Origin of the sequence: Nocardia sp. NPDC058666 (assembly GCF_042714895.1) — a bacterium.
In the GTDB taxonomy this organism is placed as follows: domain Bacteria; phylum Actinomycetota; class Actinomycetes; order Mycobacteriales; family Mycobacteriaceae; genus Nocardia.
Genome location: NZ_JBHXRY010000004.1, coordinates 300,286 through 357,956, shown reverse-complemented (window position 1 = coordinate 357,956; position 57,671 = coordinate 300,286). Strand labels below are relative to the sequence as shown.

General features: G+C 67.0%; 50 protein-coding genes (1 of these 50 running past the window's edge). 38 read left to right on the top strand and 12 right to left on the bottom strand.

What is annotated here, in order from left to right:
* Both ACFWVD_RS13320 and ACFWVD_RS13315 read left to right on the top strand, forming a co-directional pair.
* A protein-coding gene (locus tag ACFWVD_RS13320; protein ID WP_379242296.1) for an ABC transporter substrate-binding protein crosses the window boundary here: on the top strand, nt 1–96 show its end. 1,617 nt of this gene lie to the left of the window's left edge; the window shows 96 of its 1,713 coding nt (coding positions 1,618–1,713); its start codon lies off the left edge, out of view; it ends in the stop codon at nt 94–96.
* Nucleotides 97–116: 20 nt separating this feature from the next.
* Complete coding sequence (locus ACFWVD_RS13315; protein WP_379242295.1) at nt 117–689, top strand: adenine phosphoribosyltransferase; 573 nt, start codon at nt 117–119, stop codon at nt 687–689.
* Nucleotide 690: 1 nt separating this feature from the next.
* Here ACFWVD_RS13315 and ACFWVD_RS13310 read toward each other — a convergent pair whose 3' ends face one another.
* Nucleotides 691–1,305, bottom strand: coding sequence for a GNAT family N-acetyltransferase (locus tag ACFWVD_RS13310; protein ID WP_379242294.1), 615 nt, complete (start codon nt 1,303–1,305; stop codon nt 691–693).
* 232 nt (nt 1,306–1,537) lie between these two features.
* Between ACFWVD_RS13310 and ACFWVD_RS13305 the strand changes: the two genes are divergently transcribed.
* From ACFWVD_RS13305 to ACFWVD_RS13285, 5 genes are all read left to right on the top strand, one after another.
* The gene (locus ACFWVD_RS13305; protein ID WP_379242293.1) at nt 1,538–3,115 is read left to right on the top strand and encodes an ABC-F family ATP-binding cassette domain-containing protein; all 1,578 of its coding nucleotides are present in this window, start codon (nt 1,538–1,540) and stop codon (nt 3,113–3,115) included.
* Between the two features lie 130 nt (nt 3,116–3,245).
* Nucleotides 3,246–4,193, top strand: a complete 948-nt coding sequence (locus ACFWVD_RS13300) for a hypothetical protein (RefSeq protein WP_379242292.1) — start codon at nt 3,246–3,248, stop codon at nt 4,191–4,193.
* Between the two features lie 19 nt (nt 4,194–4,212).
* Nucleotides 4,213–5,469 carry an adenylosuccinate synthetase gene (locus tag ACFWVD_RS13295; protein WP_379242291.1) on the top strand — a complete coding sequence of 419 codons (1,257 nt, stop codon included), beginning with the start codon at nt 4,213–4,215 and terminating at the stop codon, nt 5,467–5,469.
* 135 nt (nt 5,470–5,604) lie between these two features.
* Nucleotides 5,605–6,252 carry an NUDIX hydrolase gene (locus tag ACFWVD_RS13290; protein WP_379242290.1) on the top strand — a complete coding sequence of 216 codons (648 nt, stop codon included), beginning with the start codon at nt 5,605–5,607 and terminating at the stop codon, nt 6,250–6,252.
* A 274-nt stretch (nt 6,253–6,526) separates the two neighbouring features.
* The gene (locus ACFWVD_RS13285) at nt 6,527–8,302 is read left to right on the top strand and encodes a serine/threonine protein kinase (protein ID WP_379242289.1); all 1,776 of its coding nucleotides are present in this window, start codon (nt 6,527–6,529) and stop codon (nt 8,300–8,302) included.
* Here the strand turns inward: ACFWVD_RS13285 and ACFWVD_RS13280 are convergent.
* On the bottom strand, nt 8,259–9,038 hold the full coding sequence (locus ACFWVD_RS13280) for a metallophosphoesterase (protein WP_379242288.1): 780 nt from the start codon (nt 9,036–9,038) through the stop codon (nt 8,259–8,261). The genes ACFWVD_RS13285 and ACFWVD_RS13280 overlap by 44 nt on opposite strands.
* A 173-nt stretch (nt 9,039–9,211) precedes the next feature.
* Between ACFWVD_RS13280 and ACFWVD_RS13275 the strand changes: the two genes are divergently transcribed.
* Nucleotides 9,212–10,222, top strand: coding sequence for an alkaline phosphatase family protein (locus ACFWVD_RS13275; RefSeq protein WP_379242287.1), 1,011 nt, complete (start codon nt 9,212–9,214; stop codon nt 10,220–10,222).
* A 27-nt stretch (nt 10,223–10,249) separates the two neighbouring features.
* Here the strand turns inward: ACFWVD_RS13275 and ACFWVD_RS13270 are convergent, their stop codons facing one another.
* Entirely contained in the window at nt 10,250–11,161 is a 912-nt protein-coding gene (locus tag ACFWVD_RS13270; RefSeq protein ID WP_379242286.1) for a hypothetical protein, read from the bottom strand.
* Between the two features lie 276 nt (nt 11,162–11,437).
* On the opposite strand from ACFWVD_RS13270, the gene ACFWVD_RS13265 reads away from it, so the two are divergent.
* From ACFWVD_RS13265 to ACFWVD_RS13195, 15 genes are all read left to right on the top strand, one after another.
* Entirely contained in the window at nt 11,438–13,807 is a 2,370-nt protein-coding gene (locus ACFWVD_RS13265) for a RelA/SpoT family protein (RefSeq protein ID WP_379242285.1), read from the top strand.
* 527 nt (nt 13,808–14,334) lie between these two features.
* Nucleotides 14,335–15,444 carry a hypothetical protein gene (locus ACFWVD_RS13260; protein ID WP_379242284.1) on the top strand — a complete coding sequence of 370 codons (1,110 nt, stop codon included), beginning with the start codon at nt 14,335–14,337 and terminating at the stop codon, nt 15,442–15,444.
* Nucleotides 15,445–15,453: 9 nt separating this feature from the next.
* Nucleotides 15,454–16,302: a MinD/ParA family protein gene (locus ACFWVD_RS13255; protein WP_379242283.1), complete on the top strand. Its 849-nt coding sequence runs from the start codon at nt 15,454–15,456 to the stop codon at nt 16,300–16,302.
* Nucleotides 16,299–16,940, top strand: a complete 642-nt coding sequence (locus ACFWVD_RS13250; RefSeq protein WP_379242282.1) for a hypothetical protein — start codon at nt 16,299–16,301, stop codon at nt 16,938–16,940. The genes ACFWVD_RS13255 and ACFWVD_RS13250 overlap by 4 nt, the downstream gene beginning before the upstream one ends.
* A 94-nt stretch (nt 16,941–17,034) precedes the next feature.
* Nucleotides 17,035–17,328, top strand: coding sequence for a hypothetical protein (locus tag ACFWVD_RS13245; RefSeq protein WP_056815437.1), 294 nt, complete (start codon nt 17,035–17,037; stop codon nt 17,326–17,328).
* Complete coding sequence (locus tag ACFWVD_RS13240) at nt 17,328–17,582, top strand: hypothetical protein (RefSeq protein ID WP_379242281.1); 255 nt, start codon at nt 17,328–17,330, stop codon at nt 17,580–17,582. The genes ACFWVD_RS13245 and ACFWVD_RS13240 overlap by 1 nt, the downstream gene beginning before the upstream one ends.
* A gap of 104 nt (nt 17,583–17,686) precedes the next feature.
* The gene (locus ACFWVD_RS13235; protein ID WP_379242280.1) at nt 17,687–18,502 is read left to right on the top strand and encodes a hypothetical protein; all 816 of its coding nucleotides are present in this window, start codon (nt 17,687–17,689) and stop codon (nt 18,500–18,502) included.
* Between the two features lie 59 nt (nt 18,503–18,561).
* Nucleotides 18,562–20,007 (top strand): hypothetical protein, encoded by a 1,446-nt coding sequence (locus tag ACFWVD_RS13230; protein WP_379242279.1) that lies wholly within the window; start codon nt 18,562–18,564, stop codon nt 20,005–20,007.
* Nucleotides 20,004–21,500 carry an SCO6880 family protein gene (locus ACFWVD_RS13225; protein WP_379242278.1) on the top strand — a complete coding sequence of 499 codons (1,497 nt, stop codon included), beginning with the start codon at nt 20,004–20,006 and terminating at the stop codon, nt 21,498–21,500. Before ACFWVD_RS13230 ends, ACFWVD_RS13225 begins: the two co-directional genes overlap by 4 nt.
* Before the next feature lie 7 nt (nt 21,501–21,507).
* Nucleotides 21,508–23,907 (top strand): hypothetical protein, encoded by a 2,400-nt coding sequence (locus ACFWVD_RS13220; RefSeq protein WP_379242277.1) that lies wholly within the window; start codon nt 21,508–21,510, stop codon nt 23,905–23,907.
* Complete coding sequence (locus ACFWVD_RS13215) at nt 23,904–24,212, top strand: transposase (RefSeq protein WP_062982964.1); 309 nt, start codon at nt 23,904–23,906, stop codon at nt 24,210–24,212. The genes ACFWVD_RS13220 and ACFWVD_RS13215 overlap by 4 nt, the downstream gene beginning before the upstream one ends.
* A gap of 61 nt (nt 24,213–24,273) precedes the next feature.
* A complete protein-coding gene (locus ACFWVD_RS13210; RefSeq protein ID WP_379242276.1) occupies nt 24,274–25,923 on the top strand; it encodes a peptidoglycan DD-metalloendopeptidase family protein in 1,650 nt (549 codons plus the stop codon).
* A complete protein-coding gene (locus ACFWVD_RS13205) occupies nt 25,920–26,489 on the top strand; it encodes a hypothetical protein (protein ID WP_379242275.1) in 570 nt (189 codons plus the stop codon). Before ACFWVD_RS13210 ends, ACFWVD_RS13205 begins: the two co-directional genes overlap by 4 nt.
* A 34-nt stretch (nt 26,490–26,523) precedes the next feature.
* The gene (locus ACFWVD_RS13200; protein ID WP_379242274.1) at nt 26,524–28,341 is read left to right on the top strand and encodes a TraM recognition domain-containing protein; all 1,818 of its coding nucleotides are present in this window, start codon (nt 26,524–26,526) and stop codon (nt 28,339–28,341) included.
* Nucleotides 28,338–28,769 carry a DUF4913 domain-containing protein gene (locus ACFWVD_RS13195; protein WP_379242273.1) on the top strand — a complete coding sequence of 144 codons (432 nt, stop codon included), beginning with the start codon at nt 28,338–28,340 and terminating at the stop codon, nt 28,767–28,769. The genes ACFWVD_RS13200 and ACFWVD_RS13195 overlap by 4 nt, the downstream gene beginning before the upstream one ends.
* 53 nt (nt 28,770–28,822) lie before the next feature.
* Here the strand turns inward: ACFWVD_RS13195 and ACFWVD_RS13190 are convergent, their stop codons facing one another.
* Both ACFWVD_RS13190 and ACFWVD_RS13185 read right to left on the bottom strand, forming a co-directional pair.
* The gene (locus ACFWVD_RS13190) at nt 28,823–29,416 is read right to left on the bottom strand and encodes a hypothetical protein (protein ID WP_379242272.1); all 594 of its coding nucleotides are present in this window, start codon (nt 29,414–29,416) and stop codon (nt 28,823–28,825) included.
* A gap of 238 nt (nt 29,417–29,654) precedes the next feature.
* Nucleotides 29,655–30,551: a peptidylprolyl isomerase gene (locus ACFWVD_RS13185; RefSeq protein ID WP_379242271.1), complete on the bottom strand. Its 897-nt coding sequence runs from the start codon at nt 30,549–30,551 to the stop codon at nt 29,655–29,657.
* An 85-nt stretch (nt 30,552–30,636) separates the two neighbouring features.
* Here ACFWVD_RS13185 and hisS point away from each other — a divergent pair, with 85 nt between their 5' ends.
* Complete coding sequence (gene hisS, locus ACFWVD_RS13180; protein ID WP_379242270.1) at nt 30,637–31,911, top strand: histidine--tRNA ligase; 1,275 nt, start codon at nt 30,637–30,639, stop codon at nt 31,909–31,911.
* Between the two features lie 96 nt (nt 31,912–32,007).
* Nucleotides 32,008–32,646 carry a hypothetical protein gene (locus ACFWVD_RS13175; RefSeq protein WP_379242269.1) on the top strand — a complete coding sequence of 213 codons (639 nt, stop codon included), beginning with the start codon at nt 32,008–32,010 and terminating at the stop codon, nt 32,644–32,646.
* Nucleotides 32,647–32,653: 7 nt separating this feature from the next.
* Here ACFWVD_RS13175 and ACFWVD_RS13170 read toward each other — a convergent pair whose 3' ends face one another.
* Together ACFWVD_RS13170 and ACFWVD_RS13165 are read right to left on the bottom strand one after the other, a co-directional pair.
* Nucleotides 32,654–33,667, bottom strand: coding sequence for an Rv2578c family radical SAM protein (locus ACFWVD_RS13170; protein ID WP_379242268.1), 1,014 nt, complete (start codon nt 33,665–33,667; stop codon nt 32,654–32,656).
* Nucleotides 33,668–33,698: 31 nt separating this feature from the next.
* Nucleotides 33,699–34,673 carry an NAD-dependent epimerase/dehydratase family protein gene (locus ACFWVD_RS13165; protein WP_379242267.1) on the bottom strand — a complete coding sequence of 325 codons (975 nt, stop codon included), beginning with the start codon at nt 34,671–34,673 and terminating at the stop codon, nt 33,699–33,701.
* 192 nt (nt 34,674–34,865) lie between these two features.
* Between ACFWVD_RS13165 and ACFWVD_RS13160 the strand changes: the two genes are divergently transcribed.
* Together ACFWVD_RS13160 and ACFWVD_RS13155 are read left to right on the top strand one after the other, a co-directional pair.
* Complete coding sequence (locus ACFWVD_RS13160; protein ID WP_379242266.1) at nt 34,866–35,195, top strand: type VII secretion target; 330 nt, start codon at nt 34,866–34,868, stop codon at nt 35,193–35,195.
* On the top strand, nt 35,192–36,820 hold the full coding sequence (locus tag ACFWVD_RS13155) for a hypothetical protein (protein ID WP_379242265.1): 1,629 nt from the start codon (nt 35,192–35,194) through the stop codon (nt 36,818–36,820). Before ACFWVD_RS13160 ends, ACFWVD_RS13155 begins: the two co-directional genes overlap by 4 nt.
* Nucleotides 36,821–36,878: 58 nt before the next feature.
* Here the strand turns inward: ACFWVD_RS13155 and ACFWVD_RS13150 are convergent, their stop codons facing one another.
* Together ACFWVD_RS13150 and ACFWVD_RS13145 are read right to left on the bottom strand one after the other, a co-directional pair.
* Nucleotides 36,879–37,373 (bottom strand): hypothetical protein, encoded by a 495-nt coding sequence (locus tag ACFWVD_RS13150; RefSeq protein WP_379242264.1) that lies wholly within the window; start codon nt 37,371–37,373, stop codon nt 36,879–36,881.
* A gap of 47 nt (nt 37,374–37,420) precedes the next feature.
* Nucleotides 37,421–38,347, bottom strand: coding sequence for a neutral zinc metallopeptidase (locus ACFWVD_RS13145; protein ID WP_379242263.1), 927 nt, complete (start codon nt 38,345–38,347; stop codon nt 37,421–37,423).
* A gap of 207 nt (nt 38,348–38,554) precedes the next feature.
* Here ACFWVD_RS13145 and aspS point away from each other — a divergent pair, with 207 nt between their 5' ends.
* Both aspS and ACFWVD_RS13135 read left to right on the top strand, forming a co-directional pair.
* A complete protein-coding gene (gene aspS, locus ACFWVD_RS13140) occupies nt 38,555–40,360 on the top strand; it encodes an aspartate--tRNA ligase (protein ID WP_379242262.1) in 1,806 nt (601 codons plus the stop codon).
* Between the two features lie 70 nt (nt 40,361–40,430).
* Nucleotides 40,431–41,399: a DUF389 domain-containing protein gene (locus ACFWVD_RS13135; RefSeq protein WP_379242261.1), complete on the top strand. Its 969-nt coding sequence runs from the start codon at nt 40,431–40,433 to the stop codon at nt 41,397–41,399.
* Nucleotides 41,400–41,403: 4 nt separating this feature from the next.
* On the opposite strand, the gene ACFWVD_RS13130 is transcribed toward ACFWVD_RS13135, so the two are convergent.
* Complete coding sequence (locus ACFWVD_RS13130) at nt 41,404–42,414, bottom strand: hypothetical protein (protein WP_379242260.1); 1,011 nt, start codon at nt 42,412–42,414, stop codon at nt 41,404–41,406.
* Nucleotides 42,415–42,607: 193 nt separating this feature from the next.
* Here ACFWVD_RS13130 and ACFWVD_RS13125 point away from each other — a divergent pair, with 193 nt between their 5' ends.
* Nucleotides 42,608–43,777 carry a phosphotransferase family protein gene (locus tag ACFWVD_RS13125; RefSeq protein WP_379242259.1) on the top strand — a complete coding sequence of 390 codons (1,170 nt, stop codon included), beginning with the start codon at nt 42,608–42,610 and terminating at the stop codon, nt 43,775–43,777.
* Nucleotides 43,778–43,822: 45 nt separating this feature from the next.
* Here ACFWVD_RS13125 and ACFWVD_RS13120 read toward each other — a convergent pair whose 3' ends face one another.
* On the bottom strand, nt 43,823–45,502 hold the full coding sequence (locus ACFWVD_RS13120; RefSeq protein WP_379242258.1) for an alkaline phosphatase D family protein: 1,680 nt from the start codon (nt 45,500–45,502) through the stop codon (nt 43,823–43,825).
* A 120-nt stretch (nt 45,503–45,622) separates the two neighbouring features.
* Here ACFWVD_RS13120 and ACFWVD_RS13115 point away from each other — a divergent pair, with 120 nt between their 5' ends.
* The 6 genes from ACFWVD_RS13115 (at nt 45,623) to ACFWVD_RS13090 (ending at nt 53,047) form a co-directional block, all read left to right on the top strand.
* Nucleotides 45,623–46,999 (top strand): replication-associated recombination protein A, encoded by a 1,377-nt coding sequence (locus tag ACFWVD_RS13115; RefSeq protein WP_379242257.1) that lies wholly within the window; start codon nt 45,623–45,625, stop codon nt 46,997–46,999.
* A gap of 61 nt (nt 47,000–47,060) precedes the next feature.
* Nucleotides 47,061–49,724 (top strand): alanine--tRNA ligase, encoded by a 2,664-nt coding sequence (alaS, locus tag ACFWVD_RS13110; RefSeq protein ID WP_379242256.1) that lies wholly within the window; start codon nt 47,061–47,063, stop codon nt 49,722–49,724.
* Nucleotides 49,724–50,272, top strand: a complete 549-nt coding sequence (gene ruvX / locus ACFWVD_RS13105) for a Holliday junction resolvase RuvX (RefSeq protein WP_379242255.1) — start codon at nt 49,724–49,726, stop codon at nt 50,270–50,272. Before alaS ends, ruvX begins: the two co-directional genes overlap by 1 nt.
* A complete protein-coding gene (mltG, locus tag ACFWVD_RS13100) occupies nt 50,269–51,768 on the top strand; it encodes an endolytic transglycosylase MltG (protein WP_379242254.1) in 1,500 nt (499 codons plus the stop codon). The genes ruvX and mltG overlap by 4 nt, the downstream gene beginning before the upstream one ends.
* The gene (locus ACFWVD_RS13095) at nt 51,758–52,582 is read left to right on the top strand and encodes a shikimate dehydrogenase (protein ID WP_379242253.1); all 825 of its coding nucleotides are present in this window, start codon (nt 51,758–51,760) and stop codon (nt 52,580–52,582) included. Before mltG ends, ACFWVD_RS13095 begins: the two co-directional genes overlap by 11 nt.
* A 36-nt stretch (nt 52,583–52,618) precedes the next feature.
* Nucleotides 52,619–53,047, top strand: coding sequence for a B-4DMT family transporter (locus ACFWVD_RS13090; protein WP_379242252.1), 429 nt, complete (start codon nt 52,619–52,621; stop codon nt 53,045–53,047).
* Between the two features lie 72 nt (nt 53,048–53,119).
* Here the strand turns inward: ACFWVD_RS13090 and ACFWVD_RS13085 are convergent, their stop codons facing one another.
* Nucleotides 53,120–54,712, bottom strand: a complete 1,593-nt coding sequence (locus tag ACFWVD_RS13085; RefSeq protein ID WP_379242251.1) for a GMC oxidoreductase — start codon at nt 54,710–54,712, stop codon at nt 53,120–53,122.
* Between the two features lie 246 nt (nt 54,713–54,958).
* Between ACFWVD_RS13085 and ACFWVD_RS13080 the strand changes: the two genes are divergently transcribed.
* Together ACFWVD_RS13080 and ACFWVD_RS13075 are read left to right on the top strand one after the other, a co-directional pair.
* On the top strand, nt 54,959–55,285 hold the full coding sequence (locus tag ACFWVD_RS13080; protein ID WP_379242250.1) for a trypco2 family protein: 327 nt from the start codon (nt 54,959–54,961) through the stop codon (nt 55,283–55,285).
* 153 nt (nt 55,286–55,438) lie between these two features.
* Nucleotides 55,439–57,499, top strand: coding sequence for a hypothetical protein (locus ACFWVD_RS13075; protein ID WP_379242249.1), 2,061 nt, complete (start codon nt 55,439–55,441; stop codon nt 57,497–57,499).
* The last annotated feature ends 172 nt before the right edge of the window (nt 57,500–57,671 follow it).

Here is a 57,671-nt window from a genome sequence, read left to right as displayed (position 1 = left end):
GTCATCGCCTTCGGCACCGGCATGGAGAACGGGATCGCCGGGCCGACACAGGCCGGTACCGGCTGGAATATGGATCGCTGGGTGTTGCAGCGATGACAGGTGAGGGAAGAGAGTCGATGAGCAAGCACGCGGTGGCCGAGTCCGGTGACCAGGCCAATGAGCGCACCGCTGTAGCGGCCGAGGCGGTCGAGCGGCTGACTCGCTGGCACGACGACTTCCCCACGCCGGGAGTGCGTTTCGCCGATCTCACCCCGGTCTTCGCCGACGCGGTCGGGTTCCGCGCGGTCATCGACTGCTTCGCCGCCATCGCCCCCGACGCCGACCTGGTCGCCGGTGTCGACGCGCGCGGGTTCCTGCTCGGCGCGGGGGTGGCCGCGACGCTGGGCACCGGCGTGCTGGCCATCCGCAAGGGCGGCAAGCTGCCGCCGCCGGTCGTGTCGCGCGAGTACAACCTCGAATACGGTTCCGCCGCACTGGAAATCCCGGCCAACGGGGTCGAGCTCGAGGGCAAGCGGATCCTGCTTCTCGACGACGTGCTCGCCACCGGTGGCACCTTGGCCGCCGCGGCCGCGCTGTTCACCGAGGTCGGTGCCGTGGTGGTCGCGGCCGCGGTGGTCATGGAGCTCGAGTTCCTGAAGGGGCGCGAGCACCAGGGTGACTACCCGGTGACCTCGATCGTCAAGCTCTGACTCAGCGAGCCGCCCGCCACATCGGCCACAGCTTCGGGCCGCCGTCGGGAAGTTGCAGTTCGCCGGTCACGGTGAAACCGAAGCGTTCGTAGTACGGGACGTTGACGGGGTTGCTGGATTCCAGGTAGGCGGCGGCGTGTTCGGCATCCACGCGGTCGAGTCGACTGTGCAGCAGGGCGTGCGCGTAGCCGCGGCCGCGCACGTCGGGGGCGGTGCCCAGCATCGCCAGGTACCAATGCGGTTCGGTGGGATGGTTCTTCTTCAGCAGGTCACCGACCTGTTTGCCGGCCAGGGCGCGGCGGCCGAACGCGCGCCAGATGCCGGGCAGGGTGCGCAGTTCGGTCAGCGTCGCCGGGTCGGGATGGTTCGGCGGAGTCCACAGTGCCGCGGCGCCGACGGTGCCGTCGCCGCGTAACGCCAGGTCCGAGGCGTGCACGGGGAAGAACAGGTGCCGCGCCATCGTGGCGAAAAACCTCGGCAGGCCGGCCGCTCGACGGTCCGGGTCGGGCAGGATCCAGCTCATCACGGGGTCGTGCTGGAACGCTTCCGCCAGCGTCGCAGCGGCCGCATCGATGTCGTTTCCAGCGGCTTCGCGCACCACGATCGTGTTCGACATCGCACTCCTTCGATCATGGTGCGCCCGGTTCGCGGCGCCTCGCGTCCAGGCTAGCGGTTCCATGACGGGGCTCACATGACCGAAAAAGGGGTGGCGCGTCGGGGCGGATCGGTGTTATCAATAGAGAGTCTTGTTCCCGGCGATCGGAGTTCTGCGTTGATTTCTTGAGGCTGCCTTTCGGACGGTCCGCATTCTGCGCACCGTGTATCCGTCGCACCTCCAGGGGATCCGCATGACCTCTCTTTCTTTTTCCGATCTCACTTTTCACTGGCCGGATGGTACGCCCGTATTCGACGGGCTCGATGCTGTTGTCGGCCCCGGTCAGATCGGCCTCGTCGGCGCCAACGGTGCCGGAAAATCTACGCTGCTGCGGCTGGTCGCCGGTGAGTTGAAGCCCGTGCGCGGGTCGATCAGTGTGCCCGGCGACATCGGGTACCTGCGTCAAGATCTGGGTATGCGCGCTGGTCAGCGCGTCGACGCGCTGCTCGGGATCGCGTACCTGCGGGCCGCGTTGCACCGCATCGAGAACGGCACCGGCGAACCGGCCGACTTCGACACCGTCGGCGTGCACTGGCAGGTCGAAGACGAGGCGATCGCGTTGCTCGGCAAGCTCGGACTCGACTACGTCGCCGGGTCCGTCGCCGACCTCGACCGCACACTCGACACCCTGTCGGGCGGCGAAACCGTGCTGCTCGGCCTGGTCGCGGAACTGCTGCGCGAACCCGACGTGCTGCTGCTGGACGAGCCGACCAACAACCTCGACACGGTGGCACGTCGACGGCTCTACGACGTGATCCGCCAGTTCCCCGGCACCGTGCTGGTGGTCAGCCACGACCGGGAACTGCTCGACCGCATGGACGGGATCGCCGAGCTCCGGGCAGGCGAGATCCGGCTGTTCGGCGGCAACTACAGCGAATACGAACGCATCATCGATGCCGAACAGGAGGCAGCACAGGCAGCAGTACGCGACGCACGCAGCGATGTGCGTAAACAGGCACGCGAGCTCGAGGCGACCCGGATCAAACTGGATCGTCGAAAGCGCTACGGGCAGAAGATGTTCGACACCAAACGCGAGCCGAAGATCGTGATGGGTATGCGCAAACGCAGCGCCGAGGTGTCGGCGGGCAAACTGCGCAACTCGCACATCGACAAACTCGACACTGCCCGCGAAACACTGGACCACGCCGAGGAATTGGTGCGCGCGGACCGCGAGATCCGGGTCGACCTCCCGGGCACCCGCCTGTATCCCGGACAGGACGTCATCGCACTGGACCAGGTGCGCCTGGCCAACGGTCCGGTGGTGGACCTGCGCGTGAGCGGCCCCGAACGCATCGCGCTCACCGGCCGCAACGGGTCAGGAAAAACGACCCTGCTGCGTCGAATCGTCGCCGAACAACCGAAGGTGGCCTGGCGACTGCTCCCGCAACGCCTGGACGTATTCGATGAAACCCGAACAGTTTTCGACAATGTCGCCGACGCCGCACCCCACGCGTCAGCCGAACAGATCCGAGGTCAACTGGCCCGGTTCCTCTTCCGAGGCACCGACGCCGACGTCACCGCCGCGGCCCTGTCCGGCGGCGAACGCCTCCGAGCAGCCCTGGCCACGCTGCTGCTGGCAGACCCCGCCCCGAAACTGCTGATGCTCGACGAACCCACCAACAACCTCGACCTGCCCAGCCTGGCCCACCTCACCCAGGCCCTGGCCAACTTCGAAGGAGCCCTGATCGTGGTCAGCCACGACGACCACTTCCTCGAAGACATCGGCGTCACCCGCAGGCTCGAACTCACCCCTGAAGGACTGGTCGAGTAGGGCGGACTCGCGTGCGTCGAAGGAGGAGGTCCCCTCGAGCAAACGCAGACGAGTTCGCCCGTGACTCTTGACGATCGTTGTTTTAGTTGAATAGACTAAAACAACGATCGAGCGAGAGGGAGTGGTTCGCATGGGGTATGGGAACTGGGATGACACCGCCTATCGGGCGGGTAAGACGTATCGGGCGCGGCACGGGGTGGACGACTTCGGGTACACCGCCGAGATGCGCGCGAAGTCGTATGACGACTGGTGTGCGCATCCGCTGCTGGATCCGTTCGGGGTCGGGAAGCGGGAGTGCCGGGATTCGGCCGAGCACGGGAACTCGCTGCCGGTGGCGGTGCTGTTCGACGTCACCGGGTCGATGGGGCGGGTGCCGCGGATCATGCAGGACAAGCTCGGGAAACTGCACGGGCTGTTGAAGAACAAGGGATACGCGCAGGACCCGCAGGTGCTGTTCGGGGCGATCGGTGACGCCGATTCCGACCGGGTGCCGTTGCAGGTGGGGCAGTTCGAGTCCGACAACCGGATGGATGAACAGCTGCGGGCGATCCTGCTGGAAGGCGGTGGTGGTGGGCAGAAGTCCGAAAGTTATGAACTGGCCGCCTATTTCATGGCCGAGCACGTTGTGACGGATGCGTGGGACAAGCGCGGGAAGAAGGGGTATCTGTTCCAGATCGGCGACGAGCTGAACAAGCCTCGGCTGGCTGCCCGGCATGTGCGCGCGGTGATCGGTGATCATGTGCGGCGCGATGTGTCGGTCGAGTCGATCTATCGCGAGCTCGAACAGCGGTGGCACGTGTACTACATCCTGCCGAATCAGTCCTCGTACTACGGGGATCCGGAGATCGCGCAGCACTGGCGGGAGTTGCTCGGGCAGAACTTTCTGAAGCTCGAGGACCCCGGTGCGGTGTGCGAATTGATCGCGGTGACAATCGGATTGGGGGAGGACCGGGTCGATCTCGACACCGGGCTGGCGGATCTGCGTGATGTCGGGTCGGGGGACGAGGCCGACGCGGTCGGACGGGCACTGGGGTCGAAGCCGGGGCGGACCATGCGAGCACTGCCGCCGAGTCGCTGAAAGATCAAGGGGCACTGTGATGTTCGGATCAGATCATTTGATCGTGGTAGATCTGGGGTTCGGCGACGCGGGCAAGGGTGCCACGGTCGACTGGTTGTGCTCGCCCGAAGCCGATCTCGGGGTGGCGGCGGTCGTGCGGTTCAACGGCGGTGCGCAGGCCGCGCACAACGTCGTGGTGCACGGTCGCCACCACACCTTCGCGCAGTTCGGGTCGGGGACTTTCGCCGGTGTGCCGACGCTGTTGTCGCAGCACATGCTGGTCGAACCGATCGCGCTGGCTGCCGAATCCGAACAGCTTGCAGCACTGGGTGTTCCAGACCCACTGGGGCTGCTCGCCGTCGACGGGCGTGCCCTGCTCACCACCCCGATCCACATTGCCGCGAACCGTGCACGCGAGGACGCGAGGGGTTCCTCGCGGCACGGTTCCTGCGGGCGTGGGATCGGCGAAACAGCTTGGTACGCACTGGAACACGACGCACCGACGGTTGCCGACTGTCGGGAGCCTGCGCTGCTGCGCGCCAAGCTGGACAGGCTCGCCGCGCACTACGACAGCCTGATCGGCCCCAGCACGCACGGGTACGAATCGATCGATGCCATGGTCGCGATGTACCGCGATTTCGCACGAGCCGTCCGCATTACCGGCGCGGATGAACTCGCTCGCTGCGCACAAGGCGGCCGCTTGGTGTTCGAAGGTGCGCAAGGCGTACTGCTCGACGAATGGCGGGGTCTACACCCGCACACCACCTGGTCGACGGTCGAGCCACGCAACGCACGCACCATGATCAACGAAATCGGCGGAACCGCAACCGTCTTGGGCGTCACCCGCACCTACATGACTCGCCACGGCGCGGGACCCCTCCCCACCGAAGCGCCGCTGCGAATCCCGGAACCGCACAACGAAACCGGGCACTATCAGGGCGAATTCCGCCAGGGCCACCTCGACCCGATCCTGTTGCGCTACGCCATCGACGTGTGCGGCGGGATCGACGGGCTGGTAGTCAACCACCTCGACATCCCCGGAACACTCTGTGCCGCACAGGCATACGACACACCGGCGCGCAGAATCACCGAACTCGCTCCGGGGCGATGGCGTGACCTCGACCACCAGCAACGGCTCACCGACCAACTCTTCACCGCGACACCGATTCTCACCTCGATCGACGATGACCCGGCAACCTGGCTGGCGCAGCGGTTACAGGTACCGGTGGTGCTGACCGGCCACGGCCCGGACCGCCACGACCGCAAGCCAGGCCCGGCCTGGATGGAGCCCGACTGAACCGACCGGACGTGGCCTCCCCACGAAGCCTCGACTCAGGGAACAATCCAGGCATCCGTACCGTGAAGCGCGGTCGCGGCCGGCAACAACGCGCAACGCAGTGGGTCGAGCGCTCGAGGCAGGATGAGGTGACGTGTGGAGCAATCCGTTGTGTCGATCGACGTGGTGACCCTGCGATGCTGGGACACCGACAGCAGCGTGCGCATCGGCATCGCCCCCCGCCAATTCGAACCCTTCACCGGCGAACTAGCGCTGCCCGGCGTACTGCTGGGCCGCGGCGAACGCCTCGCCGACGCCGCCCGCCGCGCGGTCCACACCAAACTCGGCGTCCCCACCGAGGCGATCGGCGCGGTCGGCCAACTCGTCACCTTCGACGAACCCCACCGCGACCCCCGCGGCCCGACCCTGGCCATCGCCATGTGGGCAGTCGTCGCCGAACACGACGGCCCCGCCGAATGGGTGGACTTCGACACCGTCCCACCCCTGGCCTTCGACCACAACCTCATCGTCGACACCAGCCGAGCCCTACTGGCCGCCCTGCTCTGGAAAGACACCACCCTCACCCGAGCCCTCACCGGCACCGAGTTCCCCGCCACCCGCGCCGTCGACCTGAGCACCTCCCTACACGGCACCCGCCCCGACCCCGCCAACCTCAATCGGACCCTCGCTGCGATTCCCGGCCTGGATCGCACCGGCGAACGGCGCCGGGTGAAGGCGACGGGAAGACCTGCGGTCGTGTGGGCGTTCGACGCAGACGGAGGCTCAAATGGCTTCGACGATTAAGGTCTTTGGGTATCCGGATATGAAGCGGAACTCTCCGCCGCGTCGGTGATCACCGCTGCAACGCGGGTAGTTCCATCTCGTCCCACCCAGTGAAGACCCTCGGCGTGTGCTGCTGTGTATGCGATCCGTGATGATCATCGAACGCGCCCCTCGTCAACGGAAAGCCTTCCGCCGCAACGAGTCCGACCCCAAGCGTCGGCGCTGAAGCTACTGACGTGCTGAAACATGGTGCACCGCAACCTCTCCGACGTAGAGCGACCGGCTTCCGGGGATCATGGTGTGTCCCGAAGTAGGACGTATCGGTACATTTCGGGCATACTGTCGGCCTAGGGCCCGTCGATGGCGTGTCGGCAGCGTCCTGTGCTCGTGGGGAAGGGAACAACTGAACATGCACTCATTGCGATCCGATGACCCCAAGTCAATCGGACCATACGAGTTGTTGGGAGTACTCGGATCGGGAGGGATGGGGCGGATCTATCTCGGCCGCATCGGGAAGGCAGGGCAAGCGGTTGCGGTGAAGGTCATCCGGCCCGACTTGGCCGACGATACTGAATTCCGTATCCGTTTCCGCCGGGAGGTGGCTGCCGCGCGGCGCGTCAAAGGAAAACACACGGCGGCCCTGCTGGATGCCGATGTTGAGGCCGACCATCCGTGGTTGGCTACCGAATTCGTAGCTGGTGTACCTCTCGACGATGCAGTTCGAGAACACAACGCGCTTCCGGAAGAATCGGTAATCCTTCTTGCCGTCGGACTTGTGGATGCACTGACGGATATTCACAATGCAGGAATTGTTCACCGTGACCTGAAGCCGTCGAACATCTTGCTTACCACGGAGGGGCCGCGGGTTATCGATTTCGGAATCGCGCGTGCCGCTGATGACACGGTGCTCACCGCGACAGGTCAGTTCATCGGATCGCCCGGATATATGGCTCCTGAGCAAATCGCGGGCACCGACGGTCAAGGCTCCAGTGGCGATATCTTCGCGCTCGGTGGTGTATTGGTCTTTGCTGCAACGGGCCGCAACCCGTTTGGGAGTGGCGACCACGTATCCATGCTATGGCGAGTCATGTATCAGGAAGTCGACTTCGGTAGTGTCCCAATGCGGTTGCGGCCAGTACTCGCCGCTTGCATGGCCAAGGAGCCCGATTCCAGGCCCACTCTCACGCAACTGCGCGAACAGTTCGACGTCCTGAAGTCTCTCGACCGCCCTAAATGGCTTCCGTCCCCAATCTATGAAGCAGCCAGCCGACGTGATAGCGCCTTCTTGGATGGTTGGAGCGCCGATGGAGACGATGGCGGAGCAGCTTCTTACCGACTCGCTGCGGTGCCGCTGACTCCGGATGCAGCCCCATCTCACGGTTTCGACGAAGATCCGAATCGTGAGATATCCGCAATGAGCCGCACGCCGCCAACCGCTGAAAAGGGAGTGGTCTCGAGGCGGCGATCAGGACGCCTCATTTTCGCGGGCATTGGCATTGGAGCTCTCATTCTGGGTGTAGCAACCAGTGGTTACCTAATGTTTGGCGATGCATCGAGAAACAGTGATTACGCATCCTCGGAGGGTTCCGCCACTTCCGTCACTTCGGTGCCTCCATCAGAAGCGGTGGCCACCGTCACCGCCGCGCAGCCTACGACGACGAGTAGTCATATAGCTGTCGCTACCACTGTCAAGTCTGCTACCGAATCACCAGCCGCGGCTCCGCCTGCGGGCGACCTGCCCGATAGCTTCGCCGCGACGTGGTCAGGTATAGATCCGCTCTCATCCGGGCCTATCACTGTCATAATGCAATCCGGAAATATCGGAGATGTAATCGGCACAATGAGTACTAATGACAATATTCTTGGTTGTACGGTGAGCACCCTAACGCTAGTCAGTGTGAGCGAGTCGCAGGTAAAGACGGAATATCGCGGATCAAGCCCAGGATGCATTCAGGGCTCCCCTGGTACCTATGCCACCTTTACGATTAGTGGGGAAAACGTTCTTTCGATGCTTTACAGTGGGAGTGCTACGCCATTGGCCTTCGTCCAGCAGTTGTATCGAACTTCATAACTCCGGTGGTTCCCAGGTCGTAGAGGGCAAAGGCGCGGCGTAGGACAGGGTACGAAACATTGTGGACAACAACGTTTCCGGGCGTGCGACCGTGTTCGGTGCCGGCGTGAGCGTGCCCGTGCAAGGCGAGGGTCGCAGGGGCGGCGTCGATCGCTTCGCCCAGGGCCTGACAACCCAGACCGGGAAAGATCGACGGTGCCTCGCCGGTCAGGGTCTCGATGGTGGGGGAGAAGTGCGTCAGGGCGATGCGGGTGGGGGTGTCGAGGGTGGTGAGGGCCTGGTGGAGGCGGGCGGCGTCGACGGGGCCGCGGCGCATGAGGGCGCGGTGTTCGTCGGTGGCGGTGTCGGGATCGCCTGGGTGGGTGGGGAATCCGCCCGAACCGCCCATGACGCCGGCGATGCCGATGCGGTGGTCGCGCACGGTGCGGATCGTCGAATCGCCGTCCAGCACTTGGACTCCGATGTCGGCGAGCAGGTCGGTGAGGAGGTCGACGAGTCCGGCGTCGTGGTCGTGATTGCCCAGGACCGCGATGACCGGAACCGGCAGGTCGACCAGTTCCGCGCACAGGAGTTCGGCCTCGTACTCGGTGCCACCATCGGTGAGATCGCCTGCCAGCAACAGCATGTCGGCTTGGCTGCCCAGACGCTCGAAATGGGGTCGGAACTTTCCCGCGACGGCCGCACGCATGTGCAGGTCGGCGGTGGCGGCGATGCGAACTGGCGTTGGGTTCCCCATCAGCCAAGAGGGCCACAGCGACTGGGCTGTTGTCAACGGAATTCGGGGTGCGCGCCATGTCTGGTTCGTGGGTTGTTCAGCGGGGCGTCCGGGTGATGCGCAGTGGATGAAACGTCGATGAATACCCTGGTGGCGGGCTCGCCGGGGCCGCCGCGGTGCCGCATGGTGAGCTCATGCGCGAGACGTCCGCTCCGGTGAAAGTGCTTGTTGCGCTGACCACTGCGTTGGTGACCATTCCGCTGGTGGGGTCGGCGGCCGGGTCGGTGGCGGCGTTCGATGATGTGGGGGTGCGGGTCGACGCGATCGCTGCATTCGGTGCGCCGTCGCGCGGGGTGGGAAATGTGGTGAACAAGGTTGTCGTGATCGGGATCGACGGGCTGATGTTCGACAAGGCCGACGCGACGCAGGCCCCGAGGTTGCGGCATCTCGCCGCGCAAGGACTGCTGTCGCAGGGCACTATCGCCGGGCACATCACCGTGTCCGGGCCGTCGTGGGCGAGCGCACTGACCGGCGTGTGGGATACCGAGCACGGCATCACCGACAACGAATTCGACGGCGGCCCGTTCCTCGCGCACCCGAGCGTGTTCACCCGGATCGAACGGGCCGACCCGAGTAAGCACACCGTCGCCATCGGCACCTGGCACCAGATCGCCACCATCGCCGCCACCGGCGACCGCCGCGCCGACCTCGCGCTCACCACCGCCCCGGTCCCCGACGACCCCGACGAATCGGCCACCGACGCCGCCACCGCCACCGAGGTGATCTCGACAATCCAGCGATCAGGCCCCGACCTGACCTTCACCCACCTCGACCAGATCGACCTGGCAGGCCACCGACACGGCGGCGCATCCCGCGCCTACCTGTCCGCCATCCGCCGAGTCGACGAGTTGGTCGGCACCATCGTCGCGGCCGTCGACCGCCGAGCGGCAACCAACCCCCACGAACAGTGGACAGTCCTGGTCACCACCGACCACGGCCACCTCCCCACCGGCGGCCACGGCGGCCAAACCCCCGCCGAAACCGCCAACTTCGTCATCGCCCGCGGCCCCGACTTCTCCCCCCACACCACCGACACCCACACCCTCGTCGACATCACCCCCACCATCCTCGACCTGCTCGCCACCCCACCCGGCCGCCTCGACGGCCACAGCATCCGCACCCGCCCCACGACCGACACGCGCTGAGAAACTCAACGCCCTCGTCGACCACGGCTATTTTTTGGGCCGGATGACCGAGATGTCGACCGAACTCACGGTGAGCGGTGTCGAGGTTTGCCTGATATCGCGGGCCAATGCGGTCGCGGATTCGGCGGTGAAATCGCCCGAGATGGTGGTTCGTCCGCCCATCTGTGGACCTTGCATCACTTTGGGGGCGCTCAGGACCGTTGAGTCGAGGACGAATGCGACGCGCTTGTTGATCGAATCGCGGGTGAGCGAGGCCCAGGCGTCGCTGCCCGTCGCGGTGAAGGCGAGATCGATCTCGTGTCTGGCTTGCCGGGTGTTGAGTCCGGCGATGACGGTGTCGACCTGGCGGCCGTCGATTCTGGACGGGCCGAGCAGGAACGCCTCGGTGCGGTCGGTGGCGCAGGTGATGAGCGGTAGCGAGGGGTCGTCGGTGCCGGCGAAGGGGTCGGCGCCGGCGCAGTCCAGGGAGTTGAGGACCTCGATCTGGGTGTCGTGGTCGGTGCTCTGCCGGAGCGCGCGTAGATCCCCTGGAACGGGTTGGGGGGCGGTCGTGGGCTGGGTGCGCTCGGCGACGGCCAGCACGGGGCGCAGGTGCAGCGAAGGGATTCGTCCGTAGACGCGTGCGCCCTCGCCCGCCGTGTCGCGCACGGTGGCCACGACCGACCCACCCGACACCGATGTCTTCGCGGCATACCCGTTGCGCGCGAGGCGATCGCCGATGACCTGCCGGAGACTGTCGAGATCGGCGGGCTCTGGCTTCGCCCCGTCACGCTGAGCGAAGGTGTAGGTGATCCGCGTTTCACAGCCGGGGCAGTCCGCGGGTGCGGTGGTCGTCGCCGGCACCGTCGACTCGGTGGCATCGTCGGCACCCTGACCGAACGAGCAGCCTGCCGCCGCCAGCACCATCATGGTCACCACGGGCATGAGTCGAATCCGCACAGCTGGTCCATCCTGTTGAAAACGTTGTTCTACCGGGTGAGATTTATCAGATACCGGGTGTCGGTGCCGAACCGGCGTACATTCGTCGAGGTGGGACGTAGTTTTCGGGCGCTGACGTCGGCGCGTGGCGCGCTGATCGGCGGTTGAGTCGATTCCGCCGCACCCCTGTGACCACCGTGATTCGAACACCAGGTCGGTAGGGGGATTAAAGTTGGTGATCCGGGAGGTTGCAGCACTCGGCCGATGTGGTCCGGATGCAGCATGAGAGGTGGTGGCATGACTCGTCAACTCGGCGAAGCGAACGTTGGTCAGGAACCCACCGGCGCCAAGCCAAGCGGAGGTGCCCCGGTGAATCCAGAACCCGTCAAGCCGTCGCCCACCGCCTCGGTTCCCAGCTCCGCCTCGCGGCGGGTGCGTGCGCGCCTGGCACGAAGGATGACCGGTCAGCGCGGGATCGCGGCGGTCAAGCCGGTGCTGGAACCGCTGGCCACGGTCCATCGTGAGCTGTATCCCAAGGCCAACCTGAGCCTGCTGCAGAAGGCCTTCGACGTCGCCGATGAACGTCATGCCAAGCAGTTCCGCAAGTCCGGCGACCCGTACATCACCCACCCCCTCGCGGTGGCGAACATTCTCGCCGAGCTCGGCATGGACACCACCACGCTGGTCGCCGCGCTGCTGCACGACACCGTCGAGGACACCGGCTACTCCCTCGAACAGCTCAAAGAGGAGTTCGGGCAGGAAGTCGCGCACCTGGTCGACGGCGTCACCAAACTCGACAAGGTCAATCTGGGTGCCGCGGCCGAAGCCGAGACCATCCGCAAGATGATCATCGCCATGGCGCGCGACCCCCGCGTGCTGGTGATCAAGGTCGCCGACCGGCTGCACAACATGCGCACCATGCGGTTCCTGCCGCCGGAGAAGCAGGCCAAGAAGGCCAAGGAAACCCTGGAAGTGATTGCGCCCCTTGCGCATCGCCTCGGCATGGCCACCGTCAAATGGGAGCTGGAGGACCTCGCCTTCGCGATCCTGCACCCCAAGAAGTACGACGAGATCGTGCGCCTGGTCGCCGACCGCGCACCCTCGCGCGACACCTACCTGGCGAAAGTGCGCGCCGAGATCACCAACACTTTGGCCGCGTCGCGGATCAACGCGATCGTGGAGGGCAGGCCCAAGCACTACTGGTCGATCTATCAGAAGATGATCGTCAAGGGCAAAGACTTCGACGACATCCATGACCTGGTCGGCATGCGCATCCTGTGCGAGGAAGTCCGCGACTGCTACGCCGCGGTCGGTGTCGTGCACTCGCTGTGGCAGCCGATGGCGGGCCGGTTCAAGGACTACATCGCGCAACCGCGTTATGGCGTCTACCAGTCGCTGCACACCACTGTCGTCGGTCCCGACGGCAAACCACTGGAAGTGCAGATCCGCACCCAGGACATGCACCGGACCGCCGAATTCGGCATCGCGGCGCACTGGCGGTACAAGGAAACCAAGGGCAAGCACTCCGGTGACGCCGCCGAAGTCGACGACATGGCGTGGATGCGCCAACTGCTGGACTGGCAGCGTGAAGCCGCGGACCCCGCGGAGTTCCTGGAATCGCTGCGCTTCGACCTGAAGTCGCCGGAGATCTTCGTGTTCACGCCCAAGGGCGACGTGATCACGCTGCCGCAGAAGTCGACCCCGGTCGACTTCGCGTACGCCGTGCACACCGAGGTCGGGCACAAGTGCATCGGCGCCAGGGTCAACGGCCGGCTGGTCGCGCTGGAACGGCAACTCGAAAACGGCGAAGTCATCGAGGTGTTCACCTCCAAGGCGCAGAACGCCGGCCCCAGCCGCGACTGGCAGAAGTTCGTGGTCTCCCCGCGTGCCAAGGCCAAGATTCGCCAATGGTTTGCCAAGGAACGGCGCGAGGAAGCCCTCGAAAGCGGCAAGGAGCAGATCTCCAAGGAGGTCAAGCGCGTCGGACTGCCGCTGCAGCGGTTGATGAGTGTCGAGGCGATGACCGCGGTCGCGCACGAACTGCACTACAGCGACATCACCACGCTCTACACCGCCGTCGGTGAACACCAGGTGTCCGCGCACCATGTGGTGCAACGACTCATGGCACAACTGGGTGGCATCGGCGACGTCGAGAACGAGCTGGCCGAGCGGTCCACCCCGTCGACCACCCCCGCGCGGCAACGCGTCACCGGCGACGCGGGCGTGCTCATTCCGGGCGCGTCGGGCACGGTCGCGAAGTTGGCCAAGTGCTGCACGCCGGTGCCGGGCGACGAGATCATGGGGTTCGTGACCCGCGGTGGCTCGGTCAGCGTGCACCGCACCGACTGCACCAACGCCGATTCGCTGCAGGAACAGCCCGAACGCATCATCGAGGTCTCCTGGGCGCCCTCGCCGTCGTCGGTGTTCCTGGTCGCCATCCAGATCGAGGCGCTGGACCGCACCCGGTTGCTGTCGGATGTGACCAAGGTGCTGGCCGACGAGAAGGTCAACATCCTGTCCGCCGCGGTCACCACCCACGGCGACCGCGTCGCGATCAGCAAGTTCACCTTCGAAATGGGCGATCCCAAGCACCTGGGCCACCTGCTCAACGTGGTCCGCAACGTCGAAGGCGTGTACGACGTGTACCGGGTGACCTCCGCCGCCTGACACATACACAAGGCCCGGACACCGATAAGTGTGTCCGGGCCTTCGCGTGTCACCGTCCGATCGCCGAAAGATTGCTGGCCGCACAGCGTTTGCCGGAGGCAGTGAAAGGGCCGCGAAGGGCAGCAGTTCGGATACCCGGAATCTGTTACGGTTTAGTGCGTTTCAACGCTCCACTGGTCAGCGGAAACGGACTGTGATGCGGATCGATAATGCTCGGTACACGACACACCTGACGGCGACGCGCACGGCGTTCACCGTTGCTTCGCTGTCGATTTCGGCGGGGATGTCCGACTCGCGCGGTTTGGGAATTTTTCCGAGCCCTGGCGGCGCGTCTACAACATCCGCACGCCGTGGTGGGGGACAATTTCGGTTCGGGACAGGAGCCGATGGCGCCTCAATCCGGCGGCGCGACGACTCCGCCTGCCGCGACACCCTTCACCACCGCACCTCCACCTGTCCGTTCTCTGTGAACTGATCACCGAGAGGTCTTCGATGCGAACTGTGCCCGGCGCCGTGGAAAGGGGGGAATGTTGAAGTCGTACAACGAATTGTCGCGCTGGTACTCGGCCCTGGAGCCGCAGACCCAGCCCGACGACCCCGCGCGCGGGGACACCACCGACCCGGTGGCCGGCGACGAGCAGCCCGACGATGCCGCCGAACCGTTCAGCCTGACCCTGGACTTTCAGCCCGACGCCGTAGAGCATCCCGAGTCGAAGGCGAAGACGGAACTGTTCCAGCCCGACGCGGTAGGCAATCTCGAGCACGAGTCGAAGGCGAAGATCGAACCGTTCCAGCACGTGGCCGAGTTCGATGACACGACAAGCCAGTCCGTGGACATCGACGCCCTCGACTACGACAAGCAGCCGATCCCGGTCGAACCCGCACAGCAGGCCGAACCCGAACCGCTCCCCGCACCCCCCGCCCAGCTGGCCGACCGCCGCAGCGACTACACCGGCGGCTGGTCGGACTGGGTCGCCGACCCCGCACCCGCCACCGACGACGACTACGACGCGAACCTCGTCCAATTCCCCTGGCCCGACGCCGCCGACGAATACGACGACGCCCGAGTCCTGGAACCCTCCGGCGCTCTGCGCGCGAACCGGAAACGCCACCGCGCCTGGGTCGTTCTCGCGATCTCGGTGCTGGTGCTCGTGGTCGCCGCGACCGGCGTGGCCTTCCTGCTGTTCGGCCGCGGCGGCACCACCACCGCCCGCCACGCGGACTCGCCCCTGCATTTCACCGCGGGCAACCTGACCGCCGACCCCGCCGGGCAGTGCCCGACCGAACGCACCGACACCGTGGTCCGCAGCGCCGAAGCGGGCGGCACCGACTCCGGTCCCGATGCGGTACTGGCCTTCCAGCACGCCTATTACGTGACCCGATCGGGTGCGCAAGCCCGTGCGGTGGTCACCCCCGACGCCGACGTGTCGCCCGCCGCGGTGATCCAGCGCGGCATCGACACCATCCCGGTGGGCACCACCCATTGCGTGCGGATCACTACTGTCGCGGCTGACCGGTTCACCGTGGAGGTCACCGAGTTTCGGCCCGCGGGCGCACCGGCGACCTACACCAAGCAGTCGGTGCGCACAGCGCAGGTCGGCGATCGCACGCTCATCACGGGCATCGCGGCAGGGTAAGGAGAAGCGATGACAGACGACTGGAGCCGATGGCTCGACGAGGCCCCGGACGGGGCCGATGATCCGGTGCGTGATCCGGCCCCGGTGGTGCGGTTACGGCGCAAGAACGGGGAACGCCGCGACGGCACCCGCAGGCCGATCCTGGTGGTCGGCGGCTGCGGCGGTGCCGGCACGACAACGACCGTGCTCGGCCTGGCCGCGGAACTGGCCGCCGTGGGCGCGACGACCGTGGCCGTGGACGCGACCGCCGCCGGCAGCGATATCGCGTTGCGTGGCGCGGACAAACACCTGCACCCGGTGAACCTGCAGTCGTGGGTCTACGGCCGCGGCGACGACGAACCCGCCCCGCTGGAAGACTGCCTGTCGCGCTCGACCTCCGGTTTCGGCCTGCTGTGGCGCGACGCGACCCCGCTGCGTCGGCGCGCGACATATCTCACTGTGGCAAGGACTTTGGACTCCGGCGGGTATACGGCGGTCTACGACGGCGGCAATCCGATAGCCGGACGGCAACTGCGCCCCCTGCTCGACGACGCCGATATCGCCCTGGTACTGACCATTCCGGCGCGCGTGGACGCGGCCAACCGCCTGCGGGTGACCCTGGAATGGCTCGACGACCACTACGGCGACGACGGCGCGGGCGTGGTGGCCGACACCACTATCGTTGTCTCGCACCAGTATTCGCACGATGACTCCCGAGTAGCCGAGCATTTGCGCGAACACCTGTCGGGCTGGGTGCGCGAGGTCGTGGAGATCCCGTACGACCCGCACCTCGCGCGCGGCGAGCTCGTGCGCCACAGCGAGCTGGCCACCGCGACCCGTTCGGCATATGCGGACCTGCTGGCCGGGGTGGCATCATGACGGCAGCCATGAATCTTCGTCGTCGTCGTGAACCGGACGCCCCCGCCGGTGTAGTCGCGCCGCCAGAGTCGCTGCGCGCCAAGATCTGGGAACGCCCGGTGCCGGGGGTCGGCCGGGCGCCACTGGTGTGGTTGCTGGGCGTGCACGGTGGCGCGGGCGCGACCACACTGTCGCACGTGCTGGCACCCGCCGCCGACGCGCGCGGCCGCTGGCCCGGGGTGTTCGATCGCGAATCGCCCTACGTCGTGCTGGTCGCCAGGGAAACCATCTCCGGTCTCACTCGCGCGCACGACCTGCTGCGCCAGCACCACGCCGGACTAGCCGGTCCGGCACTGGTTTTGGGTCTGATCACCGTCGCCGCGCGCCCGGGTCGGATGCCACCGGAGATCCGGCGCTACCGCGACGTGGTCGGCTCGCTGGCCGGACACGTCTGGCAGGTGCCATGGTTCGAGGAATGGACCCTGGTGGAATCGGACGCGCTGCCGGTGTGGACGCCGGGCGACGAGGTGGCGGTCAAGAAACGCCGCACCGACCCGCTCGACGAAGTGCCTCTGGAAATCGGTGAGCTCGGAACCGATGTGGTCGCCGCGATCCGGGCAAGTCTCGGTGCGCCCGGTAGCGGCGAGAGTCGATCATGAACGCCGGGCGGGAATCCGGTCGGTGGTGTACAAACGTGTGTCGGCGTCGAAGTGTTTGCGGCACAACACCTTTACAGTGGGAGAAAGGCACCCGATGAGCATGCTCCTCCTCGCCGTGCAGGACACGTACGGCACCGTGCTGGCCCAGGTCGGAAATCCGACCCCGGAAGCTCCCCCCGGCTCGGAAAAGATCCTGCAGCTGGTGCGCTACCTCACCTGGTTCGTGCTGCTGTCGGGCATCTGCGGCATCACCTACGCGGGCGGTAAATTCGCGTGGGAGCGCTGGACCGGTGGTGGGCTCGAGTCGCCGAAGATGGTGGCGGGCGCCATGATCGGCGGCGTCGTGGCCACCAGCGCCGGCACGATCATGAGTGCGGTCATCGGTTAGTGATCACTGTGCTCGCCTATAAACAGCTCCCGGCCGAGGTGTTGGCGCCGATCATGCAGCTGCTGAACTGGTTGCTGTGGTTCGTGCTGTTGATGTGCCTGGCCTGGATGATCCTGGCGGCGGGTCGACTGTGGATCGCGTTCCGCAGCGACCTGGCCGTCAACGATGCCTCGCACGGCATCTTGATGAGTCTGATCGGCGCCTCGGTAGCCAGTACCGCGTCGGCGATCGCGCTGGCTTTCCTGCCGGCATGAGTTGGCCCGCGACCGCGGTGGGGCAGGGTGGCCGCGGTGCGAAAATTGTTGGGTTACAAAATTACTGAACGACCGCACGACATCGTGATATCGGAGGGACCGCAGTGAGCGAGAAGGAGCCGGGCACGCGCGACCGCGCTTCCTTCGGCATGATCGCCTCCGGTGCCTTACTCGCGCTGATCCTGGTCGCGGGCGCGGTGGTGTACTTCACCCGCGGTGGTGACACCGAGGTCGACAGTGCGCCCCCGCCCGCTCAAGCCGCGGGCGGTACAGGTTTTGCCGAACCCGATGTCGACTTGCTGGGCAGGCGGGTCGATATTCCGAACAATCCGGCGGGCCAGCCGTTGGCCCAGCAACCGGGTACGCAACGTACCGCCGCGGACCCGGATTGGCTGACCGCCGCGCCGGAGGGCACCACGAAACCGCATGGGTGGCAGCGTGTCTACGGCGCGTCGGTCCCGTTCTCCACCTCCGACGGCCCGACCCGCATCGAAGACGGACTGGCCGTCGGGTACGCGCACACCCCGCAGGGTGCGGCGCTTGCCGCCGCGCAGATCACCTATCGGCTCAACGCGCGCCCGGCCGATCGTGACCTGTATGTGAACCAATTACGGGTCAGCACAGCACAATTGGCCGCCTACGACTCGGCGCTGTCGGGTGACCGGCTGCCGAAACAGCAACCGGAGAAGGTGACTCGCTACTTCGTGGCCTCCGACGCGTTCAAAATCGACGACTACGCCGACGACCTGGCGATCGTGCGGCTGGCCTCGCGCGGCCCGGTGCTGGGCGGCAAACAGACCTACGCCGCCATGCGGATGATCGTGGTGTGGGACGACGGTGACTGGCGGTTGAAACCGTCCACCACGACCAATGCGCAGACCGAATACGTGGAAACGCTGACGGGGTGGACGACATGGTGACCATCGTGGACAAGCACAGCCCGGATCGAAGCCGCGCGAATCATGCAGGGGTGCAATCAATGCTGAGGCGGATCTTCACCATCTTCGCGGTGGTCTTCACCGTCATGCTCGCCACACCGACCGTGGCCATGGGCCAGACCTACGGCTTCGACGAGGCGTGCAACGAACTGCACGACACCCTCGACGGCGTCGCCATCCCCGGCATCTCCCTGGGCGACGCGGCTTCGGCGGTCTGCAAGGCGGGCAACGCGGCCTCCCATCCCGGCGACGCGGCCACCGCGGTCAAGGACAAGGCGTGGGACTCCACCTTCGGCAAGGTCGTCGACTCGCTGATGAAGGGCCTGGGCGAGGCGCTGATCCTGGCGTTGACCTTCTGGATGAAGGTGCCCAACGAGGCGGTGAGCAACTCGGGGGAACTGTTCACCAAGATCAACGACTACACCTATCAAATACAGATATTGCTGTTGATCGCCTCGGTGATCATCACCGGCGGCCGGTTGGCCGAAGCCAGACGCGGGGCGGCGGTCAGCGAGGCCGCGGAATCGTTCCGGCTGTTCGCCCGAGTGGTGTTCAGCTCGTGGATGCTGGGGGCGGTGATCGTGGCGGGCACTCGCGCCTCGGACAAGTTCTCCGAGTGGATCATCTCCGACGCCACCGGCGGCAATGCCAAGAACATGGCCGAGTTGATGGTGAAAACCTCGAAACTACAGGCGTTTTCGCCCGGTTTGGTGTTGATCATCGCGATCGTCGGGCTGCTCGGTGCGCTCGCGCAGATCGTGTTGGCCATCGTGCGGCAGGGTCTGCTGGTGGTCGCGGCGGGTGTGTTGCCGTTGGCGGCCGCGGCGTCGGCTACCGGGACCGGTAAGCAGTCGTATCAGAAACTGGTCGGCTGGATCATCGCGTTCATGCTGTTCAAACCGGTGGCCGCGATCGTGTACATGATCGCGTTCACCACCGCGGGGCACGTCGACGAGACCACGCAGTCGGGCGGTTTGCCCAGTGGCGAGGACGCGCAGCGGATGCTGGTGGCGTTGGTGCTGCTGTGCAGTGTTGCGTTCGTGTTGCCCGCGCTGATGCGGTTGGTCGCACCGGCGGTGGCCACGGTCGGTCAGGGTGGTTCGGGTCTGGTGGTGGCCGGCGGTGTAGGTCTGGGCGCGATGGCGTTGGGTGCCATCGGTACGAAAGCCGTTGCGTCGCGGCCGGTCGCCGCGCCCGGATCGGCGGGATACTTCGCCGGTGGATCGGGTGCCGGTGGCGCGGGCAGGCCCGGTGGTGGGCCGCGACCGACACCGCCACCACGCGGCGGCGGCGGAGGCGGTGGTGGTGGTGCGGCGGCGCCCCCGGCAGCCAGTTCCGGCTCGGTACCGGCGGGGGCCCGCAATGTGGTCGCCGCGCGCACCGCGGCCGGTGGGGCCACCCGCTCGGATCAAACCATGGGCGACGTCGCCGGTGACCGCTGGGCGAATCGTTCACCCGACCTGGGCAGGAGCACAATTCCGCGATGACGACCTCACCGACAGACACCTACGAGCGCCGCTCGTACGGGCTGTGGCAGAAACCGCGCAGCGCGGGCCTTTTCGGGCTGCGCTGGGAAGAGACCGTGATCGGTTTCGTCGTGGTGATCACGGCACTGATCTGCGCGATGGTCGGTGGATTCAAATGGGGCTTCATCGTCGGCGGGCTCGGCGCGCTGGTGATGGTGCCCCTGGTGTGGCGCACGGGCGGCCGATCGGGCTATGAGACGGGACTGATGATGTTCAACTGGAGGCGCTCGCGCAAGAACGGCGAGCACGTGTACCGCGGTGGCCGGTTCTCCCGGATTCCCGGCGGCGTCACGAAATTGCCAGGGCTGCTCGCGCCGTCGAAGCTGTACGAAGGCATCGACGCCGGTGGCTACCACTTCGGGATGATCCATCTGCCCGCGTTCGCGCAGTACACGGTGGTGTTGCGGGCCTGGCCGCAGGGACACGAGGCCGTCGACCAGCCGGTGATCGACCGCTGGGTCGCGGCCTGGGGCACGTTCCTCGCCTCGGTCGGGCAGACCAGTGACATCGTGGCGGTGGTGCCGGTGATCGACACGGTGCCCGAGACCGGAAACCGGTTGCTCAACGAGGTTTCCACCATCACCCGGCCCGAAGCGCCCGAACTGGCGCAGCAGGTGATGTACGAGCTGGCGACGGAATTACCGCAGGAGCGGGTGCAATTGCTGCCTCGGGTGGCGATCACGTTCAAGGCCACCACTGCCGAGCGTCGCAAGAACCCGGCCGAGGAGGCCGTGGAGATCGGGCGCAGGCTGCCCGGTATCTGCGCGGCGCTGGCCGAGGCGGGCGTGCGGGCGCAGCCGATGTCGGCCGAAGAGGTCATCTCGTTCATCCGCCGCAGTTACGACCCGGCCTCGCAGGCCGATCTCGAAGTGGCCGCGGCCGATCCCGGCGGGCACGGTCTCGGCTGGGACGACGCGGGTCCGGTCTCCTATGACGAGAAGTGGGATCACCTGATCCACGACGGTGGGCGCTCGGTGACTTGGGAGATGGACGCGGCGCCCGAAGGCGCCGTGGACGAGCGGGTATTGCAGCGACTGCTCGCGCCCAATCCCGAAGTGCCACGCAAACGCATCGCGATCGTCTACCGGCCGCACTCCGCCGCCGACGCCGCCGAGATCGTCGACGACGACTTCAAGAACGCCCTCGTCGCGCAGCAGAGCGAGCGCGGTGTGGTCTCGGCGGCGGCGACGCTGCGAGTCGGCGCGACCCAGCAGGCCCGTGAGGAACAGGCCCGCGGACACGGTGTCACCCGCTTCGGCGCGCTGGTCACCATCACCGAACCGCTGCGCGGCGACCTGCCCCGCATCGAAGCCATCACTCGAGACCTGTCCACCCAAGCCCGGCTCAAGATCCGGCGCTGTTACCGCTACCAGTCCGCGGCGTTCGCGGCCTCTCTTGGTTGCGGCGTGATCCTGCCCGAACACGCAACCATTCCGAAGGCATTGGCGGGGTGAGGCGACCATGGGACGCGACTACGAACCCCCGGTGCGCGACCGCGACGACGTCGCGTTGCGCCCGATCCACCGGCCGCCGCGCATCCGCGGCGAACAGCCACGACCAACGGGCAGCGCGCCGCGCGTGAGCGACGACGTGCTCGACCTCGACGAGCGCACCGAACGCGACGAGCGAGAAAGCTCGGCGCGGGGATCACGCACGCCCGAGGAACAACCCCGCAGGTCGCGTGAGGACCAGCGTTCGGATCGAGGTCGGCCGACCAGACCCCGTGGCGAGCAGCCGCCGCGGACTCGTGAGGATGAGGCGCGTCGGCCGCGCGAAGACGATGCACAGTGGTCACGAGACAACGCTGCCCGCGGTTTGCGCGAGGATGACCCGGTTCGACGCCGCGGCGACGAGCCGGGTCGTGCGCGTGGCGGCGAGCGCGTGCGTGGCGGCGAAGGCACAGGGGAGCGGCGGACTCGGCGGCCGCGTCCCGAGGCCGAGCGGGCGGCCAGGGCGCAGCGTGGGTTACGTGAGCAGGATCATGGGCCGCGGTTGGAACAGGAACGGCCGCAAGGGGAACCGAAGCGTCGGCCCAAGCAGGCCCCGCCGAAGGTGAAGAAGAAGCGGCCCGCGAAGGCTGTTCGTCCGGTGCGGCCCGACGAGGCCGCCGATCGGGCGATGGGGTCGGGGCGGTCGGCGAAATCGACCAAGCCGGACCGGCGTTCGCAGTCGGGTCCGTCGCTGCTCGACGACGCGACCCGCGCCCGTTACGAGATGATCGCGCGCGAACAGTCGGGTCTGCGCGCGGCCTGGGCGACGTTCCGCATTCACACCGACGACCTGCGCCGCAACAATGCCAACGCCCGCAGTGAGGCCGTGGTCAAGGACGGATTCGACCGCACCACAGCGGAATTGACTGACCGTGGTTATTCGGGTGCGGGTGGCGGCAAGATGAACGTGGTCGGCCGCCCGGTCGAGTACCGGGCCACCACCGCCCAGGTCGCGGGTCTGTGGCCGTGGTCCGTCGGTGCCGGTGCGCCACTGATCGGCACCCCGCTCGGTTCCCACCTGCACACCGGCGCCCCGGTCTGCTTCGATCCGATGAACTGGTTCATGCGCGGCAGTTTCATCACCGCGCCGAGCCTTTTCGTGTTGGGTCTCAACGGTTTCGGCAAATCCTCGCTGGTGCGCCGGATCGTGCTCGGCGGCATCGCCCAGGGCATCACCCCGCTGATCCTGGCCGACGTGAAACCCGACTACCGCAAGATGGTCGAACTGGTCGGCGGCCAGGTGATCGACCTCGGCTACGGGCACGGCAAGCTCAACCCCCTCGCCGCGGGCGTGCTCGGTTCGGTCGTGCCGCGACTGGAAGACAAACCCGCACTGCAACGTCAGGTGCTGCAAGACCTGCGCGCCCGGCAGGTGACGCTGATCGCCGGCCTGGTGGAACTGGTGCGCGGTGCGCGCGTGGCCGACTTCGAGGAAACGCTCATCGCCACCGCGCTGCGCATCCTCTACCAGCCCGGCGGCTTCACCCCCGACAAACCGCCGATCATGGAGAACCTCCTCGAGGTGATCGTCGACGGCGGCGCGGAAATGATGCTCGACGCCGGCGCGGACAACACCGACGAATACCAGAACGCCATCAAGGGCCTGCGCCGATCACTGCGCGCGCTCACCCAGGGCCCCTTCGGTGCTATCTTCAACGGCCAGACCAGCGTGCCCATCGACACCAGCGCCGTCGCGGTCTGCATCGACGTCTCGCACATCCCCAGCGGCGACAAGAAACTCAAAGCCGCGGTCATGCTGGCCTGCTGGGCCGACGGTTTCGCGTCGGTGGAGGCCGCGCACGTGCTCGCCGACGCCGATCTGGGCCCGCAACGCTACTTCCAGGTGGTGATGGACGAGCTGTGGCAGGTGCTGGGGCTGGGCGACTTCATGGTCGACCGCGTCGACGAACTGACCCGCCTGCAGCGCGGCCTGGCGACCGCGCTGATCATGATCAGCCACACCATCAAGGACCTGCAGGCACTGGGCTCGGACGCCGCGATCGCCAAGGCCATCGGCTTCCTGGAACGCGCGCGCGCCAAGATCTTCGGGGCGCTGCCCGCCGAGGAGATCAGCAGGCTCGACTCCACGGTGCCGTTCACCTCCGCCGAGCAGGAGATGGTCACCAGTTGGTCTGCGCCGCAAGCCCTTACCGGTGAGGCGCTCAAACCCGGCCAGCAGCGACCGTCGCCGCCGGGCACCGGCAAGTTCTTGTTGAAGGTCGGCGAAGATCGTCGGCCCGGTATTCCCTTCCACATGGAGTTCACGGTGTCGGAGCGGGAAAGCGGAATCCACGACACGAATCAGCGGTTCAGCGAGTTCGGTGACAACCCAAGGGGCACACCGGATTACACGAACGGGAGTGATCAATGATGCCGCACCGGTCCTACCGTCGGGTCTCGCCCGAGGTGCGCAATGCCGCCGTCGCCCAGGTGGTCGCGCTCACCGACAAACTGCGCAGCGAATCCGAGGCCTGCCGCATGGTCGCCGAACAGATCGGCGTGCACGCCAATTCGGTGCGCAACTGGGTCCGCGCCACCCAGGACCCCAGCCTGGACCGCCTCGACGCCACCGCGCTGCGCCGCAAAGTGGCGCTGCTGCAACAACAGCTGGCCGCCGCCGCGGAAATGAACCGCACGCTCGCCGACACGCTCAACGAGTCCCGGCGCCGCACATGACCAGCGCCGCGGCGGACGGCGCTCGAGCCGACGCCCGGCGCGGAACGCGGGGAGGCGGCCGGTGAACGTCCGCACGATGATGTTGACCACGATCGGTGCCGTCATCGGTTTGGTGGCACTGGTGATGGTGATCGTGCTGCCCTCCTCGGATGACAGCTGCGAGACCGACGACGTGCTGAACGGGTCGGCGGTGCCCACCCTGCCGCAACTGGGCGGCGACCACCGCGCGGGAGCGACCAGTTCGGTTGTCCCATCACAGAATCCGTCTGTCACCGGCACGCCGTCGCTGGCCGCCGGTGTCGGCCCGTTGCGTCGCACCATGCCGATGGAGATCGGCACCTTCACCATCTCCGACGTGTTCGGCTCGCGTGGCGGCGACCACAAGGGTATCGACATGGCCGCGGCCGACGGGACCACGATCTACTCCGTGTCCGACGGGCGCGTCGTAGCAGCCGGTGCCGCTTCGGGTTTCGGCAACTGGATCGTGGTCGACGCCGTGGACACCAACGGGCGCGCCTACTCCGCGGTCTACGGCCACATGTGGGACGCGGGCGTGAAAGTGCGCACCGGCCAGACCGTCACCGCTGGTCAGCCCATCGGCATGGTCGGCTCGGCGGGCGAATCCTCGGGCCCCCACTTGCATTTCGAGATCGTGCCCGGCGGTCGGTTCACCGGTGGTCGTCAGATCGACCCGATGCCCTGGCTGGACGGCGCACCCACCCCCGATGTCGGTGGTGCACGGGCATTTTCGAGCGACCCCAACTGTGTGCGCGGATTCGGCAGCGCCGGTGGGGCATTGGCCGACGGAAAGGTGCCCGCCGAACTCGAGATCTGGTACCGGCGCGCGGGCACGGTCTGCCCGGAGATCTCCTCGTCGCTGCTGGCCGCGCAAGCCAAGCAGGAGTCCGGGTTCCGGCGCGGCCTCACCTCGCCCGCGGGCGCGCAAGGCCTGGCCCAGTTCCTACCCGGCACGGCGGTGAGCATCAATCCCGACGACGGCAAGCCGTACATCATCGACGCCGACGGCAACGGCACCGCCAGCGTGTGGGACGACGGCGACGCGATCATCGGCCAAGCCCGGTACATGTGCGCGATCGCCCACAAGATCGCTGGCTGGCTCAGTACCGGGCGTGTGTCCGGGGACCTGGCCGCGCTCACCCTGGCCGGCTACAACGCCGGTGAGGGTGCGGTGCTGACCTCGGGGGGTATGCCGAATCAGTACGCGGCGCACTTCTCCGAAACCCGGCCGTACGTCACCAATATCTTGTCGATGGAACCGCAATACCGCGCACCCGGCGCACAGGGCCGGTTCACTCCAGGCGAAGGCACCGACGGTGAACAGATCGTCGAAGCCGCCCACGACTGGCTCGGCACGCCCTACGTGTGGGGTGGCGGCGGTCCGCAAGGGCCCAGCGGTGGCGGATTCGACGGGCCCGGATTGACCGCCGCCGCGGTGTTCGCCGCATCCTCGGGGGCTGTGTCGTTGCCGCGCACCGCCGAACAGCAATGGGAAGCCGGACGGGAAATCCCGATCGCGAAGGCGGCGGTGGGCGATCTGGTGTTCAGTGGATTCGGACGCCAAGGACCCACACAAGTCGGGATCTACACGGGCAACGGGCAGATGATCCAGTCGGTGCCCCCGACCAGCGGAGGTGGCGGCGTCACAGAGATGGCGGTGCCCGGCGACGCGCGGGCGAGGAGGGTGTTGTGAGCACGCGACCAGCGATAACCTGGTGGGAGAGAACACGAATCCGCACAACCCCGGCGGTGATGCTCGTGGCTGTCGCACTCGCGGTACCCGCCTGCGGTGGCGACACCGCCGAACCCACGCGCACCCAGATCACCTCCACCACCCGCCTGCTCGAAGCCGCCGTCGACCCGACCACACCCGACGGCGTCGCCGTAGTCGCCCTGCGCGAGATCTTCACCTGGAACCCCACCACCGAACAACCCGGCTCCTCGCTCCAACGCGCGCGAAAATGGCTGGGGCCCAGCATGATACGTATGCTCGACACATCGATCGGGGCCACCGACACCCCGAAACCGTCACTGCAATGGGCCGACTGGGGCAAGGCGAAAGCGCACGTGGAAGCGTTCACCTTCGCCTCGGGCGAACCGGCCCCCGCTACCGCGGATCCCGCTGTCGCGCAATACAAGATCGGCATCGAACAAACGGTCGTCTACCCCAACGGACGCACCGAAGCCCTACCGCCGAGCACGGTCATCGCGACCGTGGTGCACACGCCGCAAGGCTGGCGCCTCGACGCATTCCGCTGACCACCCACCCACCACGTCCACAAGGAGGCACCCCGTGGCGAAGAAGAAGGTGACGGACCCGGCCGCGATCGGACCCGACACGACGTTGATCATGATCGTGTTCGGGTTTGCCACGCTCGGTACGTTGGCGGCTGCCTTACACCTGGGTAATGCGTTGGCTGTTGTGCCACAGAACATTCCGGCGAACCCGATCGCGGTGGTCGCCGACCTGGCGCGGGGGAAGTTGCAGTGGCCGCGTGCGTCGACGGTGATCGTGTTGCTGGTGATCGCTGCCGTGGTTGCGTATTTCGTGATCCGCAAGCAGTTGAAGAAGCGGGCCGGGGCAGGGCGGTTGTCGGTTGACGACAAAGCGGATTACATGGGCAGTGGAAATGCGATCGCTGCGATCACCGAGGCTGGCGTTCGGGAGAAAGCGGCTGACCTCGGAATGAAGCTGGGCACTAACGATTCACCCGGCGTCCCGATCGGCGTCAATGTTGCTGATGGCGCTCAGTTGTACGGCTCCTACGAGGATCTCCATGTAGACATCTGGGGTCCGCGACAGGGCAAATCTAGCTCGCGGGTTATCCCGGCGATCCTGACCGCGATTGGACCCGTGCTGGTCACCTCGAACAAACGCGACGTGGTCGACGCGACTCGCAACGTGCGTGAGAACAAAGGTAGCTCGACCTTTGTATTCGATCCGCAGGGTGTAGCTGACGAACGCCCGACCTGGTTCTGGGATCCGCTGAAATGGGTGGATGCGCGGAAAGAAGGCTGTGAGATGCGTGCGGCAAGGCTCGCGGGCCATTTCGCGGATAGCGAGGTAGGTACTGAAGGAGAGGACGTCTTCTTCGATCCAGAAGCGGAAGATCTTCTGGCAGGCCTGTTCCTGGCCGCAGCCCTCGCAGGCAAACCGATCACCCAGGTGTGGGAATGGGTGACGAACTACCAAGATGGCGAAGCGATCAAACTTTTGCGCGACGCCGGGCACAACTTCACGGCATCGGGTATGGCTATGCAATACAACGCTGATCAACGAACGCGAGACGGCGTATTCGGCACCGCGAAGAAGATGATCCGTTGCTTGCAGCTCACCAACGTCCACCCGTGGGTGACAAGGGGCGGTGATCGCGCAGAGTTCGACGAGCTCGAGTTCATCGAACGAAATGGCACCTTGTACAGCCTCTCTCTCGAAGGCCGCGGATCGGCGGCACCGCTGGTCAGCGCGCTGACCGAGGCCGTCATTGATGTCGCGATGCGGAAAGCTGTCCGATGCAGCGGCGGACGGCTCCCCATTCCTCTGCTGGCGGTCCTCGACGAGGCTGCGAACGTCGTGCGTTGGAAGGATCTGCCCAAGCAGTACAGCCACTTCGGATCGCGCGGCATTGTGGTGATGACTGTGCTGCAGTCGTGGGCGCAGGGCGCGCGGTGCTGGGGTGAAGCGGGGATGGCCGCACTGTGGTCGGCTGCGAATATCAAGGTGCTCGGTAGCGGTGTAGACGACATGGGATTTCTGCGTGACCGCTCCGAGGCGATCGGGGAATACGACGCGATTTCGCAGTCGGTGTCCCAGTCCGGCAACAGCAAGAGCTACTCGCGTTCGCTCAGTTCATCGGTGACATTTACCGCACAGGGGTTGTCGACGTTGCCGCGTGGCCGAGCGGTGGTATTCACGTCCGGGCAACCAGCCGTGCTCGTTCGCACGGTGCCGTGGTGGGAAACTGAGTACGAGCCGGCTGTTCGCGCCTCGATCGCAGACAATGACCCTGCCCGCAAGACACGCATCGACGACATATTTGGTTCGCCGTCGCTGTCTAAGTCCGTTCCGCCGGAAGAGATCGGCGAAGTCGAAGAGGTGAAGCCGCTGTGAGTCAGGAATATTCAAGCCAGGAAGTTCGGAAAACGGCCGATATCGCGAACGGCTACCCGAGTGTGATCGAGTTCGTGGACGAGTACCTCAGCCAGGTCTACAGCAGGCAGGTTACCGATATCAGCGACACCGTGTGGTGCCTGGAGTGGTGGCGGCACCCGGAGGCTGCGATCCGTTTGCACGCTCTGTGGCAGGCGTGGGAACACTACCGTCGGCAGGGCGGACCGGGAATCAGCGTATGGTTTCTCGATCACGCCGACCCGCATATGGCGAAACTATTCGATCCGCGCGGGCCGTTCAAATATTGCAGTGTTCGCAACGGTCATAAGAAGATGCTCGACCCGTTGCCGCTGACCGAGCCGCCGGAGGGACAGTTCTCGGATCCTGAAGTGCTACGGGTCTGGGAAAAGGGAAGGCCCACCATCTGACTCGGGTGCGCGAATCCCGGTGGTGACGCCGGGATTCGCGCAAATAGCTGAAGTCAGTTGCCGCGCAGGCGCGGTTCGATCCCGCGAGCCTCGATAACGCGTTGCCTGGCAAGTTGTGCGCGGTCGGCGGCTTCGCGCATTCGAATCGCCTCGTCGGGTGAAACTCCCTGGCCCATCTCCATCAGAAGACGCACCTGGGTGAGCTCGGGGCCGACCCCGGCGCGCTGGAGGTGAGCGGCGATCGCAGAGCGTCGCTCTGCAGAGTCGTACCCGCCGCCGCCGGAGGTCGAACGTCCCGAATAGCCGGAATCCCTACTGAGGTTTACGCCCCGCGACTCGGGACTCCGTGACTCGGGGCTCCGCGATTCGATCCCGCGCGATTCGATCCCGCGTGCCTCGATTCCCCGCGAACCGATCGTCATCATTCGCACCAGTTCCATATTCCGCGGATCCTTGGCCTTCAGATCCCGCGCCTCGCGAATCTGCAACTCGCGCGCTTCCTTCATCTTGGCCTCGATCGCCTTCGCGCGAGTCTCGGCCTCTTTCTGACCGTGTTCACGCGACTTGAGTGCCACCAGCGTGGCCATTTGCAGCATGGTCCGCATCATGGATGCGGTTTCGCTGCCGATGTCGTCGAGTTCCGCCATGACTGCTCCCGATGCTGCTGTGGAAGTGGATATCTGACCCTACCGCGCGCAGGACACGGTGCGATGACTGGTTGGGCGGAGTGGCGGCGACGAATATGCCGGTGAGGGGCCGGTAACCCGGACGAATTGTAGGGTTGCCTAGCCTCTGATGATCTTCTTTGCACGTCAGAGCCCGAAAACCGGAAACGGACCGGGCACCACATGGGTGTCCGGTCCGTGACCTGGTCGAAAAGCGGTGTCAGCCCACCTTGACGGTGGTGAACGAGATCGGGATGGCCGGGCCGCCGTCTTCGGCGCCGCCCTTCACGCCGCCGCCCGCGACCTTGTCCAAGGTGGCAAGGCCGGCTTCGTCGATGGTGCCGAAAATGGTGTAGTTCGGCGGCAGCTGCGTGTCACCGAACACCAGGAAGAACTGACTTCCGTTGGTGCCCTTGCCTTCGGGCGTGGAGCCCGCGTTGGCCATGGCGACCACGCCGCGCTTGTAGTTCACCGGCGTCTGCAGGGCGGGATCACCCGCGGGGTACAGGTCGGTGGGGTATTCGTTGTCGAAGCTGTAGCCGGGGCCACCCATGCCGGTGGCGGCCGGGTCGCCGCACTGCAGGATGCCGAAACCGGCCGTGGCCACGATGCGATGGCAGCTGGTCTTGTCGAAGTAGCCCTGTTCGGCCAGGCTCACGAAGGAGTTGACCGTGCACGGGGCCGCGGCGCTGTTGAGCGACAAGCCGATCGGGCCCTGGGTGGAATCGATGGCCACCTTCACTTCGGGACCGTCGGTGGCCACCGAGATCTTCGCGGGCACCGTGACGGGCTTGGCGGGCGGCTCCTGGCCTGCCGGGTAACCGCAGTCCACGCTCGCGGGCTTCGCGGCGGCCGGCGGCGGGCCGGGGATGTCCAGGGGCGTGTTCACGAACGCGGTCGTGGGCACCGCCGAGGACGACTCGGCGTTCGTGGACGCGCTGTCGTCGCCCTTGGTGAGGAAGTACACCCCGGTCACGGCTGCGGCGACCACGATCACACCCAGTACCGAGCCCGCGATCGTCAAGCGCTTGCGCTTCTTCTCCTGCTCGGCCCGTCGTGCCAGCTGGCGCTCCAGCTTGCGCTTGGCCGCCGCCCGTCGCTGTTCGTTACTCGGCACTACCGCGTTCCTCCCGTGTCGTCAGGTTCGGTTAGAGGGTAACCGGTTGGACGCCGAGGGTGTCCGTGGGGAAAACTGGACCATCGTGACGAAGACCAGCAGCTTCACCGCCCCGAAGGGTGTCCCGGACTACCTGCCCCCGAATTCGGCCGAGTTCGTCGCCGTGCGCGACGGCTTGATCCACGCCGCCCGACTTGCGGGATACGGGCATGTAGAGCTGCCGGTATTCGAACAAACCGCGCTGTTCGCGCGGGGTGTGGGCGAATCGACCGACGTGGTCAGCAAGGAGATGTGGACCTTCGCCGACCGCAACGGCGAGAGCTTCACGCTGCGCCCCGAAGGCACTGCCGGTGTCATGCGCGCGGTGATCCAGCACGGCCTCGACAAGAGCGGCCAGCTGCCGGTGAAGCTGTGCTACGCCGGGCCGTTCTTCCGCTACGAACGTCCGCAGGCCGGTCGCTACCGGCAGCTGCAGCAGGTCGGCATCGAGGCCATCGGCATCGACGACCCGGCACTGGACGCCGAAGTCATCGCGATCGCCGACGCCGGATTCCGGTCGCTGGGCCTGGACGGCTTCCGCCTCGAGATCACTTCGCTGGGCGATGAGACCTGCCGCCCGCAGTACCGCGAACTGCTGCAGGAATTCCTGCGTGGGCTGCCCCTCGACGAGGAAACCCAGCGTCGCGCCGAGATCAATCCGCTGCGCGTGCTCGACGACAAACGTCCCGAAGTGCGCGAGCTGACCGCGAACGCGCCGCTGATGATCGACCACCTGTCCGAATCGGCGAAAGCCCACTTCGACGAGGTGCTCGCCCACCTGGACGCGCTCGGCGTGCCCTACGTGGTGAATCCGCGGATGGTGCGCGGACTGGACTACTACACCAAGACCACGTTCGAATTCGTGCACGACCAGCTCGGCGCGCAGTCGGGCATCGGCGGCGGCGGGCGCTACGACGGGCTGATGGCCGAACTGGGTGGACAGCCGTTGTCGGGCATCGGGTTCGGCATCGGTGTCGACCGGACCGTGCTGGCGCTGGCCGCGGAAGGCAAGTCCGCGGCCGACCCGGCGCGCTGCCAGGTCTACGGTGTGGCGCTGGGTGACGAAGCCAAGGCGAAGATGGTCGCGCTGGCCGGACAGCTGCGGGCCGCCGATATCAGCGTCGACCTGGCCTACGGCGGGCGTGGCATGAAGGGCGCGATGAAGGGCGCCGATCGTTCGGGGGCGAAGTACACGCTCGTGCTCGGTGATCGGGACCTGGCCGAGAACACGATCGGGGTCAAGGAAATGGCGACCGGCGATCAGCGGTCCGTGCCGCTCGACGGCGTGGTCGCGGTGTTGCGCGAGGCACTGGGCGGCTGAGTCGACAGCTCTCGCGTGGGCGTGAGCGTGTCGGTGGGGCGCGGTAATCTGACCGCGCCTCACACCGGGCGGGCCGGTGAAGGTGGAGAGGACATCGTGGACGGGCAGTCGGCGGCAACGGAACCGGTGGGCATCGACCTGGTCGCGCCCGAGGTCTTCGCGCCGATGTTGCGCAAGCTCTCGCTGGCCGCGCTCGGCGTCGGTGTCGGGGCCACGCTGCTGTCGGCGGTGTGGCTGAGCTGGCCGTACGCCATCGCGATCGGACTGGTCGTGGCCCTGCCGACCGTCGCCTATGTCTTCGCGTTCCAGCGTCGTCGAATGTGGTTGAGCGGCACCGTGATCCGCGCGCACCGACTGTTCGGCGAGAACACCGTCGACCTCGCGCACGCCACCGGTGTGCAGCTGCAGGTCTACCCGGGCAGGCTCAGCCGCATCGTTTTGAAGGTCACCGCCGACGCGGACACGCAGATCGTTCCGCTGGCGATGTACACCGACGTGGGCAGTGGCCGCGAACTGCACCTGTTGGCGCTGCGCAAACTCGCCGATGCCCTGTCCTCGAGCGAATTGGTCGCCGCCATCGCCATCTCCGAAGTGCTGGTCGGGCAGTTGCGCGCCGAAGCCCGCGACGCCGGTCTCGACGAACGCCCGTTGTATCGGGCGGTGCAGTCGGTGCGCGGCAAGGACGCCGTCTCGCCGGTCGTGCTCACCGATTCCGAAGTCGCCGCGCTGACTTGAGCTGTGTTCAGCCGAACAGGGCCAGTTGGGTGTCGATGGGTTGTGGACGCGGTGCCGGAGGGGTTGTGCGGCCCTGGGTTTGACGGAGGCTGTACTGAGTCAGCAGCGGGTTCACCCGATCGCGTAACCAATCGCGGTACAGCGCAGTGACATTGCCGCCGCGGGGGTACAGCTGGCGGTAGCGGCGCATGAGGGCCGGGTGTTGCTCCGCCAGCCAGGTGAGGAACCAGTCGCGGGTGGGACCACGCAGGTGCATGGGGAACGCCATGGCGCTGGTCGCACCCGCATCGGCGATCGCGGCGAACAGGGCTTCCAGGTGGGCCCGGCTGTCGGTGAGGCACGGGATGATCGGGGCGGCCATGACGTGGACGGTGAAGCCCGCGTCGGACAGCGCGCGGACCAGGTCAAGGCGTGCACGGGGTTCGGGGGTGCCGGGTTCGAGGCTGTGGTGCAGATCCGGGTCCAGGATGGCGATCGACACCGCGACACTGATTTCCACCTGGCGGGCCGCTTCGACGAGCAGGGGGAGATCGCGGCGCAGCAGCGGGCCCTTGGTGAGAATCGAGAACGGGGTGCCCGAATCCGACAGCGCGCGAATGATGCCGGGCATCAAGCGATATCGGCCCTCGGCGCGCTGATACGGGTCGGTGTTGGTGCCCAGTGCCACGGCCTCGCGCTGCCACGAACGGCGCCCCAGTTCGCGGCGCAACACCGCGGCGATATTGGTTTTCACCACGATCTCGGAATCGAAATCCTCGCCCGCATCCAAGCCCAGATATTCGTGACTGCCCCGCGCGAAGCAGTAGCGGCAGGCGTGCGAGCAGCCGCGCATCGGGTTGATCGTCCAGCGGAACGGCAGCGCTGAACTCTCGGGCATCTTGTTCAGCGCGCTCTTGCACAGCACTTCGTGAAAGGTGATGCCGTCGAACTCCGGGGTGCGGACGCTGCGAACCAGCCCGGCTCTGGTCAGGCCGGGCAGTGCGCCGTCATCGGCGTCGAGGGTTTGGGCTTGCCACCGCACCCCCAGAGTCGAACATTTGTTCGAACGGGTGTCAAGCCTGACGCGGCGCCCGCAGGAAATCGACCAGATCGTCGACGGTCTCCGCGGTCGGGCGCGGACGGTAGCCGAGTTCGCGTTCGGCCTTGCCGTGGTCGACGATCGGCGCCGAGATCAGCGCGCCCAGTGCGGCTTTGGACAGGATGTCGGAGCCAAGCCGCCTGCTGATCGGCTCGAGCACCGGCAGCAGCGCACCCAGCCACTTCGCCGGGATGGCGAAACGGGGGCCCTGCGCGCCGGTGCGGGCCGCGGCCATCCGGCACAGGTCGAGCATGGTGATCATCTCGCCGCCGAGCAGGTAGTTCTCGCCGGTTCGGCCCTTCTCGCCGGCCAGGATCAGTCCGAGTGCTACGTCGCGCACGTCGACCAGGTCGAAGCCGCCGCCGATCATCACCGGGATGCGGCCTCGCATCGCCTGGGCGACGGTGCTGTTGAGGCGGGACAGCCGCTCGAGGTTGTCGGCGGGACCGTAGACGCCGGTCGGGTTCACGATCACCGCGTCCAGGCCTTGCTCGATCACCGGGCGCAACGCCAGTTCGCCCGACCATTTGGACCGGTCGTAGACGGGCAGGCTCGGATCGTCGGACCGGCCGGACTTCTCGTCGATGTGCCCGTGCGCGCGATACTGGTCGAAGGCGTGGATGGAGCTGGTGTGCACGAACCGGCGCACCCCGGATGCCAGCGCGGCCTCGGCGGTCACGCGCACGCCTTCGGTGTTCACCCGCCATGCCAGGTCGTTGCGTTCGGCGAGCGTGATCAGCGCGACCAGGTGGTACACCACCTCCACGCCGGTCAGTGCCGCGCGCATCGAAACAGGGTTCAGCACATCGCCGTCGATCCAGCTCACGGCCGGATCGTCGATGGTCGGGGCGACTCGGTCGATGGCGACCACCTCGTGGCCGCGCTCGACGAGCAGGGGGATCAGATTGGTACCGAGGTAGCCGGCTGCGCCGGTCACTGCGACCTTCATGCGCCCGAGGGTATAGAACATGTTCTAGTTTTCCTAGTGGGTCGCGCGAATCGAGGGTGATACGACTCGAAAACTGTCGGGGTGTTCGGCTATATTCGGAGCCACTCGCAGTCGGGTGGGTCGCGTCGGGAGTTTCGCGGCCGCTGATCGCGGTCTATGGCAGACTTTTCACGACGAGTTGGGGGATTTCGCATGAATCACGTCTCGGTGGAGACACCAGGGGTCGCGGCGTTCGCGGCCGCCAACAGCGCTGTGGCGGGGCAGGTCGCCGCCGCGGGCAACATCGATCTGGTGGCCAGCGTGTCGGCGGCGACGCCGGTGTTCGGCCTCATCGGCGCGGATTACCTGGCGATGTTCGCGGCCGCACAAGCGTTGCAGGCCAAGGACATCAACGATCTGTCGGCCCGGTTCAGCTCGCTGTCCGACGCCGCCTTCAAGTCGTCGGTGACCTTCGAGACCACCGATATCGACAATGCCGCCGAGCTCGCGCGTCAGGCCGCCGGACTCGGAGGCGCGGCATGAAACCGCTGAGCTCCGATGGCGGCGTCATCGCCCCCGAGGCCGCGCTGGCTACCGCCGATGCCGAGATGGCGTCCTCGGCGATGGGTGCGCTGCCGCTGGATACCCAGGCGATCCTGGACGTGCCGTTGATGCAGGTGCCCGACGATCTCGCGGCCGAGGAAGAAGCGGTTTTCACCCTCGCGCAGAAGATCACCGACGAAGCCCAGAACGGCGGCATGTCGCCCGCGGGCCTGGGCGGCCTTGGTGGCTTCGGTGGCGGGCAGCCGCAGGACATGCTGCCCTCCGACATCCTGTCCGGCATCTCCCACGACGCCTCGTCCGCGCTGAGCGGCCTGCAGGGCACGGTCGCCGAGCTCACCGCGCCCGCCTCGGCCGCCGCGATGACCGCGTTCGACCAGGCCAAAGCGGCACTCACCGGCACGTCGGGTGCTTCGGGCGCTGCCGCCGCGAGCCCGTCCGCCGCCGCGCCGACACTGCCGCAAGATCCGGTCGCCGCGCTGATGAACGGCGTGTCACTGCCCGCGCTGCCCGGTGTCGACGCGCTGTTCCAGCCGTTCCTCGACCTGCTCAGCAGCTTCGGCACCGGCGTTTTCAACTCCGTGGACCCCACCGCGATCCTAAGTCAGTCCTCGGCCGTCATCGAACAGGCGATGAGCCTGGCCCAGGGTGGCGTGAAGACCGTCCAGCAGCTGTGGGAGGGCCAGGCCGCCGACGCGGCGACCACGGCCAGCCAGCAGGCGCAAACCCAGGGGCAGGAAACCGGCCAGCGCGGCATCGACATCTCCGCGCTCACCCAGCAGGCCGCCGCGGTCGTGCAGACCGGCAACGCGCAGCTCACTACGATCGCCACCACGTTCGCGGCCCAGGCCACGGCGCTGGCGCCGACGATCATGCTGCCGCCGACCCAGGCCACGCTGATCGGTTTGGCCACCACGCATCTGGGTGAGGCGGTCTCGGTCGTCAACATCACCCGTGGACAGCTCATGGGATACACCGGCGAACTCAGCAATGTGGTCGGGCAGCTGGCCAGCCAGAGCGGTCTGCCGTCGCCGGAGGAAGCACTGTCGGCGGTCTCGGAGAACATCGGCGAGCCGCTGATGACCCAGGCGCAGGAAGCGCTGGGCGGCGGCGACGGCTCGACCGCGGCAGCGGGTGCGAACCCCAGCACCGGTGCGCCCGGCTCGACCGTCCCGGCCGGTCTCGGATCAGGCGGCTCGGGTGGCAGCGGTGGCGGTGGCGGTGGTGGTGCCGCACTCGGCGCGCTCGGAGCAGCGCGCGGTGGTGGCGGTGGCGCCGGTGGTGGTGCCGGCGTGCCGAGCGCGGGCACCCCGAAGTCCAGCGCGGCCATCCCCGGTTCGGCCGTGCCCGCGGGGCGCGCGATGACCCCCGGTGGAATGGGCGCGACCAGCGCCGCGGGCGCCAGTGGTACCTCCGGCATGATGGGCGGCGGCGCGGGAGCGGGCGCGGGCCGTGGCAACAACGAAGAAGAACACAGTCGCAACGTGCAGTTCTACCAAAGCCGCACGGGCAACGACGATCTCACCGGACCGCTGGGTGAATCCACGCCCGAGGTCATCGGCGCGGTCCACGAAGACGAACGCGAACCCGAAGCCGACCGGTTCTGAGCGGTGGAGGTTGCGCCCGGAGTGTGGCTCCGCGGCGCAACCTCGACTGTGGAACGCGTCAGCTCTTGAAGGCGTCGACCAGCTTCTTGTAGAGGTCGGCGAAGCGCTTGCGGGCGGCCTTCTGCTCCGGGTTGAGGCCGTCGGACGCCTCGGGGGAGTAGACGACCAGGTGGGCGTCGTCGGTGGAGTCCTCGGGCATCAGGTCGATGATCTGGGTGCCGCGGTTCTCGCCCGTCGGGATACCGAAGTCGGTGTCCTTCAGCGCGTTGATCTCGTCGCGCGCGGCCGAGATCGCATCGCCGGCAACCTTTCCGGTCACCTTCTTCGGCGCGGTCTCGGGCTTGCGGTCCTTGCTCGCCGCGTCGGGCATGTGCACGGCGGTGCCGTCGGGGAAGATCTGCAGGACCGGGCGCAGGTCGGTGCGCTGCGTCCAGCCCGCCGGGATCGTGGTCAGGCTCACCAGCGGTAGCGGCGCGGGATCGGCCTGGGCGACGGCACTCGCGCCGGGCAGCGCGAGCGCGCAGACGAGCAGTCCGGTCATGGTCGGGCGCATGGGTTCCCCTCGATCGAAAGTCAGTGCGTGGGTGTCGCGTTCGCGGGTCAGCGTAGCCCGGGCGGGTTGTCCAGGTCACGTGCGGAATAGGTGTCGCAGGCCTGCACCGAACCGGTCCGGTAGCCGACGAGGAACCATTTCTGCCGCTGATCCGAGGACCCGTGGGTCCACGACTCGGGATTGACCCCGCGCCCGGCGCTGCGCTGGATACGGTCGTCGCCGACAGCGTTGGCCGCGGACAGGGCATCGCGAATGTCTTTGTCGGACAACGGCTTCAAGAATGGTTGCCCGCCGCCGGGGGAGGGCTGCTTGTCGGCGAAGTTGGCCCAGATCCCCGCGTAGCAGTCGGCCTGCAGCTCGGTGCGCACCGCGCCCGACGTCGCGCCCTGCGGATCGCGCTGCGCCTTGCCGATATCGCCGAGCTGATTCTGGATGTGGTGGCCGACCTCGTGCGCGACCACGTACTCCTGCGCCAACGGTCCCGCGCTCGCGCCGAAGCGGTCGGTTAGTTCCTGAAAGAACCCGGTGTCGAAGTAGGCGGTCTGGTCGGCGGGGCAGTAGAACGGGCCGACGTCGCTGGTGGCATTGCCGCAGCCGGTGCTCACCGAGCCGGTGAACAGCACCAGCTTCGGCTTCACGTACTGCGTGCCGGTCTGTTTCGGCAGCTGCACCGACCACACCGAGTCCAGGCTCTGCGCGGTCGCCACGACCCGGCAGTCCACGTATTTGTTCGCGTCGGCGCCGGTCTTGCAGTGCGCCGGAGTGCCCGCGGTGCCGGGTTCGGCGCCCCCGTACTGCCCACTGGATGCGGGACTCCCGCCGGTACCGGTGAGGTCGACGCCGAACAGGAGGCTGACCACCAACAGGATCAGACCGCCCGTGCCACCGCCGATGGCGAGTTTGCCGCCCATGCCGGGTCCGCCGCCCGACGATGCCCGGCCGGGATCGATCTGCATACCTTCGTTGAAGGTCATCGCGGTACTCGCCTTCGCTCGGTGGTCCAGCTGCCTCACAGCATGATTCACCGTCGGCGGATGCCGCAGACGGTGAACAGTGTCACAAGCTTGACACGGTGGGGAAGATATCGGTTTTCCTCCGGGCACCGTGTCTCACTACGATGGCAGTGCACCGCGTGTTTTCGCGGTGCGACCAGTCCACGAAAGTCTGTCGAAAGGAATACCGTGCTGCGCACCCACTTGGCTGGTTCGCTGCGAGGCGAGCAGGCCGGTCAGACCGTCACCCTCACCGGCTGGGTGGCCAGGCGTCGTGACCACGGTGGTGTGACCTTCATCGATCTGCGTGATGCCTCGGGCGTTTCGCAGGTGGTCTTCCGCGACGGCGATGCGGCCGAACAGGCCCATAAGCTGCGCGCGGAATTCTGTGTGCAGGTCACCGGTGTGGTGGAACGGCGTCCCGACGGCAACGAGAACCCGGAGCTGCCGACCGGGCAGATCGAGCTCGACGCCAAGGAACTGGTCGTGCTCAACGAGAGCGCGCCGCTGCCGTTCCAGCTCGACGAGACCCCCGGCGACGAGGCGCGCCTGAAGTACCGCTACCTCGACCTGCGTCGCGAAGGCCCGGGCCGCGCCATCCGCCTGCGCTCCAAGGTCAACGCCGCCGCGCGCACGGTGCTGGCCGACCACGATTTCGTCGAGGTCGAGACCCCCACGCTCACCCGCTCCACGCCCGAGGGCGCCCGCGACTTCCTGGTCCCCGCGCGCTTGCAGCCGGGCAGCTTCTACGCGCTGCCGCAGAGCCCGCAGCTGTTCAAGCAGCTGCTCATGGTCGGTGGCATCGAGCGTTACTACCAGCTCGCGCGCTGCTACCGCGACGAGGACTTCCGCGCCGACCGGCAGCCGGAGTTCACCCAGCTCGACATCGAGATGAGCTTCGTGCGCCAGGAGGATGTGATCCTGCTGGCCGAGGACATCCTGACCGCGCTGTGGAAGCTGATCGGCCACGAGATCGTCACCCCGATCCCGCACATGACCTACGCGGAGGCGATGCGGCGCTACGGCTCCGACAAGCCAGACCTGCGCTTCGGTGTCGAGATCACCGAGCTCACCGACTACTTCAAGGACACCACCTTCCGGGTGTTCCAGTCCGAGTACGTCGGCGCGGTCGTGATGCCCGGTGGCGCGAGCCAGCCGCGACGTCAGCTCGACGCCTGGCAGGAATGGGCCAAGCAGCGCGGCGCCAAGGGCCTTGCCTACATCCTGATCAACGAGGACGGCACCCTCGGCGGCCCGGTGGCCAAGAACCTCACCGACGCCGAGCGGGACGGGCTGGCCAAGCAGGTCGGCGCCGAGCCGGGCGATTGCGTGTTCTTCGCCGCCGGCGCGGTCAAGTCCAGCCGTGCGCTGCTGGGTGCCGCGCGCGGCGAGATCGCCCGCAAGTGCGACCTCATCGACCCGAACGCCTGGGCCTTCGTCTGGATCGTGGACGCCCCGATGTTCGAGCCCGCCGCCGAGGCCACCGCCAGTGGCGATGTGGCACTGGGTCATTCGGCCTGGACCGCGGTGCACCACGCGTTCACCTCGCCCAAGCCCGAGTCCCTCGAAACCTTCGACACCGACCCCGGTTCGGCGCTGGCCTACGCCTACGACATCGTCTGCAACGGCAACGAGATCGGTGGCGGTTCCATCCGTATCCACCGCCGCGACGTGCAGGAACGCGTGTTCTCGGTGATGGGCATCAACAACGAGGAAGCCCAGGACAAGTTCGGCTTCCTGCTCGACGCGTTCGCGTTCGGCGCCCCGCCGCACGGCGGCATCGCCTTCGGCTGGGACCGCATCACCGCGCTGCTGGCCGGCGAGGACTCCATCCGTGAGGTCATCGCGTTCCCGAAGACCGGTGGCGGCGTCGACCCGCTCACCGACGCGCCCGCGCAGATCACCGCGCAGCAGCGCAAGGAGGCCGGTATCGACGCCAAACCGGTGGTCAAGGGTGCGCCCGACGCGCCGAAAGTTGTTGCGGCCGACAAGTAGCCGACACGCACCGTAGCCCGGTACCTTCTGATCGGTATCGCCCCCCGCGATACCGACCAGGAGGACACCGGTGCTACATCTGCGCGTGATCAGCCCGCCCGACCAGACCGACGAGCTGATCCGGGTCCTGGAAGCCGACGCGGGCGTCACCCATCTCACGGTGGCGCGCGGGATGGCGATCGACCCCGCGGGCGATCTGGTCCAGGCCGACGTGGCCCGCGAAGGCGCCAACAAGGTCCTGGCCGACGTGAAGGCGCTGGGCATCGTCGAGCACGGCGGCATCACGCTGGGCCCGGTCACCGCGGTGCTGTCCGATGCCGCCGACCGCGCGGTGCGGGCGGCGCCGGGCGATCCCTCCGATGCCGTGGTCTGGGAGCAACTGCTCAAGGAGACTCACGAGGAAGCCTCGCTCAACGCCACCTTCGTCGCGTTCCTGACCATCGCCTGCCTGCTCGCCGCGATCGGCGTGGCCACCGATTCGCCGGTCACCATCGTCGGCGCGATGGTGGTGGGCCCGGAGTTCGGACCGCTGGCCGCGCTGTCGGTGGCGCTGGTTCGTCGCAATTGGCGGCTGGCGCGTCGCTCGGTGATCGCGTTGGCGGTGGCGTTCCCGATCGCGATGGTGGTCACCCTCGGCGCGACGATCGTGTGGGAGCAGTTCGGCTGGATCACCACCGCGGGCATCATCGACGCGCACAGCGTCGACTTCATCTACGAGGTCGGCCCGTTCTCCCTGGTGGTGGCGCTGCTGGCCGGTGCGGCGGGGATGTTGTCGCTGGTCACCGCGAAATCGGCGGCCCTGATCGGGGTGTTCATCTCGGTGACGACCGTGCCCGCCGCCGGGTACGCGGTGGTCGCGGCGACGCTGGGGCAGTGGCATCGGGCGTTCGAGTCCGCGGGTCAGCTCGCGGTGAACCTGCTCGGCATCGTCGTCGCGGGAGTGCTGGTGCTGGAACTTCGACCGAAGGCGGGCGACGAGAAGGGCCCGCTCGGACGGTTCAAGCGGGCCATCGGCATGCGGTCAGCGCTCGAGCACTGACCCGCTACACGCGTGCGACCGGTCCGGCGGTCAGCATCCGGTAGGCGAAGGTCACCGCGATCACGCAGACCGGCCCGGCCACGAACAACCCGAGCCCGCACAGCGCCGCCCCGACCAGCGTGACCAGGATGACCGTCAACGCCAACAGCACGCACGCCCACAGATTCGCCAGCACCAGTTGCGCACTGGCCTTGATCGCGTCCACCGGGCCATAGTCCTGATCGATCACGAAGTGCAGCGAGAACATGCACAGGAACCCCGCGATCAACCCCGGCGCCAGGCACAGCGACGACAACAGCAGCGTGATCGTGAACGACAGCAGCGACGTCAGCAAGACATTGCCCGCGTTGACGAATCGGAAGAACGACCCGAAAGCCGGTGGGTACCCATCGGTTTCGTACAGCGCGCCACGCACCATCGCTGCCTGCAGCAACCACAGCGCGACGATGACCACCAGGAACAGCAGCAGCACGCTGAACGGTGAAGTCGGCTCGACGATCTGGACCACCGCGACGAACCCCAGATAGATCAACACCCCCACCGCGATCACGCCCAGCCACGGCCCCGGATTGGCCCGGAATCGCTCCCAGCCGTAGCTCAGCGACTGGCCGACATCCAGTGCCTGTGCTCCCGAATGGTAGTAACCGGGCGTCTGCGGGCCGCCGGTGGGCGACACGCCGGACGCGGGGGTTGCGGGATACCCGGAACTCTCCGGTTTCGTCTGCGGCACGGCATAACCCGAACCCGTGCCCTCGGGTCCGTACTGCGGGCCCGCGCCGGCAATCGGCGGTGCGGGTTCGACGGGTTCGTGCCCGTACTGTGCGGCGCCGGGCCCTTCGAATTGCGGATAGCCCGCGTTACCGGCCATTCCGTGTCGGCTGGGTCCCGTACCGGAAGTCGGTGCGGCGCCGGTGCCCTCGTGTCTGCCCGCGGAGTCGGCGAACTTTCCGCCACCGCCCGGAACAGGCGACCCGCCCGGTGAATCGCTCGATGCGGCGTACGGAGTGTCGGTCACTGTGATAGACCTTTCGACTCAACCGGTTTGCGGTGTGGCGCACAGCAGTTCACGATGAGAAAACCCGACAACCGGCTGATGTGTCAAGCGAACAGGCACATCCGCGCAACCTCGGCGCCAACACGCCGAGCGACGCGGAAAGGTTGTGCAACCGCTCGCTAGAAGTGACGTGTTACGAGTAGTTTGAGAGGCGATGATCGCACTATTGGCCGAACGCGCCGCCGACGTCGTATCCGCAGCACAACAGTTGCTCACAAAGCGAATGGGTGCTCCGGTAAAGCTGAGTGATCCGGTAGAGCTCAGCGGCAGTGGTAGGACGACAGTCCTACGCGTGCGTGTTGCGGAGAACGCATTCTCGTTGCCGCGCACGCTGATCGTGAAACAGGTGCGCGGTACCGCTACCGAGCGGCGCACCGGTGGCATGGCGCCCGGCGTCGCCAGCATCGACGCGGCGTTCCTACGCGAGGCGGTGTCCTACCAGTTCACCACCGCGCTGAGTCGCGAGCAGCGACCCGGTGCGTTCCTGATCGCGCACAGCGTGCCCGACCGTCTGCTGGTGCTGTCGGACCTGGGCGACAACGCGCTGCTCACCACCGTGCTGCAGGCCAGGGTCGAACCGGGCACCCGCAACTCGCTGATGGCGTTCGCGCAGGCACTGGGCCGGATGCACGCCGCGACCGTGGGCCGCGAACCCGACTTCGTCGCACTGATGCGCCGGGTCGACTCGGTGCATCGCGTCGACGGCATCGCGCAACAGGCCCAAGCCGCCATCGCCGAGGTGCCCGGCCTGCTGCAGGCCGAGTTCGGGATCGACGTGCCCGGTGAGATCGCCGAACGCATCGTGGCGGGCAACCGCCTGTTCACCGGTGGCCGTTATCGCGCGTTCAGCCCGTCGGACCTGTGCCCCGACAACGTGATCATGAACGACGAGGGCGCGCGTTTCCTCGATTACGAGTGGGGCGGTTTCCGCGACGCCACCCTCGATATCGCCTACGCGCTGGTCTCGTTCCCCGGCTGCCTGTGCGATTTCGAACTCGCGCGCAGTCGCGCCAAGGAAATGGTCGAAGCCTGGCGCTCCGCGGTGGTGGGCGTGTGGCCGTCGCTGGCCGACGACACGATCCTGGCCGAACGGATCCTGGAAGCCCGCCTGATCTGGGTGTGGCTGTCGACCTACTGGTTCCTGCCCGCCGACCACGCCCGCGTCGCCACCGCCCGCGAGCACGGGCTTTCGGTGCCGCGCTCGGAGGCACTGATCAACCGGTGGTCCGCGCTGGCCGAGGACGCCAGGATGACCGGCGACGACGCGGTCGGCGACTTCGCCGAACAGGTCTCGGCGATGCTCGAGGAACGCTGGTCGGAGTAGTCGCGGGGGGGGGGGGGGGGGGGACCCCCCCCCCCCGCGCCCGGCTCAGCTCGTCGGGGTCGCGCGCTGTTCGATGCGGCCACCCGCGGGCACCGCGAACGACATCCCGTGGCGCACGCCGGTGCCCGGATCGGTCACGTCCAGGACGTAGAACCAGTCCATCTGGGTCTGCCCCGCGGTGACGTCGAGCACGCCGAAACCGTGCGAGTCGAGTTCGACGTACCGCAGGTGGTGGTTGGCCGCCTTGATGGCCTCTTCGGCGGGGATCGACGCCGTCCGCGGCGGCATCTTCAACGTGTCACCGACGCTGGACGAGGTGACCGACGGGATGACGAACTCCACGCCCACCGTCGGGCCCGCGGGGTAGTTCGCCGGGTTCACCGGCAGATCCGACGCCCAGGAGGTGTGGATGTCGCCGGTGAGGAACACCACGTCACGTACCTGATTGTGCGAGATCGCGTCGAACAGGGTGCGCCGGTCGGCGGTGTAGCCGTCCCACTGATCGCCGTTGACGGTGATGCCGCCCTGCGGGATGCCCAGCGCCGTCGTGATGGCCTCGGTGGTGGCCGATTCCAGCGGCGGGAACACCAGCGGCGCGACCATCACGGAGTTGCCGATCAGCTTCCAGCGGGCGGGGGAGGAGGTCAGGCCCGCGGTGAGCCATTCCATCTGGGTGCGGCCGGTGAGCGTGCGGGACGGGTCGTCGGCGTGGCGCCAGCCCGCGACCGGTCCGGCTTCCTCGTCGCGGTAGCTGCGCAGGTCCAGCATGGACAGTTCGGCCAGGGTGCCGAAGCGCAGTCGCCGGTAGATCTGTACCTGGCCGTCGTTGCGGGTCGCGCGCACCGGCATCCACTCGAGGTAGGCGCGGGCGGAGGCGGCTTTGCGGTCGGCCCACGGTCCCTCGGTGGCGGGGTCGTGGTTCTCCGCGCCGTCGCGCCAGGAGTTGTCGGCGGATTCGTGGTCGTCCCAGGTGCAGATGAACGGCACGGTGGCGTGCAGGGCCATCAGGTCCGGGTCGGTCTTGTACTGGCCGTGGCGGGTGCGGTAGTCGGACAGGCTGACGATCTCGTTGACCGGGTCGTGTCCTCGCACGGCGCCGTTGCGGCCGGTGTACTTGCCGCGGGCGTATTCGTAGATGTAGTCGCCCAGGTGCACGATCGCGTCGAGGTCGGTGCGCGCGGCCAGGTGCCGGTAGGAGCCGAACCAGCCCGCTTCCCAGTTGGCGCAGGAGACCAGGCCAAGGCGCAGTCGGTCGACGTCGGAGTCGGGCGCGGGGGCGGTGCGGGTGCGGCCGACGGGGGAGGTCTGGCCGCAGGCGGTGAAGCGGTAGTAATAGTCCTGACCGGGGGTCAGGCCGGTTGCGTCGACCTTGACGGTGTGGTCGGTGCCGGTCGAGGCCGTGACGGTGCCGGTGGCGGCCAGGGTGCCGAAGTCCGGGTCGGTGGCGATCTCCCAGCGCACCGGGGTCGCTTCGCCGAGGCCGGAGCCGGGTGTGGCGTCCTCGGCGACGGTCACTCGGGTCCAGAGGATGACCGCGGTCGGTAGCGGGTCGCCCGAGGCGACGCCGTGTTGGAACACCCCGCTGGTCGCGGCGGCGCGGCCGGTCAGCGCGACGGTGGTCAGTGCCGCCACCGCGGCGACGCTGCCGCCCTTGAACAGCGTGCGTCGAGCGAAGGAGGACTCGGCGGGGATTTCGGCGATTTCGGCCACGATCAGCGATTTCATCCCACGCGAGGCTTCCGCGCAAGTCTTTGCGACAAGTGTTGGTCAACTGTCCATGTTTTGGGCAGCTGTTCGTTCGGCATCGGCCGGTCGAACGGGGGTCGCGGCTGCGCTTCCCCGAACATGTCGGAGGGGCTGAGTACCCTGCACAACGTGAGCGACAGCCTTTTCGACGTGCCCGGCGAACGCGCGTCCGCCGACTCCGGCGCCGACGCGGCGTTTCGTCGTGATTCCGGCGCGCCGCTGGCGGTTCGGATGCGTCCCGCCAACGTCGACGAGGTGATCGGCCAGGCGCATCTGCTCGGCCCCGGCTCCCCGCTGCGCAGGCTGGTCGAAGGGTCGGGTGCGGCATCGGTGCTGCTCTACGGCCCGCCCGGCACCGGAAAGACCACCCTGGCCTCGCTGCTGTCGCAGGCCACCGGTCGCCGGTTCGAAGCGCTGTCGGCGTTGTCTGCGGGCGTCAAGGACGTGCGCGCGGTGATCGACCTGGCCCGTCGCCGACTCACCGCGGGCGAACAGACCGTGTTGTTCATCGACGAGATCCACCGCTTCTCCAAAACCCAGCAGGACGCGCTGCTCGCCGCGGTGGAGAACCGGATCGTGCTGCTGGTCGGCGCGACCACCGAGAACCCGTCGTTCTCCGTGGTCTCCCCGCTGCTGTCACGCTCGCTGGTGCTGCAACTACAACCGCTGACCCCCGACGACATCCGCACCGTCCTGGCACGCGCGATCACCGACCCGCGCGGCCTGGCCGACACGATCGCTGTCACCGAAGACGCGATCGAACACATCGTCCGAATCGCCGGTGGCGACGCGCGCCGGGCACTGACCGCGCTGGAAGCCTCGGCCGAATCCGCCACCGACGGCACCGTCGACCTGGAAACCGTCGAGGCCACCGTCGACAAGGCCGCCGTGCGCTACGACCGCGCGGGCGACCAGCACTACGACGTGATCAGCGCCTTCATCAAATCCATTCGCGGCTCCGACGTCGACGCCGCCGTGCACTACCTGGCCCGCATGCTCGCGGCCGGCGAAGACCCCCGTTTCATCGCGCGCCGCCTGATGATCCACGCCAGCGAGGACATCGGCATGGCCGACCCGATGGCCCTGCAAACTGCCACCGCCGCGGCCCAGGTCGTCCAGCAGGTCGGCCTGCCCGAATGCAAACTCGCCCTGGCCCAGGCCACCATCCACCTGGCCACCGCCCCCAAATCCGGCGCGGTCACCAAGGCGATCGACAAGGCCATGTCCGATGTCTCCCGCGGCAAGGCGGGCTCGGTCCCGCCCTACCTGCGCGACGGCCACTACACCGGCGCGGCGCTGCTCGGCAATGCCAAGGGCTACAAGTTCCCGCACAACTCCCGCGAGGGCGTGGTCACCCAGCAGTACCCGCCCGACGAACTGGTCGGCACCGACTACTACTTACCCACCGAACACGGCAACGAACGCGCCATCGGCCCGCGCGTGGACAAGCTACGCAAGATCGTGCGCGGGCAATAGTGGTGCGGACCACCCCGGTCGATGAAAAAGCACCTGGACCGCACCGGTAAGCTGGATATTCGTGCAGACCCACGAGATTCGACGACGGTTCCTGGACCATTTCGTCCGTGCCGGACACACCGAAGTTCCCACCGCTTCGCTGATCCTGGCCGACCCGAACCTGTTGTTCGTCAACGCAGGTATGGTCCCGTTCGTTCCGTATTTCCTCGGTCAGCAGACCCCGCCGTACGCCACCGCGACCAGCGTGCAGAAGTGCGTGCGCACCCTCGACATCGAGAACGTCGGCATCACCACCCGCCACAACACGTTCTTCCAGATGGCGGGCAATTTCAGCTTCGGCGACTACTTCAAGCGTGAGGCCATCACCCTGGCCTGGACGCTGCTCACCGACAGTGTCGAAGACGGCGGCTACGGCTTCGATCCCGAGCGCCTGTGGGTCACGGTCTACCTCGACGACGACGAGACCGAGCGCATGTGGCTCGAGATGGGTGTGCCCGCCGACCGCATCCAGCGTCGCGGCATGGCCGACAACTACTGGTCGATGGGTATCCCCGGCCCGTGTGGTCCGTGTTCGGAGATCTATTTCGACCGCGGCCCCGAATACGGCGTCGAGGGTGGTCCTGAGGCCGACGAGGATCGCTACATCGAGATCTGGAATCTCGTGTTCATGCAGAACGAGCGTGGCGCGGGCACCAGCAAGGACAACTTCGAGATCCTGGGCCCGCTGCCCAAGCAGAACATCGACACCGGCATGGGTGTCGAGCGTGTCGCGTTCCTGCTGCAGGGCGTGGACAACGTCTACGAGACCGACCTGATGCGCCCGATCATCAACAAGGCCGAGGAACTCACCGGCCGCTCCTACGGTGTGGAACACACCGATGACGTGCGCTTCCGCGTCATCGCCGACCATGCCCGCACCGCCGCGATGCTCATCGCCGACGGCGTGAACCCCGGCAACGACGGCCGCGGCTACGTGCTGCGCCGCCTGCTGCGCCGCATCGTGCGCTCGGCGCGGCTGCTCGGCGCCGAAAAGCCCGTGATGGCCGAGCTGATCAAGGTCGTCACCGACCTGATGGCCCCGTCCTACCCCGAACTCGCCACCGATTTCGCGCGCATCGAGACCGTGTCGGTCGGCGAGGAGATGGCGTTTCTCAAGACCCTCAACACCGGCGAAACCCTGTTCGACAACGCCGCCACCGCGGTGAAGTCCAAGGGCGGCAAGCAGATCACCGGCTCCGACGCCTTCGCCCTGCACGACACCTTCGGTTTCCCGATCGACCTCACCCTCGAAATGGCCGCTGAGGCAGGCCTTTCCGTGGACGAAGAGGGCTTCCGGTCGCTGATGGCCGAGCAGCGCAAGCGCGCCAAGGATGACGCCCAGGCCCGCAAGCACGCCCACGCGGATCTCACCGTCTACAAGGAACTGGTCGACCGCGGCGCCACCGAGTTCACCGGTTTCGACGAACTCACCTCCGAGGCCAACGTCCTCGCCCTGATCGCCGACGGCGTGCGCGTCCCGGTCGCCACCGCCGGTCGCGACATCGAGGTCATCCTCGACCGCAGCCCCATGTACGCCGAGTCCGGTGGCCAGATCGCCGACCGCGGCACCATCACCGCCAACGGCCTGAAGCTGCAGGTCAACGACGTGCAGAAGATCGCCAAGAAGGTCTGGGTGCACAAGGCCACCGTCGAGGCCGGTCAGATCACCGAGGGCGATGTCGTTGTCGCACAAGCGGATCCGGCCTGGCGTCGCGGCGCCACCCAGGGTCACTCCGGTACGCACATGGTGCACGCCGCGCTGCGCCAGATCCTCGGCCCCAACGCCGTGCAGGCCGGTTCGCTGAACAAGCCCGGCTACCTGCGCTTCGACTTCAACTGGCAGGGCGCGCTGTCGGAGCAGCAGAAGGCCGATATCGAGGTCGTGTCCAATGACGCTGTGGGCGCGGACTTCCCGGTGAACACCTTCGTCACCGATCTGCCCAAGGCCAAGGAAATGGGCGCGATGGCGCTGTTCGGCGAGAACTACGGCGACGAAGTGCGCGTGGTCGAAATCGGCGGCCCGTTCTCGATGGAACTGTGCGGCGGCACCCACGTGGAGCACTCCTCGCAGATCGGCCCGATCACCCTGCTCGGCGAGTCCTCGGTCGGTTCCGGCGTGCGTCGCGTCGAGGCTTTCGTCGGCCTGGATTCCTACAAGTACCTGGCCAAGGAGCGTGCGCTGCTGGCCGGTGTCGCGTCCTCGCTGAAGGTGCCCTCGGACGAGGTGCCCGCGCGCGTGGAGCAGCTCGTGGAGCGACTGAAGGTGGCGGAGAAGGAACTCGAGCGCACCAAGATCGCCGCGGTGCTGTCGTCGGCGGGCACGTTCGCCGACCAGGCCGAGCGGGTCGGTGCGGTGCGTCTGGTGGCCGCCGCGGCGCCCGAGGGCGTGTCCGCGGGCGACCTGCGGACCCTGGCCACCGACATCCGTGGCCGACTGGGCAGCGAGCCCGCGGTGGTCGTGCTGCTGGGCAATGTCGACGGAAAGGCGCCGTTCGTGGTGACCGTGAACAAGGCCGCGCAGGATCTGGGCTTCAAGTCCGGTGATCTGGTCGCCGCCTTCGGCCCCAGCATCGCCGGACGCGGTGGCGGCAAGCCGGAAATGGCGCAGGGCGCGGGTTCGGATCCGTCGGGCATCCCGGCCGGTTTGACCGCGGTCCGTGCCCGGGTGGCCGAACTCGCCGGCTGATGACCTCCCCTGAGTCGTCGGACACCGAGGCCGACCGACCGCACCCGGAGACCGATCCCGGACGGGGTCGCCGGATCGCGATCGACGTCGGCAGCGTGCGCATCGGGGTCGCCTCGAGCGACCCCGACGGCATCCTCGCCACGCCGGTGGAAACCGTCGCGCGCGCGAAGTCCGGTGGGCGCGCGGGCGGTCCCCCCGCCGATATCGCAAGAATTGCCGACATTGTGCGGGAGTATGAAGCGGTCGAGGTGATCATCGGCCTGCCACGCACATTGCGCGGCGAAAACGGTACCGCGGCGGGTATCGCACGCAAGTTTGCCAAGCAGTTGCGGCGGGTGATCGACCCGATTCCGATACGCCTTTCCGACGAACGTTTGACTACGGTGTCTGCTGCACGTGCGCTGCGCGACAGTGGAGTTCGCGCACGTGGCCAGCGGCAGATGATCGACCAGGCGGCAGCCGTGTCGATTCTGCAAGGATGGTTGGACGAGCGGAGTTCGATGTTGAAGGACGCACACACGGCGAATGCGGTCGGAGATGATGCATGACCGACCGATGGACCAGGGCCGAGGAACGCTACCGAGCGCGCGAGGCTGATCGGCGCTATCCCCGTCGCAACGACTGGGGCATCGATGCCCGCACCGTGCGCGGCGAACCTCGCCCGGAACCCGATCGCGGCGAGTGGGACGAAGACGGCACCGACGTGATCCCGCCGTACGTGGACGAGGTCTACGAGGACGAGATCGTCGACGCCGAACCCGAGCCCGAACCGGTCGTGCCGCCGCGTCGGGTCGGCCAGCGTGCCCCCGCGCCCGAGCGTGCCCGACGCGGCGCGCCCTCGGGACGGGGCAAGTCCGCCCGCGCCAAATCCCGGATCGCCTCCCGCAAAGCCGCCGAGCGCAAGAAGCGCCGCCGCAACATGTGGGTGGTCGCGGCGGTGTTCCTGGTGTTGGTCGTGTCCGCGGCCGGTTTCGCCGGGTACAAACTCGTGGGCGGCCTGACCCCCGCCGAGGATTTCGCGGGCCCGCCCGGCGAGCTCGTGGTGGTCCAGGTGCATCCCGGTGACACCGCCACCCAGATCGCCGACACCCTGCACGAGAAGGGTGTCGTAGCCAGCTCGGAGGCGTTCTACGAAGCGGCCGTGCGTAATTCGAACATGAACAACGTGCAGCCCGGTTTCTACTCCGTGCCGCTCAACAGCCCCGCCGAGCACGCGGTGACCACCCTGGTCGCCGACCACTCGCGCGTGGGCAATGTCGTGGTCTCCGAGGGACGGCTGCTGCACGACCAGCTCGACGTGCACACCGGCGCCCGCAAGGAAGGCATCTACACCAAGATCGCCGGCGCCAGCTGCCTCGGCGCCGCACCCACCGCCAAGTGCGTGACCTACGAACAGCTCGACGCCGCGGGCTCGAGCACCGACCTCGCTGCCCTGGGCGTGCCCGACTGGGCCAAGCAGCAGGTCGCGGCCGCACCGGACCGGCGCAGGCAGCTCGACGGCCTGATCGCCCCCGGCACTTTGGATTTCGATCCCAGCGGTGGCGCGGTGGGGATCCTGCGTCAGTTGATCACCTCCAGCGCGGCACTGTACGAGTCCACCGGGCTGCTGCGTTCGGGCGCGGAAACCCAGCTCAACCCGTACCAGACGTTGATCGCGGCCTCGCTGGTCGAACGTGAGGCGCTGCCCCCGGACATGCCGAAGGTCGCGCGCGTGATCGTGAACCGCCTGCGCGTGGACCAGCCGTTGCAGTTCGACTCGACGGTGAACTACTCGCTCGACGAAACCGAGGTCGCCACCACCGACGACGACCGCAGCCGCGTGACGCCCTGGAACACCTACGCCATGCCCGGCCTGCCCGCGAATCCCATTGCGGCACCGTCGATCAAGGCGTTGAAGGCGATGGAGAATCCGGAGCCGGGCAAGTGGCTGTACTTCGTGACCATCGACAAGAAGGGCACGACGCTGTTCACCGAGACCTACGCCGAGCATCTGCGCAATATCGTGAAAGCGGAGCAGAGCGGGATCCTCGACAGTGGGCGTTGAGATCTCGCGCAAGGCGGCGGTGCTCGGTCAGCCGATCGCGCACTCCCGCTCGCCGCAGCTGCACCTGGCCGCGTATCGCGCGTTGGGTCTGGACTGGACCTATGAGCGGATCGAATGCGACGCCGCGCAGCTGCCGGGGTTCGTCGGCGGACTCGGCCCGGAATGGGTCGGACTGTCGGTGACGATGCCGGGCAAGGAAGCCGCCCTGGCTTTCGCGGACGAGCGCACGGAGCGGGCCGTGCTGGTCGGTTCGGCGAACACGCTCGTGCGGGTGGATGCCGGGTGGCGTGCGGATTGCACCGATGTCGACGGGGTGCTGGGCGCGTTGCGCGGCGGTGGGGTGTCCACGATCGACGAGGCCGTGGTGATCGGGGCCGGTGGTACCGCTCGGCCTGCGCTGCTGGCGTTGTCGGAACTGGGCGCGAAGACGGTGACCGTGGTCGCGCGCGATGCCGGACGGGCGCGCAGTGCGTTGTCGTTGGCCGACGAGCTCGGCATGGTCGCCACCGTGGTGCCGCTGGATTCCGACCAGGTGCGCGCGGCGTGTGCTCGCGCGGGCGCGGTGGTCAGCACGGTGCCTGCCTCGGCTGCCGCGGCGATCGCGACTTCGGTTGCGGCCGCGCCGGTCGTTCTCGACGCGATCTACAACCCCTGGCCGACACCGCTGGCGACCGCGGTCGAGGCCGCCGGACACATCGTGGTCAGCGGCATGCAGATGCTGCTGAACCAGGCTTACGGTCAGGTCGAGCAGTTCACCGGCCGGCCTGCCCCCCGCGCGCAGATGGCGGCAGCTCTCACCGATCCGCAGAATTGATACCGGTTCTAGTTCTATCGAGTTAAGGTGTTGCCCATGACCGCCTGGGTGTTACGAGCCGCCGTCCTCGCCGCAGTGGTCACGACCCTGCGCGTACTGCTCGGCTTCGTCATGGACTCCTGGCCCACCCACGGCACCTTCTGGCGTGCGGGCTGCCTGCTCGTGATCGTGGCGGTGGTGGTCGCCTGGGGCGTGCGCGACGGACGCTCGGGCGCCGACGGGCTCACCGTGCGGTGGCTGGTCGTGGGTTTCGTAGCCGGGATCGTCAGCTCGGCGGTGTGCTGGATGCTGGACCAGGTGCCCGGCATCGAACTCGGCGACGCGGGCCTGCTCTACGAACTGACCTCGGCGGCGTCGTTCATCCTGCTGCTGGTGTTCCTGCCCGCGATGGTGGGCGTGGCGTTCGGCCACTCGCGCCGGACCGCTTCTCCCGCAATCGAATCCGAGTACGCCACCGCGAGCTGAGTCCACCGCGGTTGTCCCGCAACAGAATTACGGGGTCGCGCGGGTTATGCCGCGCGACCCCTTCGCATTGAATCAGCGTGCCGCGGTGAAGAACTTGTCCATGCACCGCTCGGCGAACGCCGCCACGGTCAGTGACGGATTGACCAGCGCGGCCGAGCCCGGCAGCAGAGACCCGTCCACGACGAACAGATTGTCGTACCCGTGCACCGCACCGTCGGTGGTGCAGGCCTTGCCCATCACCATGCCGCCCAGACCGTGGTAGCTGGAGTAGCTGCCCATCCCGATCTGCCGCGGCCACACCGGAACACCGTTGGCGGCGAACCCGTTTCGATCATCGGCCAACTGCTTGAACTTCCCCGCCATCCACTGCGAACGCAGATCCGCCTCATTGCCCTCGGGGAAGGGGTAGTTCAGTTCGGCGCGACCCAGCGCGGCGTTGTAATCGATGGAACCGCGGTGCTGCGGGTCGGTGATGATCAGGTGGGTGGTGAGACTGTTCAAGTCGACCCCGCCGATCGGCGGCACGGCCTGCCACGCCATCGAGATCGAACCGCGCTCATGGGTGTCGTCGTAGACCAACGCGACACCGGGACCGCCGTGGGTCGAGCCGTACGGGCGACGATTGTTGAGACGGTTGAACAGGAAGTCACCGTTGGTGCCGTAACCCTGGCCCACATGCTGGTTGAGATTGCGCAAGTGCCCCTTCGCCTTCGCCGACACCAGCAACGCGGGGGTGTAGTACGAGCCCGCCGCCATGAACAGGTAATCGGCCACGACCTGCGTGGTGCTCAGTGTGGTGCCGAACTCGTCGAGCTGGCGTACCGAGATCGTGAATTGCTTTCCGGATTCCCGGATTTCGGTGACCTCGTGCAAGGGCTTCACCGTGACCTTGCCGGTCTGTTCGGCCCAGGCCAGGTAGTTGCGGTCGACGCTGTTCTTGGCGCCGGAGTTGGTCCCGTTGTTCATCTCGGCGATCGAAATGGAGCGCACCCGTTCGCCGGCCAGTTCGGCCCGCACGATGTCCCAGTCGATACCGAAGTCGAAGAAATGCGGTTCCAGGCCCGCGTCGGCGATGTCACGCAGCCACGACTGCGCACCGAGGTAGCTCGGGTGCGCGAGGATGTCGGCGGGCAGGGGACCGCCGCCCAGGTTCTTGCGGGCGCGCGCGTAGTAGACGTCGGCCATCTCGGTGTAGCTGAGCTCGCGGGGAAAGCTGGCTTCGAAGTCGCGGCGGCGCGGCTGGGCGAGGAACCCGCCGAAAACCAGGGAGCCACCACCGACACCGGCGCCGTAGAGCGACACCAACCCGTTGCCGCGCACGGCATCCAAAACCCCGGCATAACGGTCGATCTTCTGCACCTGCTGCATCGGCGACAACACCGGCGAATCGCTGAACCAGGCGGCGCGACGATCGGGCGCGGAACTGGAACAGAACGTGTCACCCGCCGCAGTGATCGGCCACCGACGACCCCGCTCGAGCACGATTGTCTTGATACCCGCCGTACCCAGCCGGTACGCGGCAACCGCCCCACCGAACCCACTCCCGATCACGACCGCGGTCTTCCCCTGATCCGCCTTCGCGGACCCGACCCCCAACGCGCCTGCCGCGATCCCTACTCCGGCTGCACGCAGCGCCGTCCTACGTGTGAAACGAACGTCCCTCATGGCGCGGACTGTACCAATCGGTCTCCTACCGAGCACCGTGAGTTCCACTGTGCGGGTAGACAACCGCTGCCGTGTTCACCGGAGACTGGTATGTGCCCGCCACCCACGATGAGGTAGATGTCGCCATCCTCCTACCGTCCTGGTGAAAGTTGAATGCCACCAACCGGTTTCGTTGCAGTAGTGGGCGGAGGGAAGGCTCGGCGCATACGATGTAGCGGCCTGTATGCCGATGACGATGGGGAGATCATGGATATCGAGTTGGGCGACGCTGTCGCGGCACTGCGGGACCAGTTGGTGCGTGCCGCAGCGCAGGGAAGTGATGCGGGATTGCAGTTCGCGGTGGGGCCGATCGAGATGTCATTCGAGGTAGAACTGCGTCGGGATGCGAAGGCGAAGGCAGGTTTCAAGGCGTGGGTGGTTACCGGGGATGTGGAGGCCGGCGTCGGTCACGCCCGTAAACAGCGAGTGACTCTGTCGCTGACCCCGAAGCTGCCGGGCGGTGGCGACGTGCTGGTCGGCAGCGACCCCGGCGAGGACGGACCGGGAGATCTTTCCGAGCGGATCGACCCGTAACTAGACGGCAAGACCGAAAGCCTCTCGGGTCGAGGGGTTTCGAAGAAGGGGTGGGGTGGTTCGGTGCGGTGGGAGCAGTTGCTGCGGGTGACGGGCGAGCGTGCGGGGTCCGGATACCTGATCGCGCCACTGCTGGTGCTTACGTCCGCTCACGTGGTCGGGGAACTCGGCGCCGAGGTGCGCTTGTTCCGCCCCGGCGCAGCTGGCATATACCGGGGGACTGTGGTGTGGCGCGGCCAGCCCGGTGGACGGGACGATGCCGCCTTGGTTCACCTCGGCGACCCGACGTGGAAGCCGCCTGTCATGCGCCCGACGGTGTGGGGTCGAACCGTCACGCATGAGCCGAAGATCCCGTGCAGGACATGGGGTTTGCCGGATTTCGCGCAGCATGACAGCTCGCCCACAGAGACTGCGCAACCGACCGGGGTGATAAGTCCGGGAAGCGGGTTGGTCCGAAACCGCTACATCCTCGAGCTCGATGCCCACCCTCCGACCGATCTCGGTGATTCGCCCTGGGCGGGACATTCCGGCGGTGCCGTCTTCAGCATGAGCTCGCATATCGGCGACAACCCGCTTGTCGGTGTCGTCGCGCTCGATCCTGCTCATCGTTCACACGCGGCCCTTGCTGTGGTGCCGGCGTACGTACTGCTGGCTTCTGCCGGGTTTCGGGCAGTCATCGAGGAGCATGTCGGCCCGCACGGATTGCGGTGGGAGCCGGTCGAATTGCAGGGGTTGATGGACCGCCAATCGCCCCTTCGCTCCGTGAAGCCCGCCGCGACCCCAGCATCGTTGCTGCTGGCGCGTCGCGCGGTGGTTCCGTTTCGCCCAGGACGCGAGGAACTGCTCGAGGAACTGCGGGCATGGGCCGACAGGCCGGGCATAGGGGCACGACTGGTCTACGGAAAGGGCGGGCAGGGAAAGACCAGGCTGGCACAGCATTTCGGTGACCAACTCACCGTGCAGCGCTGGACGGTCCTGTGGCTGGACCCGCGCACCGCCACCGACCAGTTGGCGGTGATTGCTAGGGTCACAACCCCGTTGTTGGTGATCATCGACTACGCCGAAACGCGCGTCACCCAGGTCCAAGACCTGTTCACCGCTCTCGCCACCGTGGTTGGGGATCGGCCGGTGAAAATTCTGCTCATGGCCCGCGCCCTCGGGGAGTGGTGGCCCAGGATCGCCAGGGGCAGCGAAATCGCCGCCGACCTCATCGACACCGCTCCCATCAGCGAGCTGCCAGCCCTGGACCAATCGGCGAAATCTCGCATGGACACGTATCGGGCGTCGGTCGAGGCGTTCGCTGCCGCCCTGCCGGCGTTGGATGGTCCATCTGCGAACACAGACTGGCCTCGCGCCGCCGAGCGGGTCTTGGCCGCCGATCCCCTTGAGAGCGGTAGCGATACCACGGCATTGGCTGTGCAGATGCGTGCCATGATCGCACTCCTCGACACCGCCACTGACACACCACCTCTCCTCGTGAGGGCGCGCAGCTTGGAGGATCGGGTCCTGGACCACGAGCGCCTCTATTGGACCGACATCGCCACCGGCTATGGCCTGGTCGCCAGTCTCGGCCTATCCACTCTCCAAGATGCTGTTGCTGCTACTGCTGTCCTGGCGCCGACCACCGTGACCGATCTCGAGAGGGTCCTGTCCCGAATCCCGGAACTAGCCGACCAGTCACTGCTGACCCGCAACAATGTCCGAGCCTGGCTGATGAACCTTTATCCCGGCGAAACACCGGAGTCATTCGCAGGCTTGGCACCCGACCGACTAGCCGAGCATCACGTCGGTCTCCTCATACTCGATCACAGCCGCCCCTGCATCATCGAATCTCTTATCCCGAAACTGCGCACCGACGAGGAGACCCGACAGCTCCTAACGGTATGTACCCGCGCCGCGGCACACTCCATGCTGACTCCCGCAGTCGGCCATCGCCTGACAAGGTGGTGTCGCGAATATTCCGAGACGTTGCTACCGCGTGCCATCGAGGTCGCGACCAGCGTCGAAGCGCCCGCACCACTGACCGATGCGCTCTCCGAAATCATCGCCGACACCACCATCTCGACTGGCACCCTCATTCAGTTGCAAGCCAGCCTTCCAAACGTCAGTTACGTCCTCGCCCCGGTCGCGGCAGACCTTGCAGCTGTACTTACCAACCGCTACCGCACCAACAGTCTTTCACCCGAAACTGACCTCAACTCGCCTGGATTTTGATGCACCTGTCGGTCAGCTTGGGTGAGTTGGGTCGGCGGGAGGAGGGGTTGGTCGCGGCCGAGGAGGCGGTGGAGATTCGGCGGGTGTTGGCGCAAGCGCGTCCTGATGCTTACCTGCCTGACCTTGCGTTGAGTTTGAACAATCTCTCGGTCCGCTTGGGTGAGTTGGGTCG

What these genes read in the sequence shown, in the direction of transcription:
- ACFWVD_RS13315 (WP_379242295.1), top strand. Translation starts at nt 117, where the DNA reads ATGAGCAAGCACGCGGTGGCCGAGTCCGGTGACCAGGCCAATGAGCGC.
- ACFWVD_RS13310 (WP_379242294.1), bottom strand. Translation starts at nt 1,305, where the DNA reads ATGTCGAACACGATCGTGGTGCGCGAAGCCGCTGGAAACGACATCGAT.
- ACFWVD_RS13305 (WP_379242293.1), top strand. Translation starts at nt 1,538, where the DNA reads ATGACCTCTCTTTCTTTTTCCGATCTCACTTTTCACTGGCCGGATGGT.
- ACFWVD_RS13300 (WP_379242292.1), top strand. Translation starts at nt 3,246, where the DNA reads ATGGGGTATGGGAACTGGGATGACACCGCCTATCGGGCGGGTAAGACG.
- ACFWVD_RS13295 (WP_379242291.1), top strand. Translation starts at nt 4,213, where the DNA reads ATGTTCGGATCAGATCATTTGATCGTGGTAGATCTGGGGTTCGGCGAC.
- ACFWVD_RS13285 (WP_379242289.1), top strand. Translation starts at nt 6,527, where the DNA reads ATGGTGTGTCCCGAAGTAGGACGTATCGGTACATTTCGGGCATACTGT.
- ACFWVD_RS13280 (WP_379242288.1), bottom strand. Translation starts at nt 9,038, where the DNA reads ATGGGGAACCCAACGCCAGTTCGCATCGCCGCCACCGCCGACCTGCAC.
- ACFWVD_RS13275 (WP_379242287.1), top strand. Translation starts at nt 9,212, where the DNA reads ATGCGCGAGACGTCCGCTCCGGTGAAAGTGCTTGTTGCGCTGACCACT.
- ACFWVD_RS13265 (WP_379242285.1), top strand. Translation starts at nt 11,438, where the DNA reads ATGACTCGTCAACTCGGCGAAGCGAACGTTGGTCAGGAACCCACCGGC.
- ACFWVD_RS13260 (WP_379242284.1), top strand. Translation starts at nt 14,335, where the DNA reads ATGTTGAAGTCGTACAACGAATTGTCGCGCTGGTACTCGGCCCTGGAG.
- ACFWVD_RS13255 (WP_379242283.1), top strand. Translation starts at nt 15,454, where the DNA reads ATGACAGACGACTGGAGCCGATGGCTCGACGAGGCCCCGGACGGGGCC.
- ACFWVD_RS13250 (WP_379242282.1), top strand. Translation starts at nt 16,299, where the DNA reads ATGACGGCAGCCATGAATCTTCGTCGTCGTCGTGAACCGGACGCCCCC.
- ACFWVD_RS13245 (WP_056815437.1), top strand. Translation starts at nt 17,035, where the DNA reads ATGAGCATGCTCCTCCTCGCCGTGCAGGACACGTACGGCACCGTGCTG.
- ACFWVD_RS13230 (WP_379242279.1), top strand. Translation starts at nt 18,562, where the DNA reads ATGCTGAGGCGGATCTTCACCATCTTCGCGGTGGTCTTCACCGTCATG.
- ACFWVD_RS13225 (WP_379242278.1), top strand. Translation starts at nt 20,004, where the DNA reads ATGACGACCTCACCGACAGACACCTACGAGCGCCGCTCGTACGGGCTG.
- ACFWVD_RS13220 (WP_379242277.1), top strand. Translation starts at nt 21,508, where the DNA reads ATGGGACGCGACTACGAACCCCCGGTGCGCGACCGCGACGACGTCGCG.
- ACFWVD_RS13215 (WP_062982964.1), top strand. Translation starts at nt 23,904, where the DNA reads ATGATGCCGCACCGGTCCTACCGTCGGGTCTCGCCCGAGGTGCGCAAT.
- ACFWVD_RS13190 (WP_379242272.1), bottom strand. Translation starts at nt 29,416, where the DNA reads ATGGCGGAACTCGACGACATCGGCAGCGAAACCGCATCCATGATGCGG.
- ACFWVD_RS13165 (WP_379242267.1), bottom strand. Translation starts at nt 34,673, where the DNA reads ATGAAGGTCGCAGTGACCGGCGCAGCCGGCTACCTCGGTACCAATCTG.
- ACFWVD_RS13160 (WP_379242266.1), top strand. Translation starts at nt 34,866, where the DNA reads ATGAATCACGTCTCGGTGGAGACACCAGGGGTCGCGGCGTTCGCGGCC.
- ACFWVD_RS13155 (WP_379242265.1), top strand. Translation starts at nt 35,192, where the DNA reads ATGAAACCGCTGAGCTCCGATGGCGGCGTCATCGCCCCCGAGGCCGCG.
- ACFWVD_RS13150 (WP_379242264.1), bottom strand. Translation starts at nt 37,373, where the DNA reads ATGCGCCCGACCATGACCGGACTGCTCGTCTGCGCGCTCGCGCTGCCC.
- ACFWVD_RS13145 (WP_379242263.1), bottom strand. Translation starts at nt 38,347, where the DNA reads ATGACCTTCAACGAAGGTATGCAGATCGATCCCGGCCGGGCATCGTCG.
- ACFWVD_RS13125 (WP_379242259.1), top strand. Translation starts at nt 42,608, where the DNA reads ATGATCGCACTATTGGCCGAACGCGCCGCCGACGTCGTATCCGCAGCA.
- ACFWVD_RS13120 (WP_379242258.1), bottom strand. Translation starts at nt 45,502, where the DNA reads ATGAAATCGCTGATCGTGGCCGAAATCGCCGAAATCCCCGCCGAGTCC.
- ACFWVD_RS13115 (WP_379242257.1), top strand. Translation starts at nt 45,623, where the DNA reads ATGTCGGAGGGGCTGAGTACCCTGCACAACGTGAGCGACAGCCTTTTC.
- ruvX (WP_379242255.1), top strand. Translation starts at nt 49,724, where the DNA reads ATGACCTCCCCTGAGTCGTCGGACACCGAGGCCGACCGACCGCACCCG.
- mltG (WP_379242254.1), top strand. Translation starts at nt 50,269, where the DNA reads ATGACCGACCGATGGACCAGGGCCGAGGAACGCTACCGAGCGCGCGAG.
- ACFWVD_RS13090 (WP_379242252.1), top strand. Translation starts at nt 52,619, where the DNA reads ATGACCGCCTGGGTGTTACGAGCCGCCGTCCTCGCCGCAGTGGTCACG.
- ACFWVD_RS13085 (WP_379242251.1), bottom strand. Translation starts at nt 54,712, where the DNA reads ATGAGGGACGTTCGTTTCACACGTAGGACGGCGCTGCGTGCAGCCGGA.
- ACFWVD_RS13080 (WP_379242250.1), top strand. Translation starts at nt 54,959, where the DNA reads ATGGATATCGAGTTGGGCGACGCTGTCGCGGCACTGCGGGACCAGTTG.